The following is a 46097-nucleotide window of genomic DNA, read 5'->3' on the forward strand; positions in this document are numbered from 1 at the left end:
AGCGTTCGTCCTGAGCCAGGATCAAACTCTCCGTAGATGATTTGATCGCAGCTGAGAACCGCGAGCTGACACTCGCGATATCAATCAACCAAAGGAATCCCAGCCCCAACCACACAGTGGCCAGGGCGCGGGGTATTACTTGGCACTGACTTTCGGCACGCTGTTGAGTTCTCAAGGAGCGGACGCGCGAGAATCCCGGCCAATTTCTTGGCCTTCGTTCGAGGCGGTTTCTCCACTGTACACCAGGCTCCGCATCGGTGAACCTCGGGGGCTCGTCCGGCGGTTTCCCGGGCCTCGCGGCCCGGTCCGTTCTCGCTCGGTGCAGGGAGAACAGTACACGCTCTCCGAGGGGGTCTGCAGGGGGGTCCCCGGGCCCCGCGCGGAGCCAGGGGACGGCGCCTCCAGGCCCGTCGTTCCGCACTTTTCGGGCTCAGGCGACGCCGCGAGGGCGGAACTGGACACTCACCCGCGGTCCGACCGGCTTGGTCGTCTTCGGGATGCAGTGCTCCCAGGTGCGCTGGCAGGAACCGCCCATGACCACGAGGTCACCGTGGCCGAGGGGGAAGCGCAGCGACTCCCCGCCGCCGACCGGGCGCAGGAGCAGCGGGCGGGGCGAGCCGAAGGAGACGATCGCGACCATCGTGTCGGCCGACCGCCCGCGGCCGATGCGGTCACCGTGCCAGGCCACGCTGTCCCGCCCGTCGCGGTAGAGGCACATCCCCGCGGTGACGAACGGCTCGCCCAGCTCGGGCAGGTAGTGCCGGTTCAGCCGTTCCCGGGCCTCGCCGAGCAGCGGGTGCGGCAGCTGCTCACGGCCGGAGTACCAGCGGAGCAGCCGCGGGACCGCGACCTCCCGCTCGTACATCTGCCGGCGGTCCTCCCGCCAGCCGATGTCACCGAGCAGCACGTCGAGCACCTCGTCCGAGCCGGCCACCCAGCCGGGCAGGTGGTCGACCCACGCCCCCCGGCCCAGGTCGTGACGGGTCACCCCATCCAAGGGTTGGAGCGTCGCCTCGTCGGCGAGATCCCACATCGAGGGCTGGGCAGCCCCCGTCCGGAGGCTCGCGGCGAGCGTGCGAGCGGTGAGGGGGAGGGGGTCCTTCTCCATGCCGGCACGCTACTCCGACTTTTCGCACACCTGTGCGAAAGGCTGTGGACACGCGGTCCCTCTGCAGGGGCCCGCGCCGAGCGTGCGAGGCGTGGGGGGCAGAGGGGTCCTTTCTCAGGCGGTGAGGGCCAGGGCGAACGGGAGCACGGCCGAGGCGCCGGCCCGGCGTAGCTCGCGCCCGGCGACGGTCATGGTCCAGCGCGAGTCGGCCAGGTCGTCGACCAGCAGCACCGGTCCCGACACCTCCGCCAGCCGTTCGCGGAGCTCCTGGCCCACGACGATGCGGTCCCACACCGCCGCCAGCCGGAAGGCGCTGTTCCCGCCGGGCTGCCCGGTCGGCCCGCCGTGGGCCAGGGAGAGCTCGCCCAGGTAGGGGAGCCGGCCCATGCGCGCCAGCCCCTGCGCGACGCCCGTCACCAGCTGGGGGCGGCGGCGCGACGGCACCGCCACCACGGCCGCCGGGCGCTCCGCCCAGTCCCAGGCGGCGAGCACCCGGCCGCAGGCCCGGAGGAGCTCCTCGTCCGGTGGGACGTCGGAGACGGAGCGGCGCACCGGCACGTCGAAGGCGGCGTCCGGGTCCTCCTCGATGCTGGGCGCCTCGAGGTCGAGCTCCACCACACCGCCGACGCCGTCGTCGCCGAGGAGGGACCGCAGGCGCTGTCCCCAGCCGAGGTCGGTCAGCCGGGCGACGGCGCGGCCGGTCGCCAGCTGCTCCCCCGGCGGGATCTTCCCCTTGACGTCGACGCCCAGCCGGTCGGCGCCGGTCGGCCACATCGCCCGCGGCGCCAGCTCCACTCCGGGACGGTCCAGCGCGGCGGACGCCGCCTCGGACGCCGCCTCGGGGACGTCGGTGGCGTACCAGGGCCCGGCGCAGACGTCGCAGCGGCCGCAGGGTGCGGCGGTCGGGTCGTCGAGCGCGGACTGCAGGAATGCCATGCGGCACTCGGCCTCGTCGACCGGCTTGGCGTAGGTGAGCATCGCGCGCTGCTCGGCCTCCCGGGTGCGGGTGACCCGGGCGTAGCGGTCGGCGTCGTAGACCCACGGCTGCCCGGTCGAGCGCCAGCCGCCCTGCACCCGCTCCACCGCGCCGTCGACGGCGAGGACCTTGAGCAGCAGCTCCAGCCGGGACCGCCGGACGTCAGCCACCGTCTCCAGCCGGGCCACCGACCAGGCCTTGCCGTCGGCCATCGCCGTGAGCACCGCGGCGGCGTGGTCCTCGCGCGGCATGGACGAGGTGGCGAACCACTGCCAGATCGCGATGTCCTCGGGGCCGGGGAGCAGCAGCACGTCGGCGTGCTCGACCGCGCGGCCCGCACGGCCGACCTGCTGGTAGTAGCTGACCGGCGACGACGGCGCGCCGAGGTGGACGACGAACCCGAGGTCGGGCTTGTCGAAGCCCATGCCCAGGGCGGAGGTGGCGACCAGCGCCTTCACCTCGTTCTTCCGCAACGCCTCCTCGGCGTCCTTGCGGTCGGCGTCGTCGAGCCGGCCGGTGTAGGCGCGCACCTCGTGGCCGGCGTCGCGCAGCAGGTTCGCCGTCTCCTCGGCCGCCGCGACGGTGAGCGTGTAGACGATGCCGCTGCCCGGCAGGTCGCCGAGGTGGGCGGCGAGCCAGGCCAGGCGGGCCCGGTCCGAGGGCAGCCGCAGGACGCCGAGGCGGAGCGAGTCGCGGGAGAGCGGACCGCGGACGGTGGTCACCTCGACGCCCCCGGCGCCGAGCTGCTCGGCGACGTCGGCCACCACCCGCTCGTTCGCCGTCGCGGTGGTGGCGAGGACCGGCGTGCCCTCGGGCAGCGTGCCCAGCAGGTCGCGGATCCGGCGGTAGTCGGGGCGGAAGTCGTGCCCCCAGTCGGAGACGCAGTGCGCCTCGTCGACGACGACCAGCCCGCAGCGGGTGACCAGCCCGGGCAGCTGCTCCTCGCGGAAGCGCGGGTTGGTGAGCCGCTCGGGCGAGACGAGCAGGACGTCGACGTCGTCGGCGGCCAGGCGGGCGGCGATGTCGTCCCACTCCGTCATGTTGGCGCTGGAGATCTCCACCGCGCGGATGCCGGCGCGGGCCGCGGCGGCCACCTGGTCGCGCATCAGGGCGAGCAACGGGGACACGAGCAGCGTCGGCCCGGCGCCGCGGCGGCGCAGCAGGGCGGTGGAGACGAAGTACACGGCGGACTTGCCCCAGCCGGTGCGCTGGACGACCAGCGCCCGCTGGGAGCGCTCGACCAGCGCGGCGACGGCGGCGTCCTGCCCCTCGCGGAAGACCGCGTCGGGGCGGCCGGTCAGCTCCCGGAGGATCTCCAGGGCCTCGTCGGCGATCGAGGACGGCGGTGCGGCGGTGCTCATGCCGACGACAGTAGGCACCACCGCCGACAGCGACGGCCCCCCGCGCGCGACCGGTGGACGACGGGGAGAATCCACAGGCGATGGACCACCAGGGGCAGCTTCCGGCCGACAACCACGTGCACACCCACTGGTCGTGGGACACCCCCGACTCGTCGACCATGCGCAGGGCGTGCGAGCGGGCGATCGCCCAGGGGCTGCCCGCGGTCGCCTTCACCGAGCACCTCGACTTCACCGTCTGGCACGAGGAGGACCGGGCGACCGCGGAAGGGCTGGTCGACCGCTACCCGGCCCACCAGCTGCCGATCGACGTCGAGGGCTACTTCGCCGAGCTGGCCGAGGTGCGCGACCGGTTCCCGGAGCTGCGGATCTGGTCGGGCATCGAGACCGGCGAGCCGCACCTGTTCGCCGCGAGCATCGCCCTCCACCTCGAGGACTCCCCGGTCGACCGCATCCTCGGGTCGCTGCACTCGCTCTCCGACCAGGGCCGGCTGGTCGGTGTCGGCCGGCTCCTGCACGTCGACGCCGACGCCACCATGCGCCGCTACCTCGGCGAGATGGTCGGGATGATCGAGAGCAGCGACGTCTTCCAGGTGCTCGCCCACGTGGACTTCCCGCGCCGGTACTGGCCCGGCGGCTCGCACCGGTACGTGGAGAAGGACTACGAGGAGGAGTACCGGGCGGTGTTCCGGGCCCTGGCCGGGAGCGGCCGGGCGCTGGAGATCAACACCAGCAGCCCGCTGGCGTCGGCGGACCAGGTGCGCTGGTTCTACGAGGCCGGCGGCGAAGCGGTCAGCTTCGGCAGCGACGCGCACGCGCCTGCCGCCGTCGGGCAGAAGTTCGACCTCGCCGTCGCCGTCGCGGAGGCGGCCGGGTTCCGCCCGGGCCGGGACCGCTTCGACTTCTGGCGCCGCTGACGCCAGGTTCACGTCAGGCCGGGACGGCGGGCTCCGGCGCGGCCGGGGACGGGCGGTACCAGGCCCAGAGCACCAGCCCGACGACCAGCGACCAGAACGCCGACCCGATACCGCCGACGGTGATGCCGCTGATCGCCACCAGGAAGGTGGCGACGACCGGGATCCGGTCCTCCGGCCGCGCCAGCGCCGCGCTCAGGGACGAGGCCAGCACCGGCCACAGGGCGAGACCGGCGGCCGCCGCGACGAAGCCGGCCGGGGCCGTGGCGACGAGGGCCGCGATCGCGGCGGAGACCAGCGCGAACCCGACGTAGGCAAGGCCGGCGGTGCGGGCGGCGAGGTAGCGGCGACCCGGGTCGACGTCCGCCTCCGGACCGGCCGCCAGCGCCGCGCTGATGGCGGCCAGGTTGATCGCGTGACCGCCGAACGGGGCGCCGAGCAGCGTGCCGGCGCCGGTCACCGCCATGGCCGGGCGCCAGGGCGCCCGGTAGCCGAAGGCGGCCAGCACCGCCATGCCCGGCACGTTCTGCGAGGCCATGGTCACCAGGAACAGCGGCAGCGCCAGGCCGACGACGGCGACCGAGCCGAAGTCCGGGGTCGTCCACACCAGGCTCGGCAGCAGCGCCGCGACCGGGACGCCGCCGTCCCGGACGGCCAGCCACCCGATGATGCCGAGGGTGACCGCGAAGGCAGCCGGCACGGCCCAGCGCGGGGAGAACCGCAGGAGCACCACCCAGACCAGCACGACGGGCACCACCAGCCAGGGGATCTCCAGCGCGGCCCGGACCGGCTGGAGGCACAGCGGCACGAGGACGCCGGCGAGCATGGCCTGGGCGAGCACCGGGGGGATGGCGCCGATCGCCTCGCCCAGCTGGGGCCACGCAGCGGTGAGCAGGACGAGGACGCCGACGAGGAGGAAGGCGCCGACGGCCACCGGCCAGGAGGGCGCCGAGGCCGTCGCCAGCAGCGCGGCCCCGGGCGTGGACCAGGCCACGGTGATCGGCATCCGCGTCCGCTGGGCGAGCAGGACGGTGGCCACGCCCATCGCGACCGAGAGGACCAGCAGGCCCGAGGCGGCCTGCTCCGGTGTGGCCCCGACCGCCCGCAGACCGGTGAGGACGACGGCGAAGGAGCTCAGGAAGCCGACGAGCGCGGTGACCAGCCCCGCGACGGTCGTCGAGGAGGGGGCGGGAGGCACGGCCGGCGACGCTAGCCGAGGGGGACGGGTGTTCCAGCTCACCGCGCTCCGACCCGGCGCCCGGCTACGTTGACGATCATGGGTGCCCCCGCTCCGACCGTCCGCGACGCCACCCCGGCGGACGCCGCCGCCTGCGCCGCGATCTACGCGCCCTACGTCACCGGCACGGCGATCACCTTCGAGCTCGAGCCGCCGACGCCGGCACAGATGGCGGTGCGGATCGCGGCGGCCCGGCGGGCGCACGCCTGGCTGGTCCTCGAGGACGACGGCGCCGTCGTCGGCTACGCCTACGCCGGGCCGTACAAGGAGCGCGCCGCCTATCGGTGGTCGTGCGAGGTGAGCGTCTACCTGGACGGCGCGCGACGACGGCGCGGCGGCGGGCGCGTCCTGTACGAGGCGCTGTTCGAGCGGCTGGCCGCCCGCGGGTTCCGCACCGCGATCGCCGGGATGACGCTGCCCAACGAGCCGAGCGAGGGCCTGCACACGGCAATGGGCTTCGAGCCGATCGGCACCTACCGGCGGATCGGGTTCAAGCACGGCCGGTGGCGCGACGTGCTCTGGGCGCAGCGACCGCTGGGCGCCTACGACGACGATCCGGCCGAGCCGAGCTGACCTTCTCCGGAGAAGTACTTCACCGCTAAGGGAAATGCGGCTAGGGTCGGCGGGGTGACGTCGACGCGCGTGGTGATCGCCCTGGGCGGCAACGCCATGACCGGGGCCGACGGCTCCGCGACCCCGCAGGCGCAGCGCGATGCGATCCGGCAGGCCGCCGGGCACGTCGCCGAGGTCGTCGCCGCGGGCGTCCAGGTGGTGCTCACCCACGGGAACGGCCCGCAGGTCGGCAACCTGCTGGTCAAGAACGAGCTCGCCGCCCACGAGGTGCCCCCGGTGCCGCTGGACTGGAACGTGGCGCAGACCCAGGCCACCATCGGCTTCACCGTCGCCGACGAGCTGGACGCCGCCCTGGCCGTGCGCGGCCTCCCCCAGCGCACCGCCGCGCTGGTCACCCGCACCCGCGTCGACGCCGACGACCCGCGCTTCGCCGAGCCCTCCAAGCCGGTGGGCCGCTTCCTGCCGCGGGAGGAAGCGGAACGGTTCGTCTCGCTCGGGCAGACCTGGGAGGACCGCGGGGAGAAGGGCTGGCGGCGCGTCGTCGCCTCGCCGGAACCCCGGGCCGTCGTCGACTCGCCCGCCATCCACGCCCTGGCCGCGGCCGGGTTCGTCGTGGTGTGCGCCGGTGGCGGCGGCATCCCGGTGATCGACGACCACGTCGACGGGCACGCGCTGCGCGGCGTCGAGGCGGTCATCGACAAGGACCTGACCGCCGCGATCCTCGCCCGGGACGTGGACGCCGACACCCTGGTCATCGCCACCGACGTCCCGAACGTGATGGTCGACTTCGGCACCCCGTCACAGCGCCCGCTGGGCCGGGTCACCGTCGCCGAGCTGCGTGAACTGGCGGCGGCCGGGCAGTTCGCCCGAGGATCGATGGGCCCGAAGGTGGAAGCAGCTCTCCGTTTCGTCGAAGGCTCCGCCGCCGGCCACGCCCCGCCCGCCCGCGCCGTCATCACCTCGCTCCAGCACATCGCCGACGCCGTCCGTGGCGACGACGCCGGCACCGTCCTCACCCACTCCTGAAGGGAACCCGCATGCCCGCACCGATCGAGGTCCGCAAGGTCCCGCTGCACAACGTCAGCGACGCCTCCGAGCTCGCCAAGCTGATCGACGACGGCGTCATGGAGGCCGACCGCGTCATCGCCGTCATCGGCAAGACCGAGGGCAACGGCGGGATCAACGACTACACGCGGATCATCGCCGACCGCGCCTTCCGCGAGGTGCTGCTCGAGAAGGGCTCGCGGAGCAAGGAGGAGGTCGGCGACATCCCGATCGTGTGGTCCGGTGGCACCGACGGCGTCATCAGCCCGCACGCGACCGTCTTCGCGACGCTGCCCGAGGACTCGGTCGAGAAGACCGACGAGCCGCGGCTGACCGTGGGCTACGCGATGAGCGACGTCCTGCTGCCCGAGGACATCGGCCGCGTCGCGATGGTCGAGAAGGTCGCCGAGGGCGTGAAGAAGGCGATGGAGGCCGCGGGCATCACCGACCCGGCCGACGTGCACTACGTGCAGACCAAGACGCCGCTGCTGACGATCGACACGATCCGCGACGCCCACCAGCGCGGGGAGACCACCATCCTGGAGGAGCCGCACGGCTCCATGGACATCTCCAACGGCACGACGGCGCTGGGGATCGCGGTGGCGCTCGGCGAGATCGAGATGCCGACGCAGGAGCAGATCATGCGCGACCTGTCGCTGTACTCCTCGGTCGCGTCCTGCTCGTCGGGTGTGGAGCTGGACCGGGCGCAGATCGTCGTCGTCGGAAACGCCCGCGGGCACGGCGGCAACTACCGGGTCGGCCACTCGGTGATGAAGGACGCGCTGGACCAGGACGGCATCTGGGCGGCCATCCGCGACGCCGGCCTCGAGCTGCCGGAGCGGCCGCACCACACCGACCTCGGCGACCGGCTGGTCAACGTCTTCCTCAAGTGCGAGGCCTCGCCCGACGGCAAGGTGCGCGGGCGGCGCAACGCCATGCTCGACGACTCCGACGTCTCCTGGCACCGCCAGATCAAGGCCTGCGTGGGCGGCGTGACCGCGTCGGTGACCGGCGACCCGGCGGTGTTCGTGTCGGTGGCCGCGGTGCACCAGGGGCCCTCGGGCGGCGGCCCGGTCGCCGCGATCGTCAAGGCGTGACGACAGCAACGCGTAGCTGACAGCAGGGCCTGCTTCGGGGAAGCAGGGGTCCGGACGACGTTCCGGGGCCCTGCTTCCCCGAAGTCGTTCCCGGGGGTCAGGCCAGCAGGCCGCGGAGGCCCACGGGCGGGAGCGGAGCGGTGAGGTCCTCCTCCGCGGCGGCCGAGCGCCGCGCCCGCGACGGCGCCGGGACGGGCGGCCTGCCGCGTCGGGCCGCCGCGCCACCCGGCACCACGAACCGGTAGGTCGCGTCGACGTCCCGGACGGCGAAGACGTCCGCCTCCGCGGCGGCGTGGTGCAGGACGACGGTGTCGAACCGCTCCGCGACCCGGCGCAGGGACTCGGCGTCGGAGACGTCGATGACGGTCCCGCCCGCGGCGAGCCCGGCGACCGGCACGATCCGGTCGGCGTGCCGCACGAGGAACTCGTCGGCGGCGTCGCCGCGGCCGGTCCGGCCCAGCAGCGCACCGGCCGCGGCGACGAGCAGCGCGAGGGCCAGCACGGCGAGGACGGCGCCACGGGCCAGGCCGATCGGGATCGACAGGCTCAGGACGTCGAACGAGCGGGGGGCGACCGCGGCCACCGGCACGGCCGTCTCGCTGGACGTCGCCAGCACGGTGTCGGGGTCGCCGGCCAGGCGCAGGGCCGTCGGGTCGAGTGCGAAGTCGAGCCCGGCCGGCGACGCGGCGTCGAAGGCGGTGCCGCGGGCGGTCCCGGCCAGCGCCACGGTGGGAGTGATCGTCAGGGTCGCGGTGCTACCCGAGACGCCGACCTCGGCGTAGTGCCGGCTCAGCACCTCGGCGGCGTGGGCTGCGTCGACGTCGACCGACGCCGCCGCCAGCCCGTCGGTGAAGCCGACGACGGGGCCGCTGTTCAGGTATGTGCTCCAGCCGTCGGCCGCCTGCACCGAGACGTCGAGGCGCAGGGCACCGCGGAGGTCGGCGAGGTCGGGGCCGCTGACGGTGTTCTCGTAGGAGACGGTCAGGCCGGTGGAGAGCTTGGTCCAGACGGTGTCCCCGGTCGCCACGGCACCCGTCGGGTACGTGGTGCCACGCTCAGCGGTCCCCGTGTAGGAGAAGCGCCCCTGCTGGCTGACCTGGAGCTCCTCCTCGACCGTCTCGGTGGAGGGGACGACGAACAGGACGCCGGCGCCGGCTGCGGCCACCAGCGCAACGGCTGCCGAGCCCAGCGCGACCTGGCGGGCGCGGGCCCGGACGAGCACGGGCAGGGCGCCGGCCGGAACCCGCGGCAGCGAGACGGACGGCGCGGTGAACGAGGGCACGGAGAAGGACGGCGCACCAAGGGCCGGCAGCCGCCGGCGGCGGGCGCGGGCCCGGTGGCCGCCGCGGCCCCGGCGGACCGACCCCATGAGCAGGGACGCCGCGAGCCCCACCGCCCCGAGCACCCAGGGCGAGCTGATCACCTGGAGCGCCTTGCCGCCCTGGGGGATGCGGACGAACAGCTTGCCGAGGATCTCGTCCTGGGTCGGGCGGTCCTCGTCGAGCCAGTCGTTGTTGTCCCCCTGGGTCACGAAACCCTGCCCGTCCGCGGCGACGACGCGGTGCATGACGACGGTGTCGAGGGACTCGCTGTAATAGGCGACGACGTCTCCGACGGCGTAGGAGTCGGCCGAACCCAGGACTGCCAGGTCCCCGGCGGAGAACTGCGGCTCCATGCTGTCGCCGTAGGTGGTGACGTACGTCGTGCCACCACCGAGCGCCAGGGGCCAGAACAACCACAGGGTCGCCAGCACCAGCGCGGCGACGGCGCTGGTGCTGACGACCTTGGACGTGGCGGTCATGAAGAGGCCCGTTCGGGGTACGGGCGGAGCGGCTCCGTGAGCCGCCCCGCCCAGCGCGGAACTGCTAGTTCGAGGTGACGGTGAGACCGGTCTTGTCGAAGGAGGTGAAGTCGACGGGCGTCGTGAGCGTGCAGGTGATCAGGTGGGTGGTGCCGGAGGCGGAGTACACGCAGGTGGAGGCGCTACCCGGCGCCACTACGTCGGGATCACCCGAGGTGAGGGTCATCACCGCGTCCATGGTGCTGGTGTCCTGGCCCACCGTGAACACGACGCTGGCCAGCTTGGTGGCGTCGGCGGCAGGGTTGTAGGCGATGTTGCTGACGGCCACACCCGTCGCAGTGAGCTCGCCGTAGCCCGCGACGTTGTTGTCCACGCCCGAGAAGTTGTTGCTGGCGGTGAAGGCGGAGGTCGTGGCGGCGACGCCGGCGACCGCGACACCGGCGAGCAGAACGCGCGACAGGCGCATGGCAGTGGGTCCTGTTCTCTCAGTGGCTCAGACCCGCCGGGATGCTGGTCGCCCGGTCCACGTGCTGGCTGCGCCGATTCATTGACTCCCTCGTTCTCGGCACCGGGTCGCACATTCTTCACTCGTGCCACAGAAATGATCAGGAGTCGCTGAGTCGACAATTCCGGGGTGGTCGCCGAATGGCTGCGAATGGTCGCCCCGGGATCCGGCCACCGGGTCGACCGGCGCGCCTCCCCGGGGCGCGGAGCCGAGGGGACCTACGGTGTTCCGGAACCTCCCCGCGGCGGGGTGGTCCAGGGATCGGCCAGGCGGCTGCGGGAAGGACGGGTCGTGCGTTCGTCGACGTCGCGGAACCCTGTCCCGTCCCCCGGCACCGCGCGGCGTGCCGCCGAGCGGGACACGAGCATGGAGGACGCCGCGCGGCAGGCCGGCGTCCTCGCCCAGGCCTCGCGCGAGGTCTCCGACACCTCCGCGGAGGCCGCCGCGTCCCTCGCCGAGCTCCGGGCCGCGATCGGCGACATCTCCGCGAGCACCGGCCGCGCGTCCGCCGTCGCCGAGGAGGCGGTGCGCGACGCGCAGGCCGTCGACGACCGCATCGCCGCGCTGCAGGCCGCCAGCGGGTCGATCACCGAGTTCGTCCGGCTCCTCGGCGCCATCAGCCAGCAGAGCCGCTTCCTCGCGCTCAACGCCTCCGTCGAGGCCGTCCGCGCCGGCGACGTCGGGCGCGGGTTCGCCGTGGTGGCCGACGAGGTCAAGGAGCTCGCCGGCCGCACCGCGCAGGCCGCCCAGGACATCGACGCCCAGATCAAGGCGGTGCAGCGGGAGACGGCGCAGGCGGTCGAGGCAGTGCGCCGCATCACCGGCACGCTCGGCGCGATCGCCGAGGCGCAGGACACCATCGCCGCCGCCGTCGAGCAGCAGCGGGTGGCCACCGAGCGCGTCGTGGAGAACGTGGACCGCGCGGCCGGCGGCTCCGCACGGATCAGCGAGGCCGTCGGGCAGCTGGCCGACAGCCAGCGGGTGGTCTACGTCCGGCGAGCCCTCGCGGTGGCCGAGCAGCAGCTGGCCGACCTGGGTGGCGCACGGCTCGGCGACGCCGGGGCCCCCTTCACGGTGCGCGACCAGGCCACCGGCGCCACGCACACCGCCGCGCTCCCCGACCTGCTGCTCGGCGACACGCCTCTGGAGCGCAGCGACGACCCCCGCCGGCCGTCGCGGCTCGTCGACGAGGTGGTGCGGCAGGTCGGCGGCAGCTGCACGCTGTTCCAGCGCCTCGACGAGGCCGGGAGCATGGTGCGGGTGGCGACGACGGTGCTCACGCCCGCCGGCCGGCGCAATGTCGGCACCGCCATCGCGCGGACCGGCCCCGACGGCCGCCCGAACCCGGTGCTCGCCGCCGTACTGGCCGGCGGGACCTACACCGGTGCGGCCACGGTGGCCGACCGGCCGTACTTCACCGCCTACACCGGGCTGCGGGACGACGGCGGGGCCCTCATCGGCATGCTCTACGTCGGCCTGCCCCTGGACTCGATGCCCGGCACCGGCGGCTGACCGCTCCGGGGGTCGACGGCGAGGCCGCCACCGTCCTCTAGGTTGACCAGGGGACGCGCCGCGCTGCTGGCGGGCACGAGGGGGATGCGGTGAAGCGGTTCGGGCGTGTGAACACCGCGCTGCCGGCCATCGTGCTGCTGCTCGTCGTGATCGCCGAGGTGATCACCGGCCGCGGCCAGGTGGTGCTGGGGCTCACCGTCATCGCCCCGCTGGCGTCGGCGACCTTCCTGAGCCGGCAGGCCACCGTCGCCTACGCGGCGGCGGCGTTCGTCGTCACCACGCTCCTCGGTCTCTACAGCCAGCAGTACACCGCCGAGACAGCGGTGGCGCAGACCGTCCGGCTGCTCGCCGTCGCCCTCGGCGGGATCCTGGCCGTGGTGACCTGCGAGCTGCGGCTCCGCCGGGAGGCCCACGTGGCCCGGCTCGGCGCCGAGGCCGCCGCGACACGGGCCGCCGTCCACACCGGCGAGACGCTGCAGCGGGCGCTGCTGGGCGGCATCCCGCAGGTCCCGGGGCTCGAGACGGCCGCCCGCTACCTCCCCGGCGCGCGAGAGGCGCAGGTCGGCGGTGACTGGTACGACGCCTTTCCCTTGACCGACGGCCGCACCATGCTGGTCATCGGCGACGTCGCCGGCCACGACGCGCCCGCGGCAGCCACCATGGCGCAGACCCGCGGGATGCTCCGCGCGCTCGCCCGGGTCGGGCACGGCTCCCCCGCCGCCGCGCTGACCGTGCTGGACGACGTCCTGGAGGGCCTGGGGCTGGACACGTTGGTGACCGTGGCCGTGGCGTCCGTCGACCCGCGGGGCGTGGCCGGGAACGCGGTGCCGCTGCAGTGGTCGAACGCGGGGCACCCGCCCCCGGTGGTCGTGCGGGCCGACGGCTGCGTCGAGGTGCTGGAACGGGAGCCCGACCGGCTGCTCGGAGCCGGCACCGCCGACGGGCCACCGCGCACCGACCACGAGGTGGTGCTCCGGCGGGGCGACACGCTGCTGCTCTACACCGACGGGCTGGTCGAGCGGCGCGGCATGACCCTCGACGACGGCACCGCCTGGCTGGTGCGGGCGCTGGAGGAGCGCGGCCGGGAGCCGCTGGACCGCATGTGCGACGGCCTGCTGAGCGCGCTGGGCACCCGCGGCGACGACGACATCGCCCTGCTGGCGCTCCGGGTGCCGTCCTGACCGGTCAGCCGCCGAGCACGGTCAGGTAGCGGGGCGGTACCGCGGCGACCAGCCACACCCCGTTGGCCGAGCGGCTGAACCGCGCGCCTTCGCGGGCCATCGCGGCGGCGTCGACGCGCAGCACGACCGGTGCGCCGCGGCGGCTCCCGACGGCGCGGGCGGTGACGACGTCGGCGCTCAGGTGGACCGCGTGCCGACGTCCCGGGCGCAGCCCCTCGGCGAGGATGGCCGCCAGGAAACGCGCCACGGTGCCGTGGAAGAGCTCGTCCGGTGGCGTCTCGTCCGCGTAACCGAGATCGACGGCGACGCTGTGCCCCTGGCTGGCGCGGATGCGGTCACCCCGGAGCTCGTACCGGCGCTTGTCGTCGGCGGCCACGACGTGCTCGAGCTGCTCGCGGGTGAGGTGGAGCGCCGCGAGCAGCACGTCGACGTCGGCCCAGCCGGCGGGGTCCAGGGTGATCCCGACCGACTCGGGGCGGTGCCGCAGGACGAAGGACAGTCGCTTGCTCACCCGGACGACGTCCATCCCCGGCTACCGCGCCCGCGTCAGCCGCAGCGGAAGAGCACGAAGGCGACGTCGTCGTCCGGGGCGTCGCCGAGCAGCCGCTCGGTGAGCCGCGCCTTCAGCTCGGCGGGGCCGAGGTGCCGGCCGTCGACCAGCGCGTCGACCGCCCGGCCGATCCCCTCGTCCAGCGCCTCGTGCCGCCGCTCGACCAGGCCGTCGGTGCAGAGCAGCAGCGTCGAGCCGGCGGGCAAGGCCACTTCGACCTCCGGGCGCCCGTCCCCGTCCGCGACGGCGAGCGGGAGCGCGCTCGCCGCCTCCAGCAGCGAGGTGGCACCGTTCTCCTCGACCAGGATCGCCGGCAGGTGCCCGGCGCTGCTGTAGCAGAGGATGCCCGCGAGCGGGTCGACGACGGCGCAGAAGACCGTGCTCACAGCGGCGCCGGGAACCAGCGCGGCGAACCGGTCGAGAGCCGACAGCACGTCGGCGGGGGACCGGCTCTCCAGCAGCAGCGCCCGGCCGGCGCTGCGCAGCTGGCCCATCACCGCCGCGGCCGGCAGACCCCGGCCGACGACGTCGCCGACCATCACGCCATAGCCGCCACCGGGCAGATCCACCACGTCGTACCAGTCCCCGCCGACCTCGAGCGTGCCGGTGGCCGGTTCGTAGTGGACGGCGAACCCCTCGGGCAGCGCGGTCGGCCCGAGGACCGCGCGCTGCAGGGTGACGGCGACGTCGGTGAAGAACTGGGCGCGCGCGCGTTCGGACCGTGCCCGCTCCTCGGCCCGCCGCCGCTCGGCCACGACCGCCTGCGCGTCGGCGACCGCCGCGGCGACCTGCCCGGCGGCCAACGCCATGAAGATGCGGTAGCCGTCGTCCAGGGGGAGGTGCGGGCTGGCGCCCAGGACCAGCGCACCGATCGGCCGCTCGGCGCCGGCGGCCGTGAGCGGCAGGGCGACGGCGGTGTCGACGTCGGCCTGCCCGGCCGGGCTCGCGCCGACGCTGGACAGCCCCGGCAGGACGCCGGCCAGCCCGGTCACCGTCTGCGCCTCGCCGGTCGCCATGGCGCGGAGCACCTGCTCGGGGATGGCACTGGTGGCCAGTTCCCCGTGCACGCCGAGGCCCTGCCCGGCGACGAAGCGCGGCTTCCCGTCCTCGTCCGCCAGGTAGACCAGCCCGAACGGGCAGTCCGTGCGGGCGTCGGCGAGCACCCCGAGCGCGGTGGACACCGCCTCCGTCGTGTCGCCGTGCGAGGCGCGCGGCAGGCTGCCGAGCCGCTGGAGGATGCCGAGTCGGCGCGCCGCCAGCACGCGGTGGGTGGTCTCGACCACGGTGTCGAGCAGGCCGACGACCGCGCCGCCCGGCTCGACCACCGGGCTGAACGAGAAGGAGAAGTAGGTCTCCTCCTCGAACCCGTGGCGGGTCATGACCAGGAGCAGGTCCTCCGAGTACGTGGCCCGCCCCCCCATGACCTCGGCGACCATCGGGTCCAGGGCCGGCCAGATGTCGGCCCAGACATCCCGCGCCGACCGGCCCAGGGCGGCCGGGTGCCGGGCGCCGAGCATGGGGGCGTAGTCGTCGTTGTAGACCATGACGAGCTCCGGTCCCCACATCAGCAGGAACGGGAAGCGTGAGTTCAGCGCGGTGCTGACCGTGGTCCGCAGCGTCGGTGACCAGTCCGCCTGCGGGCCGAGGGCGGTCGTCCCCCAGTCGTGCTCGAGGACCAGCCGCTGCAGCTCCGTCCGGGGTCCACCGGGGATCAGCTCCGCCAGGTGCCTGTTCAGCGCTGCCTCCCGACGGCCCGGCACGCGGCGGACCACCGTGGCGGCGGCCGTTCGTTCGTGCTGCCCGCATCCTCGCACCCGCGCCCGCACCGGGTGCATTGGGCACGACCTTTTCCCCACCACGGGGGGCCAGCGCCGTTGCGCGGCCGCCGACGGTCTGCTGGGCGGCCCGCCTGGCCGCCTGGTCGTCAGCCGGCGAACCAGCTGTCCGGCGGCACGTCGGGGTGGCGCCCCGACTCCTCGCGCGCCGGCTCCGGCGGTGTCCACGGCCAGAGCTCGACCACGTCCCCGGCCGCCCGGCGGATGGCCGCCCCGTCGATTTCCGTCACCGTCTCCTCGATCCCCAGCACCGGGCAGCGCACGACGAACCGCACCGGCCCGGCCGGCGGGAGCGGGGCCAGCCACCAGTCCTGGTCGACGGAGTGCTCGTTGCCGCTGCCGCCCTGCGAGGTGAAGGCCAGCCCGGCCATCGGACACTGCCGGCGGTCGTTGTCCAGGCGGGTGCCGTCGGCGAGCTGGACCCCGATCAGCATCCGCGGTGCGCCGTCGCCGCTCCGCCACACCATCTCGGGCAGGTCCACCATGGGGATGGCGCCGGGACGCACGCGGACGACGAGGTCGACGAGCACCCCCGTCGAGAAGACCGCGACGCGGGTGAGCGCGACCGCCGCGTGGTCGCTGCGGCCGAGCACGGCCGCGAGCGGCAGGACCACCGGGATCTCGTTCTCCGGCGGGCTCGTCAACCGGAAGCGCTCGGCGTGTGCGTCGTGCGGCACGTTCCCGGAGCTCGCCCACATGGTGGCGCAGCCTGACGGCTCCGCGCACGCACGGCAAGGGTGGATCCGGCGGCGGGAGGCGCGCACCGGCCCACCAGGCAGCCGATGCGGGCGGTACGCACCTTCCCGCGGGGAGGTCAGCGGGAGTAGTACTCCACGACCAGCTGCTCCTCGCAGACGACCGGCACCTCGTCGCGGGTCGGCGTCCGCTCGTAGCGGCAGACCAGGTCGGTCAGCCGGACCTCGAGGTACTTCGGCGCCTCGGCGTGCGCCCCGGACGCGGCGACGACGAACGGCTCCTTCGTCCGCGACTTCTCCGCGATCTGCACGAAGTCCCCGGGCTTGAGCCGGTAGGACGGGCGGTCGACCCGCTTGCCGTTGACCAGCACGTGCTGGTGGGTGACGAACTGGCGGGCCTGGTAGATGGTGCGGGCGAACCCGGCGCGCAGCACGGTGGCGTCCAGCCGGGACTCGAGGTCCTGGATCAGCGCCTCGCCGGTCTTCCCGCCGGTCCGCTTGGCGCGGTCGAAGGCGGCGCGCAGCTGCGTCTCGCTGATGTCGTACTGCGCGCGCAGCCGCTGCTTCTCCTTGAGCCGGGTGGAGTAGTCGCTGTCCTTGCGACGCTTCCGCCCGTGCTCGCCCGGCGGGTACGGGCGGCGCTCGAAGTACTGCACGCACTTCGGGGTGAGCGGGATGCCCAGCGCGCGGCTGAGCCGGACCTTGGGACGGGGCGTGTTCACTCGGGACCTCCGGTTTGGTTAGGCTCACCTTACTACTCGCCCACGAGCTCTCCGAGGTGGTCCATGACGGCCGGCCCGACCCACTCGTCCGCGGCCGTCGACCGGCAGCCGCCGGCGGCCGAACGCGCCCGCACCGTCGCGGTGCGCTCCGCCGCCAGCCTGCACGTCGCCGGGGTCGGCTCCTGCCAGGTGCTGGCCGCGACGACGACGGCCGACGGTGACGTCCTGCTCGTCGTCCCCACCGACGGCGGTGTGATGGCGGCGCTGCGCTCCTCCCCGCTGGGCGACGTCCCCGCCCGGTTGGCCGTCGCCGACCGCGCGCCCCTCCCGCTGCGCCACCCCGTCCGGGGCCTCGTGCAGCTCACCGGCTGGCTGGTGCCGGTGAGCGAGCAGGACGCGCCGCAGCTGGTGCTGGACTTCGCCGACGCCTCGCCCGCGGAGGTGCTGTTCGAGGTGGGCCTGGGTGTGGCCCTGGTGCGACTGGACCTGGCCGAGGTCGAGCTCGAGGAGTCCGGGACGTGCGCCGAGGTGGACCCCGACGACTTCCGCGCCGCCCGGCCCGACGTGGTCAGCGGCGCGGAGATCGATCTCATGGCGCAGCAGGCCCCTGCGCTGAGCCGGCTGACGAGCCGGGTGCAGCACTGGGCCGGCCGGCACGACGACGTCCGGCTGCTGGGGCTGGACCGGTTCGGCGTCCGGTTCCGTGTGCAGGGCCGGAACGGCTGCTACGACCTGCGGGTGCCGTTCACCGAGGCGCTCGACGACGTCGACGGGTTCGCCGCCGCCGTCGACCACCTGCTCGCCTGCGGCCCGGTCTGACATCACCCCTCGCTGACGCCCCCTCCCCGCGGACAGGAAACCGGGGGGCCGGGGCGGCTCGGAGGCTCACGTTCCCGCACCGACCTGCCGATGACGTGGCTGACCCCACGCCGGCAGGAGGTGCGCGATGGCGATCGGGACGACGTTCCCCGAGGTCCTCGCGGCCGCCCGCACGGGTGCCGCCTGGGCCTTCGAGGTGCTGTACCGCGACCTCGCGCCGTCGGTGACCGGGTACCTGCGGCTGCACGGTGCGCTGGAGCCGGACGACCTCGCGAGCGAGACGTTCATCGGCCTCTTCACCGGCCTGTCCTCGTTCGACGGGGACGAGGACGCGCTGCGGGCCTGGGTCTTCACGATCGCCCACCGGCGGCTGGTCGACGACTGGCGCAGGCGCAGCCGCCGTCCCCAGCTCTCCGGCGCTGAAGACGACGACCTGCTCGGCGCGACCCCGGGCGGCAACGTCGAGGACGACGCGCTCGCCGCCCTGGGGTCCGGCGCCGTGCACGAGCTGTGCGCCACGCTCCCCGACGACCAGCGCGCGGTCATCCTCATGCGGATCGTGGGTGACCTCTCGCTGGATCAGGTCGCCGCGGCGATGGACCGCTCGGTGGGCGCAGTGAAGGCGCTGCAGCGTCGCGGACTCCTCACTCTCCGGAGTGAGCTCGAGCGCACCGGCGTACCCCGGTGAACCGCGCCGGCGATGTGGGGGATGAGATGACCACCAGCCAGCTCGACGAGGCCTTCGAGGCCTACTTGGCCGGACGCCCCGTCCCGGTCCAGGCGGCACCGCTCGTGGGGTTCGCCGACTCGGTCCGGGAGATGTCCTCCCGGCCGGGCCGGCCCTCCGCGGGGCTCGCCGAGCTGCTGGCCACCGGTCTTCTCACCGACTCCACCGCTCCCGCGGCGGAATCGGTCCCCACTGCCCGGAAGGCGGCCACCGCCGCCCGCGGGCGTCTCAGAAGGAGACCGCGCATGTTCACTATCCTCGCCGCCGCCATCGCCAAGTTCGGCGCCGCCGGAGCCGTCGCCCAGGCCGCCGCCGGGCTCGGTGTCGCCGTCGCCGGCGTGACCTCGGCCGGTGCGGTCGGTGTCCTGCCGGGCCCGGTGCAGGACCGTGTCGCCGCCACCATCGAGGCCATCACCCCGTTCGACGTGCCCGACTCGGCCGACGCCGAGACCTCGACGGAGCCGGTCTCCGAGGAGGTCCCGACGGAGGAGTCGACGTCCGAGGAGCAGCCCGAGCCGGGCACCGGCCCCGCCGACATCCCCACCGTCCCGGACTTCGGCACCTCGGTCAGCGAGGACGCGAAGGACGGCGGGGTGGACGGCGCCCAGGTCAGCGAGGACGCCCGCACCGCGCACCAGCCCGCGGGGACCGGTACGACCCCGAGCCAGGCCGCCGAGCGTCCGTCGGCCCCGGCCCCGGCCCCCGCGCCGAAGCCCACCCCGGCCCCCGCCCCCGCGCCGAAGCCCGCCCCGGCCCCGGCCCCGGCGCCTGTCCCCGCTCCGGCCCCCGTCGAGCGGCCCGCTGCGGGGGGCGACGCCGCTCCGGAGGAGAAGCCGCAGACCGGCACCGGCCGCCCGTAGCCCCCGAAGCGACCGAGTGCGACGAACTCGTGGTCATCCGCGGCTGATGACCACGAGTTCGTCGCATTCGGAGGGGTCAGGCGGTGCGGGCCTCCTCGGCCAGCGCCGCCAGCGCCTGCTCGAAGCACTCCTGCGGCGGCTGCACCAACCCCGCGCCCACCTGGCCGGTCCCGGCGATCCGCCCGGCCATGCCGGTGTTGATCTGCGGCAGCCAGCCGGTGCGCGCCACCTTGAGGACGTCGATGCCCGTGGGCGAGCCGCGGAAGCCCATGATCGGGATCGCCATCGCCGGGTTCTCGGCCAGGGTCAGCTGGTACATGCGCTCGGTCGTCGCCAGCGCGTCGGGCACGGTGCCACCGACGAACCGGACGATCGCCGGCGCCGCCGCCATCGCGAACCCACCGATGCCGTAGGTCTCCATGATCGCGGAGTCGCCGATGTCGGGGTTGGCGTCGTCGGGCCCGTAGTCGCCGAGGAACAGGCCGACCGGGGTGTTCGCCGGCCCGGTGAACCAGCGGTCGCCGGTGCCGGCGGTCTGGATGCCGAACTCCGTGCCGTTGCGCGACATCACGGTCAGCATCGTCGAGCCGGGGATGCCGCGGGCGGCGTCGAGGGCGAGCTTCGCCGTCGGCATGCCGAGGTTGAGGAAGAAGTGCTCGTTGCCGCCGATGAACCGCAGCACGTCGGCGATGTCCGACGACGAGGCACCGCTGGCGACGATCGACGGCGACAGCTCGCGCAGCGCCATGAGCGAGCCGGCGCGGTTGCGGTTGTGCCCCTCGTCGCCCATCTGCAGCATCTGGGCGAGCACGGCCTTCACGTCGAGCGGGTCGTTGCCGGCGTCGATCGAGCCGCGCACCGCCTTCGACAGCACCGGGCCGAGGACGTCGCGCATCCACCGCAGCCGGGTCTGCACCTCCTCGTTGAAGGCCCCCATGCGCAGCACCTTGCCCAGGCCCTCGTTGAGGTTGCAGTAGGCCTTGCCACCGGTGACCGGGTCCTCCAGGCACCACATCCACATGGACGGGCTGGTCACGCCGGCCATCGGGCCGACGGTGCGGTGGTGGTGGCAGGGGTCCAGGGTGACCGCGCCGGTGGAGAGGAGGATCTCCGCCTCCTCGACGTCGGCCGCCCAGCCCTCGAACAGGCAGGCGCCGATCAGCGCACCGCGCATCGGCCCCGAGGCGTTCTCCCACGCCAGCGGCGGACCGGAGTGCAGGAGCGTGCGGTCGGTCAGGCCGATGACCTCGCGGGCGGGGCGGACGTCGACCAGCACGGAGCCGGCGGCCATCACGCGCTCCACGGCCGTGCGGTTCGCCGCGGCCCGGCGGGCGTCGAGGGCGAGGGCGGCGAGGTCGGCCGGGTCGCCGAAGGCCGGCGGGCGCCAGTCGACGTCGTGCACGTCGGCGCCCTGGGCGCGCAGCGCGTCGGAGAAGACGTCGACGCCGGCGGCGACGATCGCCGGCGGTCCGGAGAGCAGGTTGCCGAGCGTCATGCCGAAGCTCCCAGCAGGTCGAGGGCGTACCGCGTGGCGGCAGCATTGGACGAGAAGACGGCGGCGCCGGCCGCGGCGAGGGCGTCGGCCTGCCGGGACCAGCCCTGCGGATCGCCCTCCGTGCCGATCAGCGCCACGACGACCGGCAGGTGCTTCTGCGCCCGCGCCGCATCCAGCGCGGGGACCAGCGCCCCCGCGGGGTCGGGGTCGGCGCCGTGCCCGAGGACGACGTCGAGCAGCAGGACGGCGGGCTCGTCGCTGGCGGCCACCCCGGCGATCGCCTCGAGCCGCAGCGTCGGGTCGATCATCGGGTGCGCGCGGCCCACGGTCAGGGCGTCGTCGCCGAAGTCGATGACGACGTGGCCGGAGGCGGACAGGTCCGTACCGAGGTCGAGCTCCGGCTGCAGCGGGGTGTTCGACCGGATGCCGCCGAGCGCCGGGCCGGCGACGAGCATCGCCTCGTCGGCCAGCGTGCCGCCGGAGTAGAGGCCCTTGAGCACCGCGCCGGGGACGGCGGCCTCGGCGGGCCCGGGCCGGGTGGGCCACACCGGCACGTCGAGCCCCATGTCGGAGAGCAGCGCCTCGACGGCGGCGGTCAGGTCGGGGGTCTCCGGCGAGAGGGCGGCCGACCGCACCGGCACCGAGAGCCGCGCCGCGGCCTCCTCGACGGCCGCGGCGACCTCCGGGGCCGGCGGCTTGGAGACCAGCAGCACCCGCTCGGTGGCGGGGTCGGCGTCGAGGGCGGCCAGCGCGTCGAGGGTGGCCAGGCCGCCGACCTCCGACTTGAGGTCGCGCCCACCCACGCCCAGCACGTGGGAGACGCCGACGCCGGCCATGTCGAGCAGGCAGGAGACCTGCTGCGCGCCGGTGCCGCTCGCCGCGACCAGGCCCACCGGCCCGGGGCGGACGACGTTGGCGAAGCCGAGGGCGACGCCGGAGACGATCGCCGTGCCGCAGTCGGGGCCCATGACCAGCACCCCGGCGTCGTGGGCGGCGCGCTTGAGCGCGACCTCGTGCTCGACCGGGACGCCGTCGGAGAAGACCAGCACGCTGCGCCCGGCGGCGATGGCGTCGGCGGCCTCGGCGACCGCGTACGTGCCCGGCACGCTGACGATCGCCAGGGCCGGCGCCTCGGGCGAGAGCTCGTCGAGGCCCGCGCCGACGGTGCGGTGCGGGATGGCGGCGGCGGTGCCGGTGGCGCGCTCCCGCTCGGCGAGGGCGGCGTCGACGTCGGCGAGCGCGGCGGCCAGCGTCTCCTCGTCGTCCGCGCGGACGGCGATCAGCAGCTGCTCGGGGCTCGTCTCGCCCTCGGGCGCCAGGCCCATGCCGGCCGCGAGCTCGAGGTTCAACGGGGTGGCCATGGCGACGAGGACGGCGCCGACGCCCTCGCGGCCGCTGATCCGGCGACTCACCTGCATCAGCTTCACCGAGTCGGCGTACACGCCGGATCGCAGCTGCACCGAGACCGCGGCGTCTCCACCGGGAGGGGCTGAGGAGCTCATGCCGGGACCGTACCGAGAGATCTCTCAGCGGTGAAGTATCGGCATCTCGATGCAACAACGATTTAGCACTGAGGTACTTCCGCCGGGCGTGTGCCCAGTGACACAGTGGCGCCTCGCGATCGGGCCGACAGCCGTCGACCGTCGCCGGACCGAGTCGGACAGGCACGTCGAGGAGGCACTCATGTCGTTCGGGTGGAAGCTCTACGGGGACGGTAAGACGCCCCCACTGGGAGAGGCCGTCGCCCCCGACGAACGCCTCTCCTGGCCGCGCACCGTCGGGATCGGCGCGCAGCACGTCGTCGCGATGTTCGGGGCGACCTTCGTCTTCCCGATCATCATGGGGCTGGACCCCAACCTCGCCATCATGATGAGCGGCGTCGCCACGATCATCTTCCTGCTGATCGTGAAGAACCGGGTACCGAGCTACCTGGGCACCAGCGCCGCCTTCGTCGGTGGCGTGGCCGCGATCCGGGCCAACGGCGGCGACTCCAGCGACGTCGTCGGCGCGCTGCTCGTGGCCGGCGTCGTGCTCGCCCTGGTCGGTCTGCTGATCCACTTCGCGGGCCTGGGCCTGATCAACAAGGTGCTGCCACCGGCCGTCACCGGCGCGGTGGTCATGCTCATCGGCTTCAACCTGGCCCCGGTCGCCGCCGGCACGTACTGGCCGCAGGACCAGTGGGTCGCGCTGGCGACGATGACCTTCGTCATCGTCGCCTCGCTGGCGCTGCGCGGGTTCCTGGCCCGCATCTCGATCCTGCTCGGCCTGATCTTCGGCTACCTGCTGTCGGTGCTGCTCGACGCCACCGCCGGCCAGATCACCTCGCCCGACGGCACCGGCGCCGAGACCACCCGTGACCGGATCAACTTCGACTCGGTCGCCGACGCCGACTGGTTCGGCCTCCCCGACTTCACCGGCCCGTCGTTCTCGCTGAACTTCAGCCTGCTGGTCATCCCCGCGGTGATCGCGCTGGTGGCGGAGAACGCCGGGCACGTGAAGGCGGTCGCCGAGATGACCAAGCGCGACCTCGACCCGTACATGGGCCGGGCCGTCGCGGCCGACGGCATCGCGACCGTCGTCGCCACCTCGGTCGGCGGCTCCCCCACCACCACCTACGCCGAGAACATCGGCGTCATGGCCGCCACCCGCGTCTACTCGACGGCGGCCTACTACGTGGCCGCGCTGGTGGCTATCCTGCTCGGGCTGATCCCCAAGTTCGGCGCCCTGATCAACATCGTCCCAGGCGGGGTGCTCGGCGGGATCACCGTCGTCCTCTACGGGATGATCGGCCTGCTCGGCGCCAAGATCTGGAAGGAGAACCGGGTCGACTTCGCCAACCCGATCAACCTCGTGCCACTGGCCGCCGGGATCATCATCGGCATCGGCAACGTGACCCTCACCTTCACCGACGAGTTTGTGCTCAACGGCATCGCGCTCGGCTCGATCGTCGCCGTCGTCGCCTGGCACATCGCCCGCGCCCTGGCTCCGGCGGACATGAAGGCCGCACTGCTGCGCGAGGGGGCGCACCCCGCCGCCGGCAGCACGTTCGGCCACGGCGCCGAAGCGGAGGGCCCGGCCGGCGGCTACGCCGACGAGCGGGGTGGCACCGACCCGTCGTCGGTGGACGAGGTCGGCCGCCCCGGCGTCCTCGGCGGGCACACCCCCGGCAGGGACACGCGCGACCGCTAGACCCACTCCCCCGCCGCCCCCGGTCCCGGACGACAGCACCCGTCGTCCGGGACCGGGGGCGGCGCGCGTTCCGGCACGGGCTCCCGCGGCGCCGGGTCGCTACGGGACCGGACCGACGACGACCCGCTCGCCGTCGGCGGCCGGCGCTACCGACGCCTGCCCAGCGGAAACGGGACGGGGCCGGAACCCGCAGCGAATTCGCAACGAAGTTTTAGCGCTGAGGTACTTTCGCCCGCTTCGTGCCGGTGACAGAGTGGCGTCTTCCAGCACGCACGGAGGTGACCGCAGCCGGTGAAGCCCGCCCCCTTCCGCTACGCGGATCCGAGCACGCTCGACGAAGCTCTCACGCTCCTGTCCGAGGACGGCGCCAAGGTGCTGGCCGGTGGCCAGTCGCTGCTGCCCCTGCTGTCGATGCGGCTGGCGGCGCCGGCCACGCTGGTCGACATCAACCGGATCCCCGGCCTGGACACGGTGGAGGTGACCGGCGAGGGCGTGACCGTGGGCGCCCTCGTGCGGCACGACGCGCTGCTCCGGCACGAAGGCGCGGCCGCCACCCAGCCCCTGCTCGGCCGGGCCACCGCGAACGTCGCCCACCCGGCGGTCCGCAACCGGGGCACCACGGTGGGCTCGATCGCCCACGCCGACCCCTCCGGCGAGATGACGTCGGTGCTGGCGCTGACCGACGGCTCGGTCACGGTGGCGACGACGTCGGGCACCGAGTCCGTCGGCTGGCGCGACTTCTTCGTCGGTCCGCTGGAGACGTCGATCCCCGGCGGCGCCGTCGTCACCTCCGCCACCTTCCCGGCCCTCCCGGCACGCGCGGGCACCGCGTTCGCCGAGGTGGCCCGCCGCAAGGGCGACTACGCGGTCTGCGGCGCGGGCGTCGTCGTCACGCTGGACGCCGACCGCCGGGTGGAGTCGGCCCGCGCCGCCTACGTCTCGGTGGGGCTCACCCCCGAGGTGCACGACCTGACCGAGGCCGTCGCCGGCTCGCCGGTGGACCAGGCCGACTGGGCCGCCGCCGGGGCGCTCGCGCGCACCCTGGTCGACCCGGACACCGACATCCACGCCAGCGCCGACTACCGGCGACTGCTGGTGGGGGTGCTGACCGAGCGAACGCTGGCCGAGGCTGCCGCCGAAGCTGCTGGGAGGACCGCCGCATGACCGCCTCCGTCGACACCGAACGGACGATCACCGTCACCGTGAACGGTGTTCCACGTGAAGCCACGGTGCCGGTGCGCCGGCTGCTGTCGGACGCGCTGCGCCACGACCTCGGGCTGACCGGCACGCACGTCGGCTGCGAGCACGGCGTCTGCGGGGCGTGCACGGTGATCGTGGACGGCGCCCCGGTGCGCTCGTGCCTGATGCTCGCCGTCCAGGTGGACGGGTCGGAGGTGCGCACCGTCGAGGGGCTGGCGCGCGAGGACCACCAGGGCGGGCAGGTGCTGCACCCGGTGCAGGAGGCGTTCCGCGAGTGCCACGCGCTGCAGTGCGGGTTCTGCACGCCGGGCTTCCTGATGACGATCGCGGCCGGGCTCGAGGGCCGCGACAACTCGGCCGAGCTCACCGAGGAGGAGGTCGACGAGATGGTCGGCGGCAACCTCTGCCGGTGCACCGGCTACGCCAACATCAAGAAGGCCGTGCACTCCGCGGCCGCCGCGATGAAGGACGCCTGATGCCACCGGCCACCCCGGGCATAGGAAGCTATCCCTACGTCCTGGGGCTGGAAACGCAGGTAAAGCTTCCTATGCCTGAGAGGGGCGAGCGGTGACGACGAAGCTCTTCGGCGAGCCGGTCCGCCGGCGCGAGGACCAGCGGCTGATCACCGGCAAGGGCCGCTACCTGGACGACATCGGGTCCCGGGCCCTGGCGGCGGCGTTCGTGCGCTCGCCGCACGCGCACGCCCGCATCGTCTCCATCGACGTGGACGAGGCGCTCGACGTCGAGGGCCTGGTCGCGATCTACACGTACGAGGACCTCACCGGCCCGATGGCCGAGCCGCTGCCGGTGCTCATCCCGCACCCGCAGCTGACCGCGCCGCGCACCGGCTTCCCGCTCGCCAACGGCGAGGTCAACCACGTCGGCGAGCCGGTGGTCATGGTCATCGCCACTGACCGGTACATCGCCGAGGACGCCGCCGAGAAGATCGTCGTCACCTACGAGGAGCAGCCGGTCGTCGTGGGTGTGGACGCCGCCCGCGCCGCGCAGCACGCCGTCCACGAGGAGATCCCCGACAACGTCGCGGCCCGGCACCACCAGGAGACCGGTGACGTCGAGCCGGTGCTGGCCGCCTCGCCCCGCACGATGAGCTTCACCCAGTACATCGAGCGCAGCGCCTGCATGCCGATGGAGGGCAAGGGCGTGCACGCGAAGTGGGACGCCGACGACTCCTCGCTGCGGGTCTACACGAGCACCCAGGCGTCGACGTCGGTGCGCGCGGCGATCGCGGCGAAGCTGGACCTCTCGCTGGACAAGGTCGAGGTGATCGCGCCCGACGTCGGCGGCGGCTTCGGCGTGAAGATCGTGCACCCGTGGCCCGAGGAGCTCCTGGTGCCGATGGCCGCGATCGCGCTCGGCCAGGAGGTGAAGTGGACCGAGGACCGCCGCGAGCACTTCATCGGCTCCGCGCACGAGCGGCAGCAGCGCCAGGAGATCACCGTCGGCTACGACGACGAGGGCCGCATCACCGCCCTCGACGTGCACATCTGGCACGACAACGGCGCCTACACGCCCTACGGGATCATCGTGCCGATCGTGACGGCGACCCAGCTGGTCGGGCCGTACGCGATCCCGGTGTACCGGGTGATCGTCGAGTCGGTGTTCACCAACACCGTCATCGTGACGCCGTACCGCGGCGCCGGGCGGCCCCAGGGCTGCTACGCGATGGAGCGGACCATGGACCGCATCGCCGATGAGCTCGGGCTGGACCGCGCCGTCGTCCGCGAGCGGAACCTGATCCAGCCCGACCAGTTCCCCTACGACCACCACCTGACGTTCCAGGACGGCCGGCCGGTCATCTACGACTCGGGGAACTACCCGGGGCTGATGGACAAGCTGAAGACGCTCGTCGGCTGGGACGCCGCCGAGGAGCTGCGCCGCGACGCCGAGGCGCGCGGGAAGCTGCTCGGCGTCGGCATGGCCATGTACGTGGAGGGCACCGGGCCCGGCCCGTACGAGGGCGGGCACGTGCAGGTGCTCGGCAGCGGCAAGGTGCTCGTCTCGACCGGCCTGACCTCGCAGGGGCAGGGCCACGAGACGGCGTTCGCGCAGATCGTGGCCTCCGAGCTCGGGGTGCCGATCGAGGACGTCGAGGTGACCACCGGCGACACCCGCCGCTTCGGGTACGCCGTCGGCACGTTCGCCTCGCGGGCCGCGGTGATGAGCGGCAACGCGATCGCGCTGGCCGCCCGCGGGGTGCGGGAGAAGGCGCTGCGGATCGCCGCCGACGTGCTGGAGGCCTCGCCGGAGGACCTGGAGATCGACGAGGGCCTGGTGCAGGTCAAGGGCGTGCCGGGGACGTCGATCCCGTTGCGCACCGTCGCCGTCCTGTCCAACCCGCTGCGGTACGCCTTCGACGAGGCCGCGAGGCAGGCGACGCAGTTCGCCAAGGCCGGGGACGACTCGAAGCCGCCCATCGCCGCGGGTGACGCGCCGGGGCTGGAGCACCGCGACTACTACTCGCCGATCCGCTCGACGTTCGCGTCGGGGGCGCACGCGGCGATCGTGGAGATCGACCCGGCGACGTGGGAGATCGACGTCGTGAAGTACGCGGTGGTGCACGACTGCGGCAACGTGGTGAACCCGATGATCGTCGAGGGCCAGGTGCACGGCGGCGTCGCCCAGGGTGTGGGCGGGGCGCTGTACGAGCGGATGGCCTACGACGGCGACGGCCAGCTGCAAAACGCCTCGTTCATGGACTTCCTGATGCCGTACTCCTCGGAGATCCCCGACGTGGTGATCGACCACCAGCAGACGCCGTCGCCGCTGAACCCGCTGGGCATCAAGGGCGCCGGCGAGGCCGGCGTGATCCCGGGGACGGCGGCGCTGGCCTCGGCGATCGAGGACGCGGTGGGCCGGCGGATCGCCTCGATGCCGATCTCGCCCACCGAGCTGTACGACCTGGTGCGTTCCCCCGATTCGGAGAAGACCGCCGCGGCCGAGCGCCGCGCGGGGACTGGAGTGATGGCGTGAACCTCGACGGCTCTGCGGTTCTTTCGGGCGACCCGGAGAAGGTGTGGGCGGTGATCACCGACCCGGCCGTGCTGGCGCGCACCATCCCGGGCTGCGAGTCGCTGCAGCAGGTCGGGGACGACGAGTACAAGATGAACGTCTCCGTCGGCGTCGGCGCGATCAAGGGCACGTACGCGGGCGAGGTGCGGCTGTCGGACCAGCAGCGGCCGTCGTCCTACGTGATGCACGCGTCGGGCGCGGGTGCGCCGGGGAACGCGCGGGCGACGGTCACGATCAACCTGGACGACGCCGGTGACGGGAAGACCAACCTGACCTACTCGGCCGACGCCGTGATCGGCGGGCCGGTGGCCGGGGTGGGCCAGCGGATGATCACCGGTGTGGCCAAGCGGATGGCCGGCCAGTTCTTCAAGGCGATCGACGACGAGCTGACGGGTGTCGCGGTGCCGGTCGCCGCTGCTCCGCCGGCCGCTGCGGTGGGCCCGACCGCGGTGACGGAGGCGGACGTCGCCGGCAAGCACGCCGCCCCGGTGGGCGAGGCCGCGCCGACGGTCTTCGCGGGCAAGGCCGGCGTTCCCGCGGGAACGCCGGGCGACGTGCAGACCCTGGCGCTCGGCGCCGTCGGCGGCGCCGTGCTGACCCTGATCGGCGTCCTCGTCGGCTACCGCCTCGGCCGGAGATAGCACGCCATCGGGGTGCCCGCGCTGCACGGGCGCGGGCACCCCGCCTGACCCCCCTGAGCGACCGCACGCAGGCGGCGATCCCCGCCCCGGAGGCCCGCCTGCTCGACGGCTGAACCACCCGCCCAGCGGAGGCAGATCCCCCGCGCGGGGGAGCAGCGGGCACCGCCGGCTCACGAGCCTGGGGATGTGCCTGGGAACGGCCCGGGCCGCATCCCGGAGGTCGCCGTGACCATCGCCCATGACCACCCGCCGGCTCCCGAAGCCACACCTTCCCGATCGATCGCGTTGCTCGACCGCGTCCTGCTGGCCGCGGCCGCCTGGAGCGCCCTGCACCTGGTGTTCGGCCTGCGCTGGCTGCTCGACCCCGGCAGCCTCCCCGCGTTCGACGACGACGACCGGTTCGGGTTGGTCGCCCTCCTCCCGCCAGCCGTGACCACCTGGACGGTCATCGGGCTGGCCGCCGCCGGCCTGGTGTTGGCCGTGGTGGCGCGCGGACGGCCGGGGACTCCCGCGCTGCCCCTGCTGATGGCCCTCGAGGCGGCGCTGCTGGGCGCGGTGTCGGCCGACCTCGGCGTGCTGTCGCTGGTCGGTTACCTGTGCGCCATCATCGCCCCTGCGGCCTTCGTCGTCGTCCTCGTGGTCGGTTCGGTCCGCGACCGCCGGGCCCGGCCCTGGCTGCTGGGCGTGGTCGCCCTGCTCGTCGCCGGCGTGGTCTTCGGCGCGCTGGGGTGGGACACCCTCGTGACGCTTGGCTCCGAGCTCGCGGACGGCTTGGCAGCGAACGCCCTCGTGCCGGCGCACCTCACCCTCGTCCTGGGCGGAGCCCTCCTGTGGGGGGCGGTGGCCGTCCTCCTCCGTCGCGCGGTGGCCGGACGCTGCACGGTGTGCGGCCGCCCCGCCGCCCGCTGGACCGAGCCCACGAAGGCGCTGCGGTGGGGGCGGATCGCGACGTGGATCGCCGTCGCCGGACCGCTGCCCTACGCCCTTCTCCGCATGACCTGGCTGACGCCGTGGCCGCTGGGTCTTCCCCAGGGCGGTGAGCTGGAGACGGCGACCCGGCTGTTCGGCCTCCTGCTCGGCTTCGCCGCCCTCGGCGGTGCCGTGCTGACCGTCGGGCTCATCCGCCCCTGGGGCGAGGTGTGGCCCGGCTGGGTCCCCGGTTTGCGCGGACGGCCGGTGCCGGTCCGCGTGCCGGTCCTCGCCGGTGGCCTGGTCGCCGCCGTGCTGCTGGCCGCGAGCCCCGGCCTGGTCGTCGCCGGCATCGAGGGCCTCACCGCGGGGGACGGCATGCAGGCGGCACTGCTGTTGATCTTCCCCACCCTGCCGTGGGGGCTGGCTCTCGCCGCGGCGGTGACCGCGTACGCCTACCGTTGCCGCGGCGCCTGCCGCGTGTGCGGTCAGGGGGACCCGGCGCTCTCCGTGCTCCCGTGACGGCGATCCGCTGCGAGGATGCACCGGTGCAGCGAGGGACGACGGCCGCCGCCATCCGTCGCTCGCTGCACCGGTGGGTCTACCTCCTGCTGGGTGGCGCGATCGGCCTGGCCGTCGGCGTCGTCTTCGCCTGGCCGGTCTCCCTGCTCTCGACCGCCGGGGTGCCCGTCCTCCTCCTCGTCCCGCTGGCCGGGCTGGTCCTCGCCGCACCCGTCGCCGCGATCGGCACCCTGGCCGAGGTCCGCTCCATCGAGGGCGCGGCCGTCGCCGGGCTGCTCACCGGACGTTCGCAGGAACGCCCGGGCCCCGCCACCACCCGGGCCCAGCGTGGACGCAGCGCCGTCCTGCTGGTGGCCCACGTCGCCGCCGGCTCGCTGGCCGGAGCCCTGCTGGTGATCGGCCTGCCGACCGCCGCCGTCGTCGCCGCGGCCCCCGACGGGCTGGGCGAGTCGATCCTCCCGGGCGTCTCGCCGCCCGAGGCGGTGCCTGCCCGGGTGGCCGTGGCCGCGGGGATCGCGGTGGTCTGCCTCGTCGGCGGGGAGCTGCTGGGACGCGCCATCGCGGCCCTCGCCCCGCGGCTGCTCGCCGATCCGGCCGCCGAGCGGCTCGCCGCGGCGGAAGCGTCGGTGTCACTGCTCGCCGGCCGCGACCGGCTGGCCCGCGAGCTGCACGACAGCGTCGGGCACGCACTCAGCCTGGCCAGCGTGCAGGCAGGGGCCGCGCGCCGGCTGCTCGCCCGCGACCCGGCAGCCGCCGAGCAGGCGATCCGCGCCACCGAGGACGCCGCCCGCCGGGCCATGGTCGACCTCGACCACGTGCTCGGGCTGCTCCGCGAGGACGAGGGCACCCCGGAGGACGTCGCCCCGGCGCCCGACCTCCGAGACCTCGAGCCGCTGGTCGCCGATGCCCGGGCAGCGGGCGTGCAGGTGTCGGTCGACGTCGCGGGAGACGTGAACGGGCTGCCCGCGGTCGTCTCCCGGGAGGCCTACCGGATCGTGCAGGAGGGCCTCACCAACGTGCTGCGTCACGCGCCTGGCGCAGCGGGCCGGCTCGAGGTGCGCGCCGGAGGCGGTGAGTTGCGGCTGCGCCTGACCAACACCGCCCGCGGCACCGTGCCCGCGGAGGCCCGCGGCGGCCGGGGGCTGGTCGGTGTGGAGGAGCGCGTCCGGGACCTGCGCGGCTCGATGCGCGCCGGCGCCGGGGACGACGGCTGCTGGCGGCTCGAGGTGCACCTGCCCGTGCACGCGCGCGGAGGGCATCGATGAGCCTGCGGGTGGCACTGGTCGACGACGAGCCGCTGATCCGCCGCGGGCTGGCCGCGGTCGTCGGCAGCGAGCCGGACATGGAGGTCGTCGGGGAGGCGGGGGACGGCGCCGAGGTGCTCGACCTGGTCGGGCGCACCTCCCCCGACGTCGTCCTCATGGACGTGCGGATGCCGCGGATGGACGGCATCGCGGCCACGCGGGCGCTCGTGCGCGCGGGCTCGGCGGCCCGGGTTCTCGTGCTCACGACGTTCACCAACGACGACCACGTCTTCGAGGCGCTCGCGGCCGGCGCCGACGGGTTCCTGCTCAAGCGGTCCACGCCCGAGGAGATGCTGCACGGCATCCGCACGGTGGCCCGCGGCGAGTCCCTGCTCTTCCCCGAAGCCGTCCGGGAGCTGGCCCGCCGGCGAATCCGGTCGTCGGGCACCACGGACGATCCCGGCTTGGCCCGCCTCACCGCGCGCGAGCAGGAGGTGCTGCGGCTGATGGCCGCCGGCCTGAGCAACGCCGAGATGGCCGCCCAGTTGGTCGTCGGTGTCGAGACCGTGCGCAGCCACGTCGCCGCCGTCCTGGCCAAGACCGGGACCCGGGACCGCACGCAGGCCGTCGTCCTCGCCTATCGCTCCGGCTTCATGGCGGTGTGAGAGCCCGCGGCGCCGCGGCGGCGGGCGGCCTTCCGGTAGCCGGCGAGCAGGTGGGCGCCGAGCTCGGTGAGCTCCTCGCGCAGCCACTCCTCCGGCACGTCCGGCGGCGCGGCCAGCAGCGCCCCGGCCAGCGCCTGCAGGGTGGCCGCGCCCCACACGGTCCCCAGCGCGTCGCCGTCCGCACCGAGCAGCCCCGCCTCGACCTGCCCGCGCAGCTTCGTGCCCTTCTCCACCAGGCCCGGTCGGCTCATGGCGGTGGCGTCCCGGGTCAGGTACGCCGCGACGCGGCGGTGCCGCAGCAGGTAGTCGACGTAGCCGGCGACCTCCACGCCCCGCCCGCGGCCGGACCGCGCACCCGACTCGGCCAGCACGAGCAGCTCGTCGAACGCCGGCTCCACCAGCGCCAGCAGGATCTCGTCCTTGGTGTGGAAGTGGTAGTAGACGGCGGCCTTCGTGACGCCCAGCCGGTCGGCGATGTCCTGGAGCGAGGTCCCTTCGAACCCGTGCTCGCTGAACAGGTCGAGCGCGGCGTCCAGCACCCGCTGCGCGCCGGCCGACCGGCCGCTGCCTGCGGTTCCCGCGCTCGTCACCGGCACAGCGTAGACACCGCCCTACGTGACACCACTCATCCCTCACCTAGCCGATCGGCTAGTAGCATGCTTGCCGATCGGCTAGGCGCCAGCGAGCCGACGACGCACCCTCGACCCCCGGAGCGCACACGTGGCCGTCCTCCTCCACCGTCTCGGACGCTGGGCCTTCCACCGCTGCAAGACCGTCCTCGCCACCTGGGTGCTCGCCCTCGTCCTCCTGGGTGGCCTGGCCGGCGCCTTCAGCCGCGACGCCGACGCCCAGCTCTCCATCCCGGGCGTCGAGTCGGTCACCGCGATGGAGACGCTGCAGGAGCGATTCCCCGGCGGCGGCGCCAGCGGGGCCACCGCCCGCATGGTCTTCGCCGCCCCCGAGGGCAGCGCGGTCACCGACCCCGAGCTCACCGCCGCCATCCAGCAGGCGGTCGCCGAGGCCGCCGAGGCCGAGCAGGTCGCCACGGCCACCGACCCGTTCCAGACCCAGGCCGTCTCCCCCGACGCCTCGGTCGCCTACGCCACGGTGACCTACGGCGTGCAGGTCGACGAGATCACCGACGACGCCCGCGCCGAGCTGATCGACGTCGCCGAGAGCGCCGAGGACGCCGGCCTGCGGGTCGAGCTCGGCGGCGAGGCCACCCAGGCCATCCCCGCCCAGGGCGCCGCCGAGGCGATCGGCGTCCTCGTCGCGATGGTCGTCCTCACGGTCACCTTCGGGTCGCTGCTGGCCGCCGGGCTGCCGCTGCTCACCGCGCTGATCGGCGTCGGCGTCGGGATGTCGGGCGTGCTGGCCCTCTCGGCGGTCGTCGACCTCACCAGCACCACCCCCACCCTCGGCCTGATGATCGGCCTGGCCGTCGGCATCGACTACGCGCTGTTCATCACCATCCGGCACAAGGAGCAGCTGGCCACCGGGATGCCGGCCCGGGAGTCCGCCGGGCGGGCGGTCGGCACCGCGGGCAGCGCGGTCGTCTTCGCCGGTCTGACGGTGATGATCGCCCTCGCCGGGCTCACCGTCGTCGGCATCCCCTTCCTCACCACCATGGGCCTGGTCGCCGCCGGCATGGTCGGCATCGCCGTCCTCGTCGCCCTGACGCTGGTCCCCGCCCTGCTCGGCTTCGCCGGCGACCGGTTCAACCGCTGGGCGGTGCCGGGGCTGCGCCGCCGCCAGGCCGCGCTCGCCACCAAGGAGTCGGCCGGCACCCGCTGGGCCCGCACGGTCACCGGCTACCCGATCGCCGTCCTGCTGGCCACCGTCGTGGGGCTCGGCGTCGTCGCCCTGCCGGCGCTCGACCTGCGCCTCGGGCTGCCCTCGGAGGGCGACCTGGGTGAGGAGACCACGCAGCGGCAGGCCTACGACCTGCTCGCCGAGGGCTTCGGCCCGGGCTTCAACGGCCCGCTCACCGTGGTCATCGACGCCACGGACGCCGACGACCCCCAGGCCGCGTTCGCCGAGACCGCGGCCGCCGTCGGCCAGCTGGACGGGGTGGCCGCCGTCGCCCCGCCGGTGCCCAACCAGGCCGGGGACACCGCGATCCTCACCGTCATCCCGGCCGAGGGGCCGACCGCGGCCGGCACCGAGGACCTCGTCGGCGACATCCGCGATCTGCGCCCCGACCTGGTCGAGAGCACCGGCTCGGAGCTGGCGGTCACCGGCAACACCGCCCTGGGCATCGACATCTCCGAGAAGCTCGCCGACGCGCTGCCGGTGTTCCTCGCCGTCGTCGTCGGGCTGGCGTTCCTGCTGCTGATGCTCGCCTTCCGCTCGATCCTGGTCCCGATCAAGGCGACGCTGGGCTTCCTGCTCAGCCTCGCCGCCACCTTCGGCGCGCTGGTCGCGGTCTTCCAGTGGGGCTGGCTGGCCGACCTGCTGGGCGTCGAGCAGACCGGGCCGGTGCTGAGCTTCCTGCCGATCCTGCTCATCGGCCTGCTGTTCGGCCTGGCCATGGACTACGAGGTGTTCCTGGTCAGCCGGATGCGCGAGGAGCACGTGCACGGCACCGAGCCGCGCGAGGCGGTGATCGGCGGCTTCCGCCACGGCGCCCGCGTGGTGACGGCGGCCGCGCTGATCATGGGCTCGGTGTTCGGCGGCTTCATCCTCGGCCACGACGCCACCATCAAGAGCATCGGCTTCGCGCTGGCGTTCGGTGTGCTGGTCGACGCCTTCGTCGTCCGGATGGCGCTCGTGCCGGCCGTGATGACGCTGCTGGGCAAGGCGGCCTGGTGGCTGCCGCGCTGGCTGGACCGGGCGCTGCCCGACGTCGACATCGAGGGCGCGGCGCTCGAGCGGCGGGAGCCCGCGGCCCGTTCCGACGACGAGCTGGTGGCCGCTCGACGCTGAGCACCCGCACGCCGAGGGCCGTCTTCCCGACCGGGGAGGCGGCCCTCGGCTCGTTCCCGCGGGAACGAGCGGAACAGGACGGGGAGCACCGGCGCTGACGACGGCGGACGCCCACGAAGGAGACCCCGCATGCCTAGGACCTGGTTCATCACCGGCGCATCCCGCGGCTTCGGCCGCGAGTGGTCGATCGCCGCCCTCGAACGCGGCGACTCGGTTGCCGCCACCGCCCGCGACACGGCCGGCCTCGACGACCTGGTGCAGCAGTTCGGCGACCGGGTGCTGCCGATCCGCCTGGACGTGGACGACCGCGACGCCGCCTTCACCGCCGTGCGGCAGGCCCACGACCACTTCGGCGGGCTGGACGTCGTCGTCAACAACGCCGGCTACGGCCAGTTCGGCATGATCGAGGAGATCAGCGAGGCCGAGGCCCGCGCCCAGTTCGACACCAACGTCTTCGGCGCGCTGTTCGTCACCCAGGCCGCGCTGCCCCACATGCGCGCGCAGGGCTCGGGCCACATCCTGCAGGTCAGCAGCATCGGCGGGGTCAGCGCCTTCCCGAACATCGGCATCTACAACGCCTCGAAGTGGGCCCTCGAGGGCTTCAGCCAGTCGCTGGCCGCGGAGGTCGCCGACTTCGGCATCAAGGTCACGATCATCGAGCCCGGCGCCTACGCCACCGACTGGGGCGGCGCCTCGGCCAAGCACGCCACCCCGAACCCGGCCTACGACGCCTTCCGCGAGAAGGCCGCCGAGCAGCGGAGGGCCCGCACCGGCAACCCGGGCGACCCGCTGGCCACCCGCGAGGCGGTGCTGCAGCTCGTCGACATGGAGAACCCGCCGCTCCGGATCTTCTTCGGTGACGGCCCGCTGGCGATCGCCACCCGCGACTACGAGTCCCGGCTCGCCGAGTGGCGCACGTGGGAGCCGCTGTCCAAGGCGGCGCACGGCACCAAGGCCTGACCACCGGCGGGCCCCGTCCTCACCCGGGCGGGCCCTGCCGCAGGGCGGCGGCCACCCGCTCGACGGCGACGTGCAGGCGGTCGGGGGACGTGGCGGCGTAGCCGAGGACGAGCCCGGGGTCGCCCGGGGTCAGCCGGTGCCACGACAGCGGGTGGACGACCACGCCCGCCCCCCGCGCCGCGTCGGCCAGCGCGACGTCATCGGCGTCCAGCCCCGGGAACGTGACCAGCAGGTGCAGCCCCGCCGCGATCCCCGCCACCCGGGCCCCCGGCAGGAACCGGCTCAGCGCCCCGAGGAGCGCGTCCCGTCGGGCCCGCTGCCGGGTCCGCACCAGCCGCAGGTGCCGGTCGTACGCCCCCGACCCCAGCAGCTCCGCGAGCACGAGCTGCGGCAGCGCCGGGCTGCCCAGGTCGCTGGCGTGCTTCGCCGCCACCAGGTCGGCATCCAGGTGCGACGGCGCGACCAGCCAGCCCAGCCGCATGCCCGGCGCCAGCGTCTTCGACGTGCTCCCGGCGTGCGCCACGTGCTCCGGCGCCGACGGCTGCAGCGCCGGCACCGGCGCCCGGTCGTAGCGGTGCTCGGCGTCGTAGTCGTCCTCGACCACCAGCCCGCCGTCGCGCGCCCACGCCAGCAGCTCCCGCCGCCGGTCCGGCGACAGCACGACCCCGGTCGGGTACTGTTGCGCCGGCGTCACCATCACCGCCGGCACGGACGGCAGGGCGGAGACCACGAGGCCGTCGTCGTCCACCGGCACCCCGACCGGCCGGAGCCCCCAGTGCGCGAGCTCCCCCCCGCGCGCCCCGCGACCCCGGGTCCTCCACCCCGATCGAGCCCGCCCCGCGCGAGCGCAGCGTCTGCGCCAGCAGCGCCAGCGCCTGCGCCACCCCGGCGACGACGAGGATCCGGTCCGGGTCGGTGCGCAGGCCGCGGGTGCGCCCCAGCCACCCGGCCAGCTCGCGCCGCAGCCGCGCGCTGCCCCGCGGATCGCCGTAGCCGAGGTCGGCCGCCGTCGCGTCGCGCAGCACCGCCCGTTCGGCCCGCAGCCACGCCGCCCGCGGGAACGCCGCGAGGTCGGGCACCCCCGGCGAGAGGTCGATCTCGCCCTCGGCGACGGGGCGGTTGGTCGGCTGCGGCAGCCGGGCCGGGTCCGGGGGCGGCGGTGGCACGGGGGACGACGGCGGCACGGGGGACGACGGCGGCACGGGGGACGCCGACGGCAGCACCACGGTGCCCCGCCCGGTCCGCCCCTCGACCAGGCCCTCGTCGACGCGGCCCGCGAGCTGCGGCCGGACGTCGTGCTGATCGACGTCCGCATGCCGGTGATGGACGGTCTGACGGCCACGAAGCAGATCCTCGCGCTGCCGCAGCCACCCACGGTCGCCGTCCTCACCACCTTCCACGTCGACGAGTACGTGCACGCGGCGCTGGCCGCCGGCGCCGGCGGCTTCCTGCTCAAGGACACCCCGCCCCGCGAGATCGCCGCCGCGGTACGCGCGGTGGCCGACGGGACGGCGACGCTCTCCCCCGCCGTCACCGCCGCGATCATCGAGTCCTACGTCGACCGCCGCGCCGCCCCGCGCAAGGCGCAGGCGCTGCAGCGGATCGCCGGGCTCTCCGACCGCGAGCGGGAGGTGCTCGCGCTGCTCGGCACCGGCGAGCCCAACGCCGAGCTGGCCCGTCGGCTGTTCGTCAGCGAGGCGACGGTGAAGACTACGTCTCGCGGCTGCTCACCAAGCTGGACCTGACCAACCGCACCCAGGCCGCCATCTTCGCCCACGAGGCCGGCCTGCTGGAGGGCTGAGCCTGTGCAGTGAGGTAATCGTGTAGCAGCTTCACGACATGTCCTCGGACGTGCGGGTCTTCGACCGCCTGCTCGAGATCGCGCTCCTCGTGCAGGACGACGTGGCGCGCGAGCTGGAACCGGCCGGTCTCACCCCGGCCCGCACCCACCTCCTCTGGGAGGTGCACTGCCGCGGCCCGTCCAGCCAGCGCGCGCTGGCGACGGCGCTCGGCGTCACCCCGCGGAACATCACCGGCCTGGTCGACGCGCTGGAGGAACGCGGGTACGTCCGCCGCGAGCCGCACCCCACCGACCGGCGGATCACGCTGGTGACCCTCACCGAGCTGGGCGCCCGGGCGACCGGGCAGATGGACGCCGACCACCGCCGGATCGCTGCGCACCTGGTGGCCGGCTTCGACGCCGACCGGCTGGAGCGGTTCCGCACCGACCTGGACACCATCGCCGCCCGGCTGCACGAGCTGATGGACCCGGGAGCCCGGTCGTGACCGCCCCCGAACGGCGCACGGGCCGGCAGCGCCTCCGGTACCTGGGGACGCGCGCGGTCCAGCTGGAGGTCGGGGTCTGGCAGAGCCTCTCCCGGTTCGTGCTGCGCCGCCCCCGGGTGCCGGCCGGGGTGACCGCCTTTCCCTACCACCGGGTGGTCCTGCCGGTGATCATCACGTTCATCGTGGTGTCCGCGATCGAGCTGGTCGCCGTCGACGTCCTCACCCAGCACTGGCCGCTGGTCCGCTACCCCCTGCTCGCGCTCGGCATCTGGGGCCTGGTGTGGATGTTCGGCTACCTCGCGGGGCTGGTCACCCGGCCGCACGCCGTGGGCCCGGAGGGCATCACCGTCCGGTTCTCGACCGACGTCGACCTCCAGGTGCCGTGGGACGTGATCGGCTCCGTGGCCCGGCGGTCGCGGACGCGGCCGGAGAAGGCGCCGCGGTTCGCCCGGGGTGACGACGGCGCGGCCACCCTCCAGCTGTGGATGCACGACCAGACGAACGTCGACATCGTGCTCGACCGGCCCGTCGTCGTCCGCCTGCCGGAGCTCACCGGCGAGGTGCGCGCCGTCCGGCTGTTCGCCGACGACCCGGTGGCGTTCCTGGCCGAGGTGCGCCGGCAGCGCCCCTCCGTCGCCGGGCCCCCGGGGCGTGCTCCGCGGACCGCCTGAGCGGTTCCGGCCGGGCGGCTCAGGGACCGAGGAGCCGCCGGGTCTGCCGACCGCGGGCGACGAGCGAACCGTCCTCGGCCCGCAGCTCCACCTCGTCGACGGCTGCGTCGTCGTCGCACCAGACCGTGCGCTGGTCGACCCGCACCCACGCCCCGGGCACCGGCGCCGGACCCGCCAGGTGCGCGGTCAGCTCGACCGTGGGCATCGCCGCCGGCACGGTGCGGACGGCGAACAGCGACGGCGGCAGCGCGTCGAGGAGCACGCCCAGCTGCACCAGCGGCTCCAGCTCCCCGCCCCGGATGCGCACCCAGGCGTGCAGCCGGGGCTCGGCCCCGCCGGCCAGTGGTCGCGACGCGTCCAGCGCCCGGATCTCGGTGTGCTCGGCGACCGGCACGTACTCGCGCGGCAGCTCGAACGGAACGCCGTCGGCGACCCGCGGCAGCTCCACCGGCGGCCAGTGCTCGACGCCCGGGGACGCCGGTCGCGCGAGGGTGAGCACCTGCGCCACCGCCCGCAGGGCGCCGTCCTGCGCCAGCTCGCTGCGCACGCTCCCGGTGCGGCCGAGCCGGTCGGCCGTCGCCGCGACCACCGCCTCGACGTCGGCGGCGACCCCACCGAGCAGGTGCGCGGTCACCGCGCGGGGCGGCGCCCCGGCGAGCTCGGCAGCGGCGGCGAGCAGGTGGCCGACGACCAGGCCGCCCTGCGTGTGGGTGAACGACCGCCAGCTGGGGTCGAAGACGAGCCGGCGGCCGGTGGCGAGGGTCATGGGGTCCTCTCGGCGGAACTGTGGTTCGACTTCCGAACCGACTGGGTGGGGACGCTACACCAGTTGGTTCGGTATGCGAACCTGGTGCCATGACGACGCGACTGGACGAGCTCCCGGGCCGGCGTTGCTCCATCGCGGGCGCACTCGACGTCGTCGGTGACCGATGGGCCCTGCTCGTCGTGCGCGAGGTGTCGCTGGGTGCGCACCGGTTCAGCGAGATCCTGCGCGGCACCGGCGCGCCGAGGGAACGGCTGGCCGCCCGGCTGACCGCCCTGGTGGACGCCGGGGTGCTGGAGCGGCGGGAGTACAGCCGGAACCCGCCGCGCTCGGACTACCACCTGACCCGGGCGGGCCGCGACCTGCTGCCGGTGCTGCAGGCGCTCATGCAGTGGGGCGACCGCCACGTCGCCGATGCACCCCCGGCCGAGCTGCACCACCACGGGCACCGCATCACCGCCTCGTGGGTGTGCGACGTCTGCGGCGAGCCGGTGGGCGCCGGGACCGAGCGCCACGTCCCCGACGGCTCCGAGCCCGGGCACGGGCCGCTACCGGCCCCGTAGCCTCCGCCGCGTGGACGAGGCGACGACGCACCGGCGGCCGCACCGGCTCCGCGAGGTGGCCGCCACCCGCCGCGGCTACGTCCTCGCCTGGTGGGGGTTCACCGCGACGTTCGTGCTGCTGCGCCTGCTCACCTGGCTCATCCACATCGACGTCGACATCGCCGGCCTCGGTGACGTCGAGGCCGGCGGGGTCCACCTGCACCACTACGTCTGGGGCATCCTGCTGCTGGCGCTGATCGGGTTCCTGGGCCTGGGCGACCGCAGCCCGACGGTGCGCAGCGCGATGGGGCTGGGCTACGGCATCGGGCTGGCCCTGGTCGTCGACGAGGCGGCGCCGCTCATCCAGCTCGAGGACGTCTACTGGGACACCTTCGGCTGGGTCAGCGTCGGGATCGCCGTCGCCCTCATCGGCCTCGCGGGCAGCGTGCTGGCGCTCACCCGGTCCCCGCGCCAGCCCGGCACCTGAGCACCCGGTCGTCCGGCCGCCCCCCGGGGCCGGCCCGCCGGCGAGGTCAGCGGCCGTCCGGCGGGTGCTCCGCGCGCCACTCGTCGAAGGCGGCCAGGAACGACTCGGCCATCCGCTGCTCGGTCACGAGCTGCTCGCGGTCCCGCTCGTCGACCATCCGCTCGCTCAGCGCCATCGTGTTGAACCGGATCGCGCGGAAGTACGGGATGAACGACGAGGGCTTGAACGCCCGCTTCGACGGCTGCGGCTCCACGCCCTCCGGCGCCCACTCCACCACGGGCACCGGGTCGAGCCCGAGCTCCTCGACCGCGGCGAGCACGGGCTCGTCGTCGGTCCGGTCGGTGAAGTCCCGGGACAGCTCGTGGAACACCTCCCGCCCGTCCGGCGCCACCGCGACGACGACCGGCCGGAAGATCGAGGCGTCCTCGTCCCACGCGCCGAGCGGCTTGGCCAGGCGCTCGCCGCCAGGGTCGCTGACCCAGCGGAACGGCAGGTGCCAGGTGCGGTTCATCGCCAGCTGCACCTCCGGCGGATCGACGGAGGCGAGCACCACCTCGGCGCCGGCGTCGGCGAGGCGGGACAGGGACCGGGCCAGGCGGACCGCCTGGGCGCAGCAGTAGGGCTACCAGTCGCCCCGCAGGCCGACGAGCACGAGGGCAGCGCGCTCGTCGGCGCGCAGGGCCAGGAGGTCGGTGGCGTCCATGCACCGAGGCTACGGAGGCCCGGCGCCGCCCGCAGGGTCGCGCCGCGGCCGGGGGCCGGCTCCAGCGGCCCGCCGGTGCGCCACCCCGTGCTGCGGCGCTGGAGCCGGCGGCGGCGGATCGACGCGCTGTGTGCGGTCTCCCGGCGCGGGACCGACGCCCTCCTCGACGTCCCCACCGGCTGACCGCTCAGTTCCCGGTGCTCCCCCGGTCTGCCCTGCGCCTGCGCAGACGCCGACCACGAGGAGAACCATGCCGAAGCGCCCCCGGGTGGCGATGCTCGCCGCCGTCGCCGCCGAGCGGCTCGACCTGTGCGACGACCTCGAGACCCTCGACGAGCGCGATTGGGCTACCCCCTCGCTCTGCCGGGGCTGGACGGTGCACGACGTCCTCGCCCACCTGACGCTCGCCCACCGCCAGACGCTGCGCGCCACGCTGGCCCACGCGGTGCTCGCCCGCGGCGACTTCGACCGCGCGGAGCTGATGTGGGCGCGCGAGATCTCGGCCGAGCACCCCCCGGGCGAGCTGATCGCCCTGCTGAGGGCCACCGCCGGCGTCGACCACCGGGTGCCGTTGAGCTCGCCCCTCGACCCGCTCACCGACGTCCTCGTGCACGGCCAGGACATCGCCCCGCCCGCTCGGGCGGCGGCGGGCGATGCGCCCCGACCGGGTCGTCCCCGCCCTCGACCACGTGTGGCGCAGCGGGTTCTACGGCCGCCCCGAGCGAAGGTTCGCCGGGCTGCGGTTCGTGGCGACCGACGTCGACTGGGCCGCCGGCGCGGGCTGCCGGGAGGTGCACGGCCCCGTGGGCGATCTGCTGCTCCTGGCGACCGGCCGGCCGGACGCGCTGGACGCGCTCAGCGGCCCGGGTCTGGCCGAGGCCGCCGCGCGGGTGCTCGATGGCGAGCGCACCGCCGCCTGACCGGTTCGGCCGGATGTGCGCGCACCGTTCCCTCCGCGCGGCGGAGACGACGGTTGGTGCACACATCGGGCCGCAGGGGCGCGCTCAGGGCAGCCGGCCGGTCCCCGCCAGCTCGACCGCGGTCAGCACCTCCCACCGGACCGCGGTGCTGCCCGGCCGGATCAGCCGCCAGTAGCGGGCGAAGCGGCGCCGGGTCACGGCGTCGGTCGACGACACCCGGGTCTCCGAGCTGAGCTCGGTGCCGCTGCCCTGGGGCGTCAGCCGGAAGTCGATCGCCGCCTTGACCCAGCCGCGCTGCGTGAAGCGGCGGAACGCCTCCGCGTCGAGCACCGGCCCGTCGTCGCCGCCGTCCAGCCGCCAGGGCTGCAGCGCACCACCGAACACCAGCGACCGCGGCTCGTCCGACGCCAGCAGGGGCACGGGCAGCGCGTCGAGGAAGGGCCGGTCGTGCAGCTGCCCGACGCCGCGCCCGGCCAGCACCACCGGCAGGAACCGCGCGGCGCTCAGCACCAGCGTCACCGGCAGCCCGGAGAGCCGGACGGCGTGCAGCGCGTCCCAGACGGCGGCCGGCTCCGCGGCGATCCAGCGCGCCTGTCGGGTGACGTGCTCCGGCCGCGGCAGGACGTCGTCGAGCTCCATCAGCCCAGTGCGTCGTAGACGGCCCGCACGTAGGCCTCGCTGCGGGGCGAGCCGATCAGGCCGCTGCCCATCTTGTTCATCATGTAGGTGATCGTCAGCCGCCGGTCGAGGTCCATCACCGCCAGCGAGCCGCCCCAGCCGCCCCAGAAGCAGGTCCGGCCCGCCGGCACGTACGGCACGGTCGGCGAGCCCAGGCAGAAGCCCGTCCCCCACCGGAACGGCGCGCCGAGCACCAGGTCCACGCCGTCGGCCTGCACCTCGAACACCTTGTCCACCGTCTCGGGGGACAGCAGCCGCACGCCGCCGGCCTCGCCGCCCAGCGAGAGGATCCGCAGCACCCGCAGAACGCCGCGGGCGTTGGAGTGCCCGTTGAGCGCGCCGAGGTCCGCGGCCCGCCACTGCGGGGAGTTGGCCGCCTTGGCCGACGCCGTCGGGCCGGTGAAGGTCTTCACCGCGACCGACTCGGGGTCGAGGGTGCGCGGATCGACGTCCGGGGGCGGCGGGGGCACCACCGGCGCGATGCGGGTCACCTCCGACTCCCGCGCGCCGATCTGGAAGTCCGCGCCCAGCGGGTCGGCGATGGTGTCGGCCACGAACTTCTTGAACGTCGTGTTCGTGATCCGCCGGATCACCTCGCCGACCAGGTGCCCCTGGTTGTTGGCGTGGTAGCCCGCCGCCGTCCCGGGCTCCCACCACGGCCGCTGCTGCGCCAGCCGCTCGGTGGCCGAGGGCCAGTCGTACATGTCGCGGATCGAGAAAGGCTGCTCCCAGCCGGAGACGCCGGAGGTGTGCGACAGCAGCTGCCGCACCCGCACGTCCTTCTTCCCCTTCGCGCAGAACTCCGGCCAGTAGTCGCCCACCGGGGCGTCGAGGTCCAGCTCGCCGCGGTCGGCGAGGATCAGCGCGGCCAGCGCGACCACGCACTTCGTCGTCGACCAGACGTTGACGATCGTGTGCTCCGACCACGGCAGGGTGCGGGCCTCGTCGCGGTAGCCCCCCCACAGGTCGACGACGGTCTCCCCGTCCAGGTCGACGGCGACCGAGGCGCCGAGCTCCTCGCCGTCCAGCTGCTGCGCCAGCGCCTCGCGCACTCCCGCGAACCGCTCGTCGCACCTGCCGTGGACCTCGGCCATGAACCCTCCTCGTCGTGGGCGACGCCGTCGTCGCGACCGGAACGGATCATGGACACACTTCCTCGCCCGGCCCTCGTCCGCCACCCCGCCGGCCACGCCCGGGACGCCCGGTGCCTGTTGGTGGAATGCTCAACTACATCCTCTGGTTGCCGGATCCGACGGATCGACCAGCACGGAGGAGACGACATGGCACGGATCGGTGTGTTCGGTGGCACGGGCTACGCGGGTGGGTACCTGGTGGCCGAGGCCGCGGGGCGGGGCCACGCAGTGACGTCCTACAGCCGCAGCCTCCCCGACCAGGGGGTGGACGGCGCGACCTACGTGCAGGGCTCGCTGCTGGACGCGGCCACCCGCCGCGCGGCGTCGGAGAGCTCCGACGTCGTCGTGGTCGCCGTCGCCCCCCGCGGGGACATGGCCGGCGCTGTTCGCGGTGGCGTGGCCGCGCTCGCCGCCGAGGCCGAGCAGGCCGGCGTCCGCCTGGGCGTGATCGGCGGTGCCGGCTCGCTGCAGGTGACCGAGGGCGGACCGCTCCTGTTCGACACCCCCGGGTTCCCCGCCGAGTACCGCCCGGAGAGCCTCGAGATGGCCGCGGTCCTCGACGACCTGGTGGCGACCGACGGGCTGGACTGGTTCTACGTGTGCCCGCCCGCGGCGTTCGGGGCCTTCGCCCCCGGCGAGCCCCGGGGCACCTACCGAGTGGGCGGCGACGTGCTGCTCACCGACGACCAGGGCGAGTCGTTCATCGGCGGCGCCGACTTCGCGCGTGCCCTGGTCGACGAGATCGACCGGCCGGCCCACCGGCGGGCGCGATTCACCGTCGCCTACTGACCCCGGCTGCCGGCGGGCGACGTCCCAGCGGTGCTCTGCCTCTGCTCCCCGGTGGGAGCAGAGGCAGAGCACCGCGGGAGGACGGCCTGGCGTCAGCGCTCGAGGGCGTACATCCGCGACCTCCTCGCGGTGCGGCGTCGCGGCCTCAGTCCACAGGTTCCGACGACGGGCCACCGCGGCCGCAGCGCCTGCGGCAAGATCACCCGCCAGGAGGTGCGGACGTGTTCAGGTGGTTGGCGCGACGGCGGGACGAGGAGCCGGAGATCCCCGGCATGGTGTCGGACGGGCGGCGGCGGCGCACCCGCGAGCGGTCACGAGCGGTCGCCGGCCCCGAGCCTGCAGCGGTGCGGGAACCCTTGCTCATCGCCGCCCACGAGGACCACTGGCTCCTCGACATCGTCGACGGCGAGTTCGTCGACGACGCGGGCACCGACTGGGGGCAGCTGGACGGCCGCGCCTGCTCCGACCAGCTGCTGCGGTGGTTCGACGCCGGGCTGCTCGAGCTGCGCGACGACAGCGCAACGCCGGCAGGGGACCCGGAGCGACGGCGCATCAGCGATCTGCCGCTGCTGCCGCCCGACGCCGCGCGGGAGCTGCTGAGCCGGCCTGACGTGTGGCTCGAGGAGGGCCCCGGCGCGTACACCACCCTGGCCCCCACCGAGCTCGGCCGCAGCACACCCGCCGGCTCCTGGCCCTGAGCCGGCCCGGGGGGGGGGGGGGGGGGGGGGGGGGGGGGGGGGGGGGGGGGGGGGGGGGGGGGGGGGGGGGGGGGGGGGGGGGGGGGGGGGGGGGGGGGGGGGGGGGGGGGCCGGCGGGCGGCGCCGGCGCGGC

Annotated in this window: 43 protein-coding genes and 3 pseudogenes; 28 read left to right on the plus strand and 18 right to left on the minus strand. The window is 74.6% G+C overall.

Annotated features, from left to right (window positions below; genetic code table 11):
- Nucleotides 1–430 precede the first annotated feature (430 nt).
- On the minus strand, nt 431–1108 hold the full coding sequence (locus ACI8AG_RS18975; RefSeq protein WP_456598252.1) for an alpha-ketoglutarate-dependent dioxygenase AlkB: 678 nt from the start codon (nt 1106–1108) through the stop codon (nt 431–433).
- A 114-nt stretch (nt 1109–1222) separates the two neighbouring features.
- Nucleotides 1223–3445 (minus strand): DEAD/DEAH box helicase, encoded by a 2223-nt coding sequence (locus tag ACI8AG_RS18980; protein ID WP_456598253.1) that lies wholly within the window; start codon nt 3443–3445, stop codon nt 1223–1225.
- An 80-nt stretch (nt 3446–3525) separates the two neighbouring features.
- Between ACI8AG_RS18980 and ACI8AG_RS18985 the strand changes: the two genes are divergently transcribed.
- On the plus strand, nt 3526–4359 hold the full coding sequence (locus tag ACI8AG_RS18985) for a PHP domain-containing protein (protein WP_456598254.1): 834 nt from the start codon (nt 3526–3528) through the stop codon (nt 4357–4359).
- 13 nt (nt 4360–4372) lie between these two features.
- On the opposite strand, the gene ACI8AG_RS18990 is transcribed toward ACI8AG_RS18985, so the two are convergent.
- Entirely contained in the window at nt 4373–5554 is a 1182-nt protein-coding gene (locus ACI8AG_RS18990) for a benzoate/H(+) symporter BenE family transporter (protein WP_456598255.1), read from the minus strand.
- Between the two features lie 78 nt (nt 5555–5632).
- Here ACI8AG_RS18990 and ACI8AG_RS18995 point away from each other — a divergent pair, with 78 nt between their 5' ends.
- From ACI8AG_RS18995 to bar, 3 genes are read left to right on the plus strand one after another with little or no spacing between them, the layout of a single operon-like run.
- The gene (locus ACI8AG_RS18995) at nt 5633–6166 is read left to right on the plus strand and encodes an N-acetyltransferase family protein (RefSeq protein ID WP_456598256.1); all 534 of its coding nucleotides are present in this window, start codon (nt 5633–5635) and stop codon (nt 6164–6166) included.
- 54 nt (nt 6167–6220) lie between these two features.
- Nucleotides 6221–7192, plus strand: coding sequence for a carbamate kinase (locus ACI8AG_RS19000; protein WP_456598257.1), 972 nt, complete (start codon nt 6221–6223; stop codon nt 7190–7192).
- Between the two features lie 11 nt (nt 7193–7203).
- On the plus strand, nt 7204–8307 hold the full coding sequence (gene bar, locus ACI8AG_RS19005) for a barbiturase (RefSeq protein ID WP_456598258.1): 1104 nt from the start codon (nt 7204–7206) through the stop codon (nt 8305–8307).
- A gap of 97 nt (nt 8308–8404) precedes the next feature.
- Here bar and ACI8AG_RS19010 read toward each other — a convergent pair whose 3' ends face one another.
- Nucleotides 8405–10108, minus strand: coding sequence for a signal peptidase I (locus ACI8AG_RS19010; RefSeq protein ID WP_456598259.1), 1704 nt, complete (start codon nt 10106–10108; stop codon nt 8405–8407).
- Nucleotides 10109–10172: 64 nt separating this feature from the next.
- Nucleotides 10173–10574 (minus strand): hypothetical protein, encoded by a 402-nt coding sequence (locus ACI8AG_RS19015; RefSeq protein WP_456591257.1) that lies wholly within the window; start codon nt 10572–10574, stop codon nt 10173–10175.
- Between the two features lie 330 nt (nt 10575–10904).
- Between ACI8AG_RS19015 and ACI8AG_RS19020 the strand changes: the two genes are divergently transcribed.
- Both ACI8AG_RS19020 and ACI8AG_RS19025 read left to right on the plus strand, forming a co-directional pair.
- Complete coding sequence (locus ACI8AG_RS19020) at nt 10905–12125, plus strand: Cache 3/Cache 2 fusion domain-containing protein (protein ID WP_456598260.1); 1221 nt, start codon at nt 10905–10907, stop codon at nt 12123–12125.
- Nucleotides 12126–12232: 107 nt separating this feature from the next.
- Nucleotides 12233–13306 carry a PP2C family protein-serine/threonine phosphatase gene (locus tag ACI8AG_RS19025; RefSeq protein WP_456598261.1) on the plus strand — a complete coding sequence of 358 codons (1074 nt, stop codon included), beginning with the start codon at nt 12233–12235 and terminating at the stop codon, nt 13304–13306.
- A gap of 4 nt (nt 13307–13310) precedes the next feature.
- On the opposite strand, the gene ACI8AG_RS19030 is transcribed toward ACI8AG_RS19025, so the two are convergent.
- From ACI8AG_RS19030 to rpsD, 4 genes are all read right to left on the minus strand, one after another.
- Nucleotides 13311–13817, minus strand: coding sequence for an RNA 2'-phosphotransferase (locus ACI8AG_RS19030; protein ID WP_456598262.1), 507 nt, complete (start codon nt 13815–13817; stop codon nt 13311–13313).
- A 35-nt stretch (nt 13818–13852) separates the two neighbouring features.
- Entirely contained in the window at nt 13853–15616 is a 1764-nt protein-coding gene (locus tag ACI8AG_RS19035) for a SpoIIE family protein phosphatase (RefSeq protein ID WP_456598263.1), read from the minus strand.
- A gap of 164 nt (nt 15617–15780) precedes the next feature.
- On the minus strand, nt 15781–16389 hold the full coding sequence (locus ACI8AG_RS19040; protein WP_456598264.1) for a hypothetical protein: 609 nt from the start codon (nt 16387–16389) through the stop codon (nt 15781–15783).
- A gap of 116 nt (nt 16390–16505) precedes the next feature.
- Nucleotides 16506–17108 carry a 30S ribosomal protein S4 gene (gene rpsD / locus ACI8AG_RS19045; RefSeq protein ID WP_456598265.1) on the minus strand — a complete coding sequence of 201 codons (603 nt, stop codon included), beginning with the start codon at nt 17106–17108 and terminating at the stop codon, nt 16506–16508.
- 63 nt (nt 17109–17171) lie between these two features.
- Here rpsD and ACI8AG_RS19050 point away from each other — a divergent pair, with 63 nt between their 5' ends.
- The 3 genes from ACI8AG_RS19050 (at nt 17172) to ACI8AG_RS19060 (ending at nt 19514) form a co-directional block, all read left to right on the plus strand.
- Nucleotides 17172–17927: a DUF2470 domain-containing protein gene (locus ACI8AG_RS19050; RefSeq protein WP_456598266.1), complete on the plus strand. Its 756-nt coding sequence runs from the start codon at nt 17172–17174 to the stop codon at nt 17925–17927.
- 127 nt (nt 17928–18054) lie between these two features.
- The gene (locus tag ACI8AG_RS19055; RefSeq protein ID WP_456598267.1) at nt 18055–18615 is read left to right on the plus strand and encodes an RNA polymerase sigma factor; all 561 of its coding nucleotides are present in this window, start codon (nt 18055–18057) and stop codon (nt 18613–18615) included.
- Between the two features lie 26 nt (nt 18616–18641).
- Nucleotides 18642–19514 carry a hypothetical protein gene (locus tag ACI8AG_RS19060; protein ID WP_456598268.1) on the plus strand — a complete coding sequence of 291 codons (873 nt, stop codon included), beginning with the start codon at nt 18642–18644 and terminating at the stop codon, nt 19512–19514.
- A 76-nt stretch (nt 19515–19590) separates the two neighbouring features.
- On the opposite strand, the gene ACI8AG_RS19065 is transcribed toward ACI8AG_RS19060, so the two are convergent.
- Both ACI8AG_RS19065 and ACI8AG_RS19070 read right to left on the minus strand, forming a co-directional pair.
- Nucleotides 19591–21009 (minus strand): DUF1116 domain-containing protein, encoded by a 1419-nt coding sequence (locus ACI8AG_RS19065; protein WP_456598269.1) that lies wholly within the window; start codon nt 21007–21009, stop codon nt 19591–19593.
- Entirely contained in the window at nt 21006–22511 is a 1506-nt protein-coding gene (locus ACI8AG_RS19070) for an FdrA family protein (protein WP_456598270.1), read from the minus strand. The genes ACI8AG_RS19065 and ACI8AG_RS19070 overlap by 4 nt, the downstream gene beginning before the upstream one ends.
- A gap of 181 nt (nt 22512–22692) precedes the next feature.
- On the opposite strand from ACI8AG_RS19070, the gene ACI8AG_RS19075 reads away from it, so the two are divergent.
- The 8 genes from ACI8AG_RS19075 to ACI8AG_RS19110 all read left to right on the plus strand — a co-directional run bounded on the left by ACI8AG_RS19075 (nt 22693) and on the right by ACI8AG_RS19110 (nt 32409).
- Entirely contained in the window at nt 22693–24198 is a 1506-nt protein-coding gene (locus ACI8AG_RS19075) for a uracil-xanthine permease family protein (protein ID WP_456598271.1), read from the plus strand.
- 291 nt (nt 24199–24489) lie between these two features.
- Nucleotides 24490–25362: an FAD binding domain-containing protein gene (locus tag ACI8AG_RS19080; RefSeq protein ID WP_456598272.1), complete on the plus strand. Its 873-nt coding sequence runs from the start codon at nt 24490–24492 to the stop codon at nt 25360–25362.
- On the plus strand, nt 25359–25874 hold the full coding sequence (locus ACI8AG_RS19085; protein WP_456591093.1) for a (2Fe-2S)-binding protein: 516 nt from the start codon (nt 25359–25361) through the stop codon (nt 25872–25874). The genes ACI8AG_RS19080 and ACI8AG_RS19085 overlap by 4 nt, the downstream gene beginning before the upstream one ends.
- A gap of 91 nt (nt 25875–25965) precedes the next feature.
- The gene (gene cutA, locus ACI8AG_RS19090; RefSeq protein ID WP_456598273.1) at nt 25966–28389 is read left to right on the plus strand and encodes an aerobic carbon-monoxide dehydrogenase large subunit; all 2424 of its coding nucleotides are present in this window, start codon (nt 25966–25968) and stop codon (nt 28387–28389) included.
- Nucleotides 28386–29069 (plus strand): SRPBCC family protein, encoded by a 684-nt coding sequence (locus ACI8AG_RS19095; protein WP_456598274.1) that lies wholly within the window; start codon nt 28386–28388, stop codon nt 29067–29069. Before cutA ends, ACI8AG_RS19095 begins: the two co-directional genes overlap by 4 nt.
- 225 nt (nt 29070–29294) lie before the next feature.
- Nucleotides 29295–30500: a hypothetical protein gene (locus ACI8AG_RS19100; RefSeq protein WP_456598275.1), complete on the plus strand. Its 1206-nt coding sequence runs from the start codon at nt 29295–29297 to the stop codon at nt 30498–30500.
- Between the two features lie 26 nt (nt 30501–30526).
- Nucleotides 30527–31765 carry a histidine kinase gene (locus tag ACI8AG_RS19105; protein ID WP_456598276.1) on the plus strand — a complete coding sequence of 413 codons (1239 nt, stop codon included), beginning with the start codon at nt 30527–30529 and terminating at the stop codon, nt 31763–31765.
- Nucleotides 31762–32409 (plus strand): response regulator, encoded by a 648-nt coding sequence (locus tag ACI8AG_RS19110; RefSeq protein WP_456591098.1) that lies wholly within the window; start codon nt 31762–31764, stop codon nt 32407–32409. Before ACI8AG_RS19105 ends, ACI8AG_RS19110 begins: the two co-directional genes overlap by 4 nt.
- On the opposite strand, the gene ACI8AG_RS19115 is transcribed toward ACI8AG_RS19110, so the two are convergent.
- A complete protein-coding gene (locus tag ACI8AG_RS19115; protein ID WP_456598277.1) occupies nt 32382–32999 on the minus strand; it encodes a TetR/AcrR family transcriptional regulator in 618 nt (205 codons plus the stop codon). The genes ACI8AG_RS19110 and ACI8AG_RS19115 overlap by 28 nt on opposite strands.
- Nucleotides 33000–33129: 130 nt before the next feature.
- On the opposite strand from ACI8AG_RS19115, the gene ACI8AG_RS19120 reads away from it, so the two are divergent.
- A complete protein-coding gene (locus tag ACI8AG_RS19120) occupies nt 33130–35334 on the plus strand; it encodes an MMPL family transporter (protein WP_456598278.1) in 2205 nt (734 codons plus the stop codon).
- Nucleotides 35335–35463: 129 nt separating this feature from the next.
- Nucleotides 35464–36294 (plus strand): SDR family oxidoreductase, encoded by an 831-nt coding sequence (locus tag ACI8AG_RS19125; RefSeq protein ID WP_456598279.1) that lies wholly within the window; start codon nt 35464–35466, stop codon nt 36292–36294.
- Between the two features lie 19 nt (nt 36295–36313).
- Here ACI8AG_RS19125 and ACI8AG_RS19130 read toward each other — a convergent pair whose 3' ends face one another.
- A complete protein-coding gene (locus tag ACI8AG_RS19130; protein ID WP_456598280.1) occupies nt 36314–37042 on the minus strand; it encodes an aminotransferase-like domain-containing protein in 729 nt (242 codons plus the stop codon).
- A gap of 118 nt (nt 37043–37160) precedes the next feature.
- A pseudogene (locus tag ACI8AG_RS19135) lies at nt 37161–37694 on the minus strand (hypothetical protein); the annotation flags it as partial.
- On the opposite strand from ACI8AG_RS19135, the gene ACI8AG_RS19140 reads away from it, so the two are divergent.
- The 3 genes from ACI8AG_RS19140 to ACI8AG_RS19150 all read left to right on the plus strand — a co-directional run bounded on the left by ACI8AG_RS19140 (nt 37590) and on the right by ACI8AG_RS19150 (nt 39251).
- Entirely contained in the window at nt 37590–38039 is a 450-nt protein-coding gene (locus ACI8AG_RS19140; protein ID WP_456598281.1) for a response regulator, read from the plus strand. The pseudogene ACI8AG_RS19135 and the gene ACI8AG_RS19140 overlap by 105 nt on opposite strands.
- A gap of 94 nt (nt 38040–38133) precedes the next feature.
- Nucleotides 38134–38580 (plus strand): MarR family winged helix-turn-helix transcriptional regulator, encoded by a 447-nt coding sequence (locus ACI8AG_RS19145; protein ID WP_456598282.1) that lies wholly within the window; start codon nt 38134–38136, stop codon nt 38578–38580.
- On the plus strand, nt 38577–39251 hold the full coding sequence (locus ACI8AG_RS19150; RefSeq protein ID WP_456598283.1) for a hypothetical protein: 675 nt from the start codon (nt 38577–38579) through the stop codon (nt 39249–39251). Before ACI8AG_RS19145 ends, ACI8AG_RS19150 begins: the two co-directional genes overlap by 4 nt.
- A gap of 19 nt (nt 39252–39270) precedes the next feature.
- Here the strand turns inward: ACI8AG_RS19150 and ACI8AG_RS19155 are convergent, their stop codons facing one another.
- Nucleotides 39271–40017: a thioesterase family protein gene (locus tag ACI8AG_RS19155; protein ID WP_456598284.1), complete on the minus strand. Its 747-nt coding sequence runs from the start codon at nt 40015–40017 to the stop codon at nt 39271–39273.
- Between the two features lie 89 nt (nt 40018–40106).
- Between ACI8AG_RS19155 and ACI8AG_RS19160 the strand changes: the two genes are divergently transcribed.
- On the plus strand, nt 40107–40577 hold the full coding sequence (locus ACI8AG_RS19160; RefSeq protein WP_456598285.1) for a winged helix-turn-helix transcriptional regulator: 471 nt from the start codon (nt 40107–40109) through the stop codon (nt 40575–40577).
- A gap of 10 nt (nt 40578–40587) precedes the next feature.
- Nucleotides 40588–41043, plus strand: coding sequence for a hypothetical protein (locus ACI8AG_RS19165; RefSeq protein ID WP_456598286.1), 456 nt, complete (start codon nt 40588–40590; stop codon nt 41041–41043).
- A gap of 46 nt (nt 41044–41089) precedes the next feature.
- Here ACI8AG_RS19165 and ACI8AG_RS19170 read toward each other — a convergent pair.
- Nucleotides 41090–41653, minus strand: a pseudogene (locus ACI8AG_RS19170) (peroxiredoxin family protein); the annotation flags it as partial.
- A 367-nt stretch (nt 41654–42020) separates the two neighbouring features.
- Here ACI8AG_RS19170 and ACI8AG_RS19175 point away from each other — a divergent pair.
- Both ACI8AG_RS19175 and ACI8AG_RS19180 read left to right on the plus strand, forming a co-directional pair.
- A pseudogene (locus ACI8AG_RS19175) lies at nt 42021–42446 on the plus strand (maleylpyruvate isomerase family mycothiol-dependent enzyme); the annotation flags it as partial.
- Nucleotides 42400–42666 carry a hypothetical protein gene (locus ACI8AG_RS19180; RefSeq protein WP_456598290.1) on the plus strand — a complete coding sequence of 89 codons (267 nt, stop codon included), beginning with the start codon at nt 42400–42402 and terminating at the stop codon, nt 42664–42666. The pseudogene ACI8AG_RS19175 and the gene ACI8AG_RS19180, both read left to right, overlap by 47 nt.
- Before the next feature lie 84 nt (nt 42667–42750).
- Here ACI8AG_RS19180 and ACI8AG_RS19185 read toward each other — a convergent pair whose 3' ends face one another.
- Together ACI8AG_RS19185 and ACI8AG_RS19190 are read right to left on the minus strand one after the other, a co-directional pair.
- A complete protein-coding gene (locus ACI8AG_RS19185; RefSeq protein WP_456598287.1) occupies nt 42751–43305 on the minus strand; it encodes a hypothetical protein in 555 nt (184 codons plus the stop codon).
- Nucleotides 43305–44438 carry a serine hydrolase domain-containing protein gene (locus ACI8AG_RS19190; RefSeq protein WP_456598288.1) on the minus strand — a complete coding sequence of 378 codons (1134 nt, stop codon included), beginning with the start codon at nt 44436–44438 and terminating at the stop codon, nt 43305–43307. The genes ACI8AG_RS19185 and ACI8AG_RS19190 overlap by 1 nt, the downstream gene beginning before the upstream one ends.
- A gap of 186 nt (nt 44439–44624) precedes the next feature.
- Here ACI8AG_RS19190 and ACI8AG_RS19195 point away from each other — a divergent pair, with 186 nt between their 5' ends.
- Together ACI8AG_RS19195 and ACI8AG_RS19200 are read left to right on the plus strand one after the other, a co-directional pair.
- Complete coding sequence (locus ACI8AG_RS19195) at nt 44625–45266, plus strand: NAD(P)-dependent oxidoreductase (protein WP_456598289.1); 642 nt, start codon at nt 44625–44627, stop codon at nt 45264–45266.
- A 221-nt stretch (nt 45267–45487) separates the two neighbouring features.
- Nucleotides 45488–45964, plus strand: coding sequence for a hypothetical protein (locus tag ACI8AG_RS19200; RefSeq protein WP_456591120.1), 477 nt, complete (start codon nt 45488–45490; stop codon nt 45962–45964).
- Nucleotides 45965–46097: the final 133 nt, after the last annotated feature.

This window comes from Blastococcus sp. SYSU DS0552, assembly GCF_054050815.1.

What these genes read in the sequence shown, in the direction of transcription:
- ACI8AG_RS18975 (WP_456598252.1), bottom strand. Translation starts at nt 1,108, where the DNA reads ATGGAGAAGGACCCCCTCCCCCTCACCGCTCGCACGCTCGCCGCGAGC.
- ACI8AG_RS18980 (WP_456598253.1), bottom strand. Translation starts at nt 3,445, where the DNA reads ATGAGCACCGCCGCACCGCCGTCCTCGATCGCCGACGAGGCCCTGGAG.
- ACI8AG_RS18985 (WP_456598254.1), top strand. Translation starts at nt 3,526, where the DNA reads ATGGACCACCAGGGGCAGCTTCCGGCCGACAACCACGTGCACACCCAC.
- ACI8AG_RS18995 (WP_456598256.1), top strand. Translation starts at nt 5,633, where the DNA reads ATGGGTGCCCCCGCTCCGACCGTCCGCGACGCCACCCCGGCGGACGCC.
- bar (WP_456598258.1), top strand. Translation starts at nt 7,204, where the DNA reads ATGCCCGCACCGATCGAGGTCCGCAAGGTCCCGCTGCACAACGTCAGC.
- ACI8AG_RS19010 (WP_456598259.1), bottom strand. Translation starts at nt 10,108, where the DNA reads ATGACCGCCACGTCCAAGGTCGTCAGCACCAGCGCCGTCGCCGCGCTG.
- ACI8AG_RS19015 (WP_456591257.1), bottom strand. Translation starts at nt 10,574, where the DNA reads ATGCGCCTGTCGCGCGTTCTGCTCGCCGGTGTCGCGGTCGCCGGCGTC.
- ACI8AG_RS19040 (WP_456598264.1), bottom strand. Translation starts at nt 16,389, where the DNA reads ATGTGGGCGAGCTCCGGGAACGTGCCGCACGACGCACACGCCGAGCGC.
- ACI8AG_RS19050 (WP_456598266.1), top strand. Translation starts at nt 17,172, where the DNA reads ATGACGGCCGGCCCGACCCACTCGTCCGCGGCCGTCGACCGGCAGCCG.
- ACI8AG_RS19055 (WP_456598267.1), top strand. Translation starts at nt 18,055, where the DNA reads ATGGCGATCGGGACGACGTTCCCCGAGGTCCTCGCGGCCGCCCGCACG.
- ACI8AG_RS19060 (WP_456598268.1), top strand. Translation starts at nt 18,642, where the DNA reads ATGACCACCAGCCAGCTCGACGAGGCCTTCGAGGCCTACTTGGCCGGA.
- ACI8AG_RS19065 (WP_456598269.1), bottom strand. Translation starts at nt 21,009, where the DNA reads ATGACGCTCGGCAACCTGCTCTCCGGACCGCCGGCGATCGTCGCCGCC.
- ACI8AG_RS19070 (WP_456598270.1), bottom strand. Translation starts at nt 22,511, where the DNA reads ATGAGCTCCTCAGCCCCTCCCGGTGGAGACGCCGCGGTCTCGGTGCAG.
- ACI8AG_RS19075 (WP_456598271.1), top strand. Translation starts at nt 22,693, where the DNA reads ATGTCGTTCGGGTGGAAGCTCTACGGGGACGGTAAGACGCCCCCACTG.
- ACI8AG_RS19085 (WP_456591093.1), top strand. Translation starts at nt 25,359, where the DNA reads ATGACCGCCTCCGTCGACACCGAACGGACGATCACCGTCACCGTGAAC.
- ACI8AG_RS19110 (WP_456591098.1), top strand. Translation starts at nt 31,762, where the DNA reads ATGAGCCTGCGGGTGGCACTGGTCGACGACGAGCCGCTGATCCGCCGC.
- ACI8AG_RS19125 (WP_456598279.1), top strand. Translation starts at nt 35,464, where the DNA reads ATGCCTAGGACCTGGTTCATCACCGGCGCATCCCGCGGCTTCGGCCGC.
- ACI8AG_RS19145 (WP_456598282.1), top strand. Translation starts at nt 38,134, where the DNA reads ATGTCCTCGGACGTGCGGGTCTTCGACCGCCTGCTCGAGATCGCGCTC.
- ACI8AG_RS19155 (WP_456598284.1), bottom strand. Translation starts at nt 40,017, where the DNA reads ATGACCCTCGCCACCGGCCGCCGGCTCGTCTTCGACCCCAGCTGGCGG.
- ACI8AG_RS19160 (WP_456598285.1), top strand. Translation starts at nt 40,107, where the DNA reads ATGACGACGCGACTGGACGAGCTCCCGGGCCGGCGTTGCTCCATCGCG.
- ACI8AG_RS19180 (WP_456598290.1), top strand. Translation starts at nt 42,400, where the DNA reads ATGCGCCCCGACCGGGTCGTCCCCGCCCTCGACCACGTGTGGCGCAGC.
- ACI8AG_RS19185 (WP_456598287.1), bottom strand. Translation starts at nt 43,305, where the DNA reads ATGGAGCTCGACGACGTCCTGCCGCGGCCGGAGCACGTCACCCGACAG.
- ACI8AG_RS19190 (WP_456598288.1), bottom strand. Translation starts at nt 44,438, where the DNA reads ATGGCCGAGGTCCACGGCAGGTGCGACGAGCGGTTCGCGGGAGTGCGC.
- ACI8AG_RS19195 (WP_456598289.1), top strand. Translation starts at nt 44,625, where the DNA reads ATGGCACGGATCGGTGTGTTCGGTGGCACGGGCTACGCGGGTGGGTAC.